At 62.2% G+C, this 56081-nt stretch carries 51 protein-coding genes, 4 tRNA genes and 3 pseudogenes (2 of these 58 cut by a window edge); 21 read left to right on the forward strand and 37 right to left on the reverse strand.

What is annotated here, in order from left to right:
- Nucleotides 1–996, forward strand: the 3' portion of a protein-coding gene (locus ACK59Z_RS09530) for a 3-deoxy-7-phosphoheptulonate synthase (RefSeq protein WP_003250292.1). Its footprint begins 81 nt before the window's first position; the window shows 996 of its 1077 coding nt (coding positions 82–1077); its start codon lies beyond the left edge, outside the window; the stop codon is at nt 994–996.
- Between the two features lie 70 nt (nt 997–1066).
- On the opposite strand, the gene ACK59Z_RS09535 is transcribed toward ACK59Z_RS09530, so the two are convergent.
- Nucleotides 1067–1348 carry a GNAT family N-acetyltransferase gene (locus tag ACK59Z_RS09535; RefSeq protein WP_003250290.1) on the reverse strand — a complete coding sequence of 94 codons (282 nt, stop codon included), beginning with the start codon at nt 1346–1348 and terminating at the stop codon, nt 1067–1069.
- Nucleotides 1349–1855: 507 nt separating this feature from the next.
- Here ACK59Z_RS09535 and ACK59Z_RS09540 point away from each other — a divergent pair.
- Entirely contained in the window at nt 1856–2107 is a 252-nt protein-coding gene (locus ACK59Z_RS09540; RefSeq protein ID WP_003250288.1) for an Lpp/OprI family alanine-zipper lipoprotein, read from the forward strand.
- A 132-nt stretch (nt 2108–2239) separates the two neighbouring features.
- On the opposite strand, the gene ACK59Z_RS09545 is transcribed toward ACK59Z_RS09540, so the two are convergent.
- The 3 genes from ACK59Z_RS09545 to ACK59Z_RS09555 form a co-directional block, all read right to left on the reverse strand.
- The gene (locus ACK59Z_RS09545; protein WP_108191166.1) at nt 2240–3217 is read right to left on the reverse strand and encodes a L,D-transpeptidase family protein; all 978 of its coding nucleotides are present in this window, start codon (nt 3215–3217) and stop codon (nt 2240–2242) included.
- Nucleotides 3218–3330: 113 nt separating this feature from the next.
- Nucleotides 3331–3621 (reverse strand): hypothetical protein, encoded by a 291-nt coding sequence (locus ACK59Z_RS09550; RefSeq protein WP_003250283.1) that lies wholly within the window; start codon nt 3619–3621, stop codon nt 3331–3333.
- A 58-nt stretch (nt 3622–3679) separates the two neighbouring features.
- Nucleotides 3680–4285, reverse strand: coding sequence for an arylesterase (locus tag ACK59Z_RS09555; protein WP_003250280.1), 606 nt, complete (start codon nt 4283–4285; stop codon nt 3680–3682).
- Nucleotides 4286–4295: 10 nt separating this feature from the next.
- Between ACK59Z_RS09555 and ACK59Z_RS09560 the strand changes: the two genes are divergently transcribed.
- On the forward strand, nt 4296–4982 hold the full coding sequence (locus ACK59Z_RS09560; protein ID WP_003250278.1) for an ABC transporter ATP-binding protein: 687 nt from the start codon (nt 4296–4298) through the stop codon (nt 4980–4982).
- A complete protein-coding gene (locus tag ACK59Z_RS09565; RefSeq protein ID WP_108191167.1) occupies nt 4979–7486 on the forward strand; it encodes an ABC transporter permease in 2508 nt (835 codons plus the stop codon). The genes ACK59Z_RS09560 and ACK59Z_RS09565 overlap by 4 nt, the downstream gene beginning before the upstream one ends.
- A 68-nt stretch (nt 7487–7554) precedes the next feature.
- Here the strand turns inward: ACK59Z_RS09565 and greB are convergent, their stop codons facing one another.
- The 4 genes from greB to ACK59Z_RS09585 form a co-directional block, all read right to left on the reverse strand.
- On the reverse strand, nt 7555–8043 hold the full coding sequence (gene greB, locus ACK59Z_RS09570; protein ID WP_010953283.1) for a transcription elongation factor GreB: 489 nt from the start codon (nt 8041–8043) through the stop codon (nt 7555–7557).
- Nucleotides 8044–8054: 11 nt separating this feature from the next.
- Entirely contained in the window at nt 8055–8363 is a 309-nt protein-coding gene (locus tag ACK59Z_RS09575; RefSeq protein ID WP_014591670.1) for a hypothetical protein, read from the reverse strand.
- Between the two features lie 248 nt (nt 8364–8611).
- Nucleotides 8612–9049 (reverse strand): DoxX family protein, encoded by a 438-nt coding sequence (locus tag ACK59Z_RS09580; protein ID WP_010953281.1) that lies wholly within the window; start codon nt 9047–9049, stop codon nt 8612–8614.
- A 111-nt stretch (nt 9050–9160) separates the two neighbouring features.
- A complete protein-coding gene (locus ACK59Z_RS09585) occupies nt 9161–10567 on the reverse strand; it encodes a transglycosylase SLT domain-containing protein (RefSeq protein WP_108191168.1) in 1407 nt (468 codons plus the stop codon).
- A 157-nt stretch (nt 10568–10724) separates the two neighbouring features.
- Here ACK59Z_RS09585 and ACK59Z_RS09590 point away from each other — a divergent pair, with 157 nt between their 5' ends.
- The 3 genes from ACK59Z_RS09590 to ACK59Z_RS09600 all read left to right on the forward strand — a co-directional run bounded on the left by ACK59Z_RS09590 (nt 10725) and on the right by ACK59Z_RS09600 (nt 13571).
- The gene (locus ACK59Z_RS09590) at nt 10725–11522 is read left to right on the forward strand and encodes a TatD family hydrolase (protein ID WP_003250265.1); all 798 of its coding nucleotides are present in this window, start codon (nt 10725–10727) and stop codon (nt 11520–11522) included.
- A 126-nt stretch (nt 11523–11648) separates the two neighbouring features.
- Nucleotides 11649–13127 (forward strand): methyl-accepting chemotaxis protein, encoded by a 1479-nt coding sequence (locus ACK59Z_RS09595; RefSeq protein ID WP_409292885.1) that lies wholly within the window; start codon nt 11649–11651, stop codon nt 13125–13127.
- Nucleotides 13128–13202: 75 nt separating this feature from the next.
- A complete protein-coding gene (locus ACK59Z_RS09600) occupies nt 13203–13571 on the forward strand; it encodes an Mpo1-like protein (RefSeq protein ID WP_004576795.1) in 369 nt (122 codons plus the stop codon).
- A 41-nt stretch (nt 13572–13612) separates the two neighbouring features.
- Here the strand turns inward: ACK59Z_RS09600 and ACK59Z_RS09605 are convergent, their stop codons facing one another.
- The 3 genes from ACK59Z_RS09605 to ACK59Z_RS09615 all read right to left on the reverse strand — a co-directional run bounded on the left by ACK59Z_RS09605 (nt 13613) and on the right by ACK59Z_RS09615 (nt 15560).
- The gene (locus ACK59Z_RS09605; RefSeq protein ID WP_019752049.1) at nt 13613–14410 is read right to left on the reverse strand and encodes an acyl-CoA thioesterase II; all 798 of its coding nucleotides are present in this window, start codon (nt 14408–14410) and stop codon (nt 13613–13615) included.
- 77 nt (nt 14411–14487) lie between these two features.
- Entirely contained in the window at nt 14488–15267 is a 780-nt protein-coding gene (locus tag ACK59Z_RS09610) for a CHAD domain-containing protein (RefSeq protein ID WP_019752050.1), read from the reverse strand.
- 14 nt (nt 15268–15281) lie between these two features.
- Nucleotides 15282–15560 (reverse strand): lipoprotein, encoded by a 279-nt coding sequence (locus ACK59Z_RS09615; protein ID WP_003250254.1) that lies wholly within the window; start codon nt 15558–15560, stop codon nt 15282–15284.
- 177 nt (nt 15561–15737) lie between these two features.
- Between ACK59Z_RS09615 and ACK59Z_RS09620 the strand changes: the two genes are divergently transcribed.
- The gene (locus tag ACK59Z_RS09620) at nt 15738–16778 is read left to right on the forward strand and encodes a patatin-like phospholipase family protein (RefSeq protein ID WP_108191186.1); all 1041 of its coding nucleotides are present in this window, start codon (nt 15738–15740) and stop codon (nt 16776–16778) included.
- Nucleotides 16779–16894: 116 nt separating this feature from the next.
- Here ACK59Z_RS09620 and ACK59Z_RS09625 read toward each other — a convergent pair whose 3' ends face one another.
- The 11 genes from ACK59Z_RS09625 to ACK59Z_RS09675 all read right to left on the reverse strand — a co-directional run bounded on the left by ACK59Z_RS09625 (nt 16895) and on the right by ACK59Z_RS09675 (nt 26674).
- Entirely contained in the window at nt 16895–18766 is a 1872-nt protein-coding gene (locus ACK59Z_RS09625) for a SurA N-terminal domain-containing protein (RefSeq protein WP_012053068.1), read from the reverse strand.
- 181 nt (nt 18767–18947) lie between these two features.
- Nucleotides 18948–19220: a nucleoid-associated protein HU-beta gene (gene hupB, locus ACK59Z_RS09630; protein ID WP_003250246.1), complete on the reverse strand. Its 273-nt coding sequence runs from the start codon at nt 19218–19220 to the stop codon at nt 18948–18950.
- Between the two features lie 152 nt (nt 19221–19372).
- On the reverse strand, nt 19373–21769 hold the full coding sequence (gene lon / locus ACK59Z_RS09635) for an endopeptidase La (protein ID WP_409292889.1): 2397 nt from the start codon (nt 21767–21769) through the stop codon (nt 19373–19375).
- Between the two features lie 163 nt (nt 21770–21932).
- Nucleotides 21933–23216 carry an ATP-dependent Clp protease ATP-binding subunit ClpX gene (clpX, locus tag ACK59Z_RS09640; RefSeq protein WP_003250242.1) on the reverse strand — a complete coding sequence of 428 codons (1284 nt, stop codon included), beginning with the start codon at nt 23214–23216 and terminating at the stop codon, nt 21933–21935.
- Between the two features lie 108 nt (nt 23217–23324).
- The gene (gene clpP, locus ACK59Z_RS09645; RefSeq protein ID WP_003250240.1) at nt 23325–23966 is read right to left on the reverse strand and encodes an ATP-dependent Clp endopeptidase proteolytic subunit ClpP; all 642 of its coding nucleotides are present in this window, start codon (nt 23964–23966) and stop codon (nt 23325–23327) included.
- Between the two features lie 91 nt (nt 23967–24057).
- Nucleotides 24058–25371 (reverse strand): trigger factor, encoded by a 1314-nt coding sequence (gene tig, locus ACK59Z_RS09650; RefSeq protein WP_003250238.1) that lies wholly within the window; start codon nt 25369–25371, stop codon nt 24058–24060.
- 249 nt (nt 25372–25620) lie between these two features.
- Nucleotides 25621–25920 carry a DUF6388 family protein gene (locus tag ACK59Z_RS09655; protein WP_108191172.1) on the reverse strand — a complete coding sequence of 100 codons (300 nt, stop codon included), beginning with the start codon at nt 25918–25920 and terminating at the stop codon, nt 25621–25623.
- Nucleotides 25921–26231: 311 nt separating this feature from the next.
- Nucleotides 26232–26307: transfer RNA gene (locus tag ACK59Z_RS09660), tRNA-His, on the reverse strand.
- A gap of 36 nt (nt 26308–26343) precedes the next feature.
- A tRNA-Leu gene (locus tag ACK59Z_RS09665) sits at nt 26344–26428 on the reverse strand.
- Nucleotides 26429–26480: 52 nt separating this feature from the next.
- Nucleotides 26481–26556: transfer RNA gene (locus ACK59Z_RS09670), tRNA-His, on the reverse strand.
- Nucleotides 26557–26597: 41 nt separating this feature from the next.
- A tRNA-Arg gene (locus tag ACK59Z_RS09675) sits at nt 26598–26674 on the reverse strand.
- 269 nt (nt 26675–26943) lie between these two features.
- On the opposite strand from ACK59Z_RS09675, the gene folD reads away from it, so the two are divergent.
- Nucleotides 26944–27798: a bifunctional methylenetetrahydrofolate dehydrogenase/methenyltetrahydrofolate cyclohydrolase FolD gene (gene folD / locus ACK59Z_RS09680; protein WP_003250234.1), complete on the forward strand. Its 855-nt coding sequence runs from the start codon at nt 26944–26946 to the stop codon at nt 27796–27798.
- 141 nt (nt 27799–27939) lie between these two features.
- On the opposite strand, the gene ACK59Z_RS09685 is transcribed toward folD, so the two are convergent.
- Genes ACK59Z_RS09685 through ACK59Z_RS09710 form a run of 6 tightly spaced genes read right to left on the reverse strand, consistent with a single transcriptional unit; the run spans nt 27940 to nt 33862 of the window.
- The gene (locus ACK59Z_RS09685; RefSeq protein WP_108191173.1) at nt 27940–29679 is read right to left on the reverse strand and encodes an ABC transporter substrate-binding protein; all 1740 of its coding nucleotides are present in this window, start codon (nt 29677–29679) and stop codon (nt 27940–27942) included.
- A 39-nt stretch (nt 29680–29718) separates the two neighbouring features.
- On the reverse strand, nt 29719–29991 hold the full coding sequence (locus ACK59Z_RS09690; protein ID WP_003250230.1) for a DUF2160 domain-containing protein: 273 nt from the start codon (nt 29989–29991) through the stop codon (nt 29719–29721).
- 12 nt (nt 29992–30003) lie between these two features.
- Entirely contained in the window at nt 30004–30804 is an 801-nt protein-coding gene (locus ACK59Z_RS09695; RefSeq protein WP_003250228.1) for a carbohydrate ABC transporter permease, read from the reverse strand.
- 3 nt (nt 30805–30807) lie between these two features.
- A complete protein-coding gene (locus tag ACK59Z_RS09700; protein ID WP_003250226.1) occupies nt 30808–31674 on the reverse strand; it encodes a carbohydrate ABC transporter permease in 867 nt (288 codons plus the stop codon).
- Nucleotides 31671–32768, reverse strand: coding sequence for an ABC transporter ATP-binding protein (locus ACK59Z_RS09705; RefSeq protein ID WP_108191175.1), 1098 nt, complete (start codon nt 32766–32768; stop codon nt 31671–31673). The genes ACK59Z_RS09700 and ACK59Z_RS09705 overlap by 4 nt, the downstream gene beginning before the upstream one ends.
- Nucleotides 32768–33862 carry an ABC transporter ATP-binding protein gene (locus ACK59Z_RS09710; RefSeq protein ID WP_003250223.1) on the reverse strand — a complete coding sequence of 365 codons (1095 nt, stop codon included), beginning with the start codon at nt 33860–33862 and terminating at the stop codon, nt 32768–32770. The genes ACK59Z_RS09705 and ACK59Z_RS09710 overlap by 1 nt, the downstream gene beginning before the upstream one ends.
- A gap of 223 nt (nt 33863–34085) precedes the next feature.
- On the opposite strand from ACK59Z_RS09710, the gene ACK59Z_RS09715 reads away from it, so the two are divergent.
- Entirely contained in the window at nt 34086–35834 is a 1749-nt protein-coding gene (locus tag ACK59Z_RS09715) for a sigma-54-dependent Fis family transcriptional regulator (RefSeq protein WP_108191176.1), read from the forward strand.
- Between the two features lie 106 nt (nt 35835–35940).
- Here the strand turns inward: ACK59Z_RS09715 and ACK59Z_RS09720 are convergent, their stop codons facing one another.
- From ACK59Z_RS09720 to ACK59Z_RS09730, 3 genes and pseudogenes are all read right to left on the reverse strand, one after another.
- The gene (locus ACK59Z_RS09720) at nt 35941–37629 is read right to left on the reverse strand and encodes a bifunctional diguanylate cyclase/phosphodiesterase (RefSeq protein WP_108191177.1); all 1689 of its coding nucleotides are present in this window, start codon (nt 37627–37629) and stop codon (nt 35941–35943) included.
- A gap of 13 nt (nt 37630–37642) precedes the next feature.
- Entirely contained in the window at nt 37643–38518 is an 876-nt protein-coding gene (locus ACK59Z_RS09725; protein ID WP_370588368.1) for a methyl-accepting chemotaxis protein, read from the reverse strand.
- Nucleotides 38519–38878: 360 nt separating this feature from the next.
- A pseudogene (locus ACK59Z_RS09730) lies at nt 38879–39208 on the reverse strand (PAS domain-containing protein); the annotation flags it as partial.
- Nucleotides 39209–39474: 266 nt separating this feature from the next.
- Here ACK59Z_RS09730 and ACK59Z_RS09735 point away from each other — a divergent pair.
- From ACK59Z_RS09735 to ACK59Z_RS09755, 5 genes are all read left to right on the forward strand, one after another.
- Entirely contained in the window at nt 39475–39789 is a 315-nt protein-coding gene (locus tag ACK59Z_RS09735) for a helix-turn-helix domain-containing protein (protein ID WP_003250216.1), read from the forward strand.
- Between the two features lie 227 nt (nt 39790–40016).
- Nucleotides 40017–41327, forward strand: a complete 1311-nt coding sequence (locus tag ACK59Z_RS09740) for a C4-dicarboxylate transporter DctA (protein ID WP_012053078.1) — start codon at nt 40017–40019, stop codon at nt 41325–41327.
- Between the two features lie 44 nt (nt 41328–41371).
- Nucleotides 41372–42070 carry a FadR/GntR family transcriptional regulator gene (locus tag ACK59Z_RS09745; protein ID WP_003250211.1) on the forward strand — a complete coding sequence of 233 codons (699 nt, stop codon included), beginning with the start codon at nt 41372–41374 and terminating at the stop codon, nt 42068–42070.
- 16 nt (nt 42071–42086) lie between these two features.
- On the forward strand, nt 42087–42755 hold the full coding sequence (locus tag ACK59Z_RS09750) for a GntR family transcriptional regulator (protein WP_003250210.1): 669 nt from the start codon (nt 42087–42089) through the stop codon (nt 42753–42755).
- A 152-nt stretch (nt 42756–42907) separates the two neighbouring features.
- On the forward strand, nt 42908–43960 hold the full coding sequence (locus tag ACK59Z_RS09755) for a hypothetical protein (protein ID WP_033726807.1): 1053 nt from the start codon (nt 42908–42910) through the stop codon (nt 43958–43960).
- Between the two features lie 39 nt (nt 43961–43999).
- Here ACK59Z_RS09755 and ACK59Z_RS09760 read toward each other — a convergent pair whose 3' ends face one another.
- Nucleotides 44000–44428: a PACE efflux transporter gene (locus ACK59Z_RS09760; RefSeq protein ID WP_003250207.1), complete on the reverse strand. Its 429-nt coding sequence runs from the start codon at nt 44426–44428 to the stop codon at nt 44000–44002.
- A 102-nt stretch (nt 44429–44530) separates the two neighbouring features.
- Here ACK59Z_RS09760 and ACK59Z_RS09765 point away from each other — a divergent pair, with 102 nt between their 5' ends.
- The 3 genes and pseudogenes from ACK59Z_RS09765 to mcpA (ACK59Z_RS09775) form a co-directional block, all read left to right on the forward strand.
- Nucleotides 44531–45409: a LysR family transcriptional regulator gene (locus ACK59Z_RS09765; protein ID WP_108191179.1), complete on the forward strand. Its 879-nt coding sequence runs from the start codon at nt 44531–44533 to the stop codon at nt 45407–45409.
- A gap of 142 nt (nt 45410–45551) precedes the next feature.
- Nucleotides 45552–46583 (forward strand): annotated as a pseudogene (mcpA, locus tag ACK59Z_RS09770) (methyl-accepting chemotaxis protein McpA); the annotation flags it as partial.
- 258 nt (nt 46584–46841) lie between these two features.
- Nucleotides 46842–47438, forward strand: a pseudogene (mcpA, locus tag ACK59Z_RS09775) (methyl-accepting chemotaxis protein McpA); the annotation flags it as partial.
- A 53-nt stretch (nt 47439–47491) separates the two neighbouring features.
- On the opposite strand, the gene ACK59Z_RS09780 reads toward mcpA (ACK59Z_RS09775), so the two are convergent.
- From ACK59Z_RS09780 to ACK59Z_RS09790, 3 genes are all read right to left on the reverse strand, one after another.
- Nucleotides 47492–48556, reverse strand: a complete 1065-nt coding sequence (locus ACK59Z_RS09780) for a membrane protein (RefSeq protein WP_012053083.1) — start codon at nt 48554–48556, stop codon at nt 47492–47494.
- Nucleotides 48557–48668: 112 nt separating this feature from the next.
- Nucleotides 48669–49046 carry a RidA family protein gene (locus ACK59Z_RS09785; RefSeq protein WP_108191180.1) on the reverse strand — a complete coding sequence of 126 codons (378 nt, stop codon included), beginning with the start codon at nt 49044–49046 and terminating at the stop codon, nt 48669–48671.
- A gap of 12 nt (nt 49047–49058) precedes the next feature.
- On the reverse strand, nt 49059–50195 hold the full coding sequence (locus ACK59Z_RS09790) for an FAD-binding oxidoreductase (protein ID WP_003250196.1): 1137 nt from the start codon (nt 50193–50195) through the stop codon (nt 49059–49061).
- A 115-nt stretch (nt 50196–50310) separates the two neighbouring features.
- Here ACK59Z_RS09790 and ACK59Z_RS09795 point away from each other — a divergent pair, with 115 nt between their 5' ends.
- Complete coding sequence (locus ACK59Z_RS09795) at nt 50311–50904, forward strand: helix-turn-helix domain-containing protein (protein WP_012053085.1); 594 nt, start codon at nt 50311–50313, stop codon at nt 50902–50904.
- Nucleotides 50905–51029: 125 nt separating this feature from the next.
- Nucleotides 51030–51815, forward strand: a complete 786-nt coding sequence (locus ACK59Z_RS09800) for a sulfite exporter TauE/SafE family protein (protein ID WP_108191181.1) — start codon at nt 51030–51032, stop codon at nt 51813–51815.
- A gap of 3 nt (nt 51816–51818) precedes the next feature.
- Here ACK59Z_RS09800 and ACK59Z_RS09805 read toward each other — a convergent pair whose 3' ends face one another.
- Both ACK59Z_RS09805 and ACK59Z_RS09810 read right to left on the reverse strand, forming a co-directional pair.
- Nucleotides 51819–52358: a histidine phosphatase family protein gene (locus tag ACK59Z_RS09805; RefSeq protein ID WP_409292895.1), complete on the reverse strand. Its 540-nt coding sequence runs from the start codon at nt 52356–52358 to the stop codon at nt 51819–51821.
- A 126-nt stretch (nt 52359–52484) separates the two neighbouring features.
- A complete protein-coding gene (locus ACK59Z_RS09810) occupies nt 52485–54719 on the reverse strand; it encodes a TonB-dependent siderophore receptor (protein ID WP_108191183.1) in 2235 nt (744 codons plus the stop codon).
- Between the two features lie 440 nt (nt 54720–55159).
- On the opposite strand from ACK59Z_RS09810, the gene ACK59Z_RS09815 reads away from it, so the two are divergent.
- Nucleotides 55160–56081, forward strand: the 5' portion of a protein-coding gene (locus ACK59Z_RS09815) for an MFS transporter (RefSeq protein ID WP_409292898.1). It continues 278 nt past the right edge of the window; 922 of the gene's 1200 nt are visible here — the first part of the coding sequence; it begins with the start codon at nt 55160–55162; the stop codon falls past the right edge of the window.

Genomic DNA, 56081 nt, shown 5'->3' on the forward strand with positions numbered 1-56081 from the left:
CCCCTCAGCGCCAAGGCCCTGCAGACCGTGACTGCCGGCCGTGAAGTGGTGCGCAATATTCTCGACGGCAAGGACCATCGCCTGTTCGTCGTGGTCGGCCCTTGCTCCATCCACGACATCAAGGCAGCCCACGAATACGCCGAGCGCCTGAAAGTGCTGGCCGAAGAAGTGTCCGATACGCTGTACCTGGTCATGCGCGTGTACTTCGAAAAGCCGCGCACCACCGTCGGCTGGAAAGGCCTGATCAACGATCCGTACCTGGATGACTCGTTCAAGATCCAGGACGGCCTGCACATCGGCCGCAAGCTGCTGCTGGACCTGGCCGAAATGGGCTTGCCGACTGCCACCGAAGCGCTCGACCCGATTTCCCCGCAGTACCTGCAAGACCTGATCAGCTGGTCGGCCATCGGTGCCCGCACCACCGAATCGCAAACACACCGCGAGATGGCCTCGGGCCTGTCCTCGGCGGTGGGTTTCAAGAACGGCACCGACGGCGGCCTGACCGTTGCCATCAATGCCCTGCAGTCGGTGTCCAAGCCGCACCGCTTCCTGGGCATCAACCAGGAAGGCGGCGTGTCGATCGTCACCACCAAGGGCAACCCATACGGCCACGTGGTACTGCGCGGTGGCAATGGCAAGCCGAACTACGACTCGGTCAGCGTCGCCCTGTGCGAACAGGACCTGGCCAAGGCCAAGATCAAGGCCAACATCATGGTCGACTGCAGCCATGCCAACTCCAACAAGGACCCAGCCCTGCAACCGCTGGTGATGGAGAACGTCGCCAACCAGATTCTCGAAGGCAACCAGTCGATCATCGGCCTGATGGTCGAAAGCCACCTGAACTGGGGCTGTCAGTCCATTCCGAAAAACCTGGACGAGTTGCAGTATGGCGTGTCGATCACGGACGCCTGCATCGACTGGTCGGCGACCGAGAAAACCCTGCGCAGCATGCATGCCAAGCTCAAGGATGTGCTGCCGCAGCGTAAGCGCGGCTGAACATTGCGGGAATAAAAAACGCCGGGCACTGCCCGGCGTTTTTTTGTTGTGTCGGGTGCCTGTCGTCAGCTCAGGCCTTGCTCGAATGCCGCTGCTGGCGCTCCATGTAACGCTCCACATACGAGCAAGACGGGATCACCGTGTAGCCCATCTGCTCGGCGTACTCCAGCGCCCGCTCGGTCAGGGCGGCAGCGATCCCACGGCCGCGCAGGGCGTTGGGCACGAAAGTGCGATAGATGTCCAGCGTCTGCTTGCCCAGATCCATGTACGTCAGGTAGGCACGATGACCGTCCACGTTGGTCTCGAACTGATGACCGGCCTGGTCATGGTGGATGGTCAGCGCTTCGCTCATCACTACTCCTCGCAGGTCTTCTCGGCAGACCCTTACCTTAACCGATGGTGGTTTATCCGGCACAGAATCCTCTACGCCACCTGTTGCCGCTTCGACCATTGGACGATTGTAATCGTTCGGATCGTCTGGCACTCACAAGATAGTAGGCACCGCGAGCGGGATTGCTCAAGGTGGTGGCGCTTAAAAAAGGTCAAAACGCCGCCCGGGTGACTTTCCCAAGCCCGCGCAACAGCCACCGGATGTTCTAGGGCTTAAGACGCTGATCGACAGTTAAAGTCACCCTTAGTTCAACAAAAAAGTTCCTGTACCACAACCGCTTGCGAACCCTGCACATTTTTTTCACAGACACGTCGCAAATCTTGTCGGCGCGGAGTCAAGCAACATTTTTTTTGCAGTTCTTGCGCTCTGTCAGTTTACTTACTACAAGTAATGGGTACTATGTACGCCGGCCAGTTTCTCTTTCCTGAGAGATGGCTATTTAATAGAAAGTCCTTGAAGGGGAACACGATGAACAACGTTCTGAAATTCTCTGCTCTGGCTCTGGCCGCAGTTCTGGCTACCGGTTGCAGCAGCGTATCCAAAGAAACCGAAGCTCGTCTGACTGCGACTGAAGACGCAGCAGCTCGCGCTCAAGCTCGTGCTGACGAAGCCTACCGTAAGGCTGACGACGCAATGGCAGCCGCTCAGAAGGCTCAGCAGACCGCTGACGAAGCCAACGAGCGCGCTCTGCGTATGCTGGACAAAGCCAGCCGCAAGTAATAATCCTCACGGATTGTTAAGAAGCCGACCCACTTGTGGGTCGGCTTTTTTATTGCCTTTGAATCCGACAAACGCGGCCAGCAGGTACAAAAAGGCCTGCACTAAGGCAGGCCTGGGTGTGTCGAAATCACCTTACTGCAGTTCGGGCGGAATGCTCGACACCATCGGTGCGGCCCCTTGGTTTTCCACCGGCACGGCAATTTCTACCGGCATGCCATCTTCTGCAGCCACCACGTCACGTACCATGTCCCAGTTCATGCGTAGGTTATTGGCCAGGTCTTCACGCTTGAGCAAGGCATTGATAACTGCGGTGTGTTTGTCGACCACTGACGGGTTACCCTGGTCATCCAGCGGCGTGTGTGCCTCAAGATAGACCTTGCCGGCGCTGATACCGAACTTGTAAGGCTCGTTGATGATGCGCACTGGCGTCCCCACCGGCACCATCTTCGACAGTTCAAGCACGTTGTTGTTAAGCATGCGGAAGCAACCGTGACTGGTGCGCATGCCAATGCCGAACTTCTTGTTCGAACCATGGATCAGATAGCCCGGTACGCCCAAGGTGAACTTGAACGGCCCCAGCGGGTTGTCCGGGCCAGCCGGCACCACCGTCGGCAGGATGTCACCGTCCTCAGCGTGCTCTTTGCGAATCGAAGCGGGCGGCGTCCAGGTCGGGTTGGGCGTCTTGGCGGTGATCTTGGTGTTGGCGATCGGCGACCCCCACCCCTCGCGACCAATGCCCAGCGGGAAGGTGTACACCACGCCCTCCCCCTTGGGGAAGTAGTACATGCGGTACTCGGCCAGGTTGATGACGATGCCTTCGCGCGGCCCCGGCGGCAGAACGAAACGGGTCGGCAGGATGATCTCGGTGCCGGCGCCCGGCAGCCAAGGGTCCACGCCGGGGTTGGCGGCAATCATTTCCAGGTAGCCGAGGTCGTTTGCGGTGCCGATATCGGCGAACGTGTCCTCGTACTTTGCCTTGATCACATGCACCTGGCCGACGATGTCTTCACCGGGCGGTGGCAGTGGCAGCTCCAGCGCAGCAGCGGGACCCGCTACCAACAGGGCGGCCAGGGACAGGCTACGGGTGACGGCAGGAAAGCGCGGCAACATCCGGTAAATCCTTCGAAAGATGGGTCAAGAGAATCGATTGTACACCCGCGCCGATGCAAGCGGGAGGCATTGGCACGCTGCAAGCGTTTCAGATGATGAAAGGCGCTTGTCGTTCAGCTGCCATGCAGCTCAGGCCACACCGGGCGCATGCCGCGTCGCTGGGCATCGAGGATGGCACGGCACAGCTCACACAGGCGGCCATCGCGGTAAATCGATCGCGGCACCCCCGACCAACGCGGCTGGGCTGGCAGCAGGCCGCCACACAAGGTACGGTCGACCGGCACGCCCAGCTCAAGCTGGCGGGCCACGAGGTGGACGCGGATTTCCTGGCAGGCGAACAGGTCGAGCTGCTCGTCGGGCTCGATCAGTTGATAGGCATACAGGGACCAGGCAGGGCGCGGCATTTGGAGCACTCGAAACGGGGGGCGCAACATTAGCCGAAAGGCGCCCCCGTTTAAAGCTTCACAGCAAGGGTTTTATCGCTGGCCAGGCATTTTCCAGCAGGCGCTGCTGAGCCCCCTGGGCCGGATGGATGCCATCAGCCTGCATCAGTTCAGGTACGCCCCCTACCCCTTCGAGGAAAAACGGCACCAAAGGAACCTGTTTGTCCGCTGCCAGCTGTTCATACACCTTGGCAAAGGCAGTGGTGTAACGCACACCATAATTGGGCGGCAGGCGCATGCCCAATAGCAGCACCTTGGCCCCTGCCTGACGCGAACGCTCGATCATCGAGGCAAGATTTTGTTGCAATTGTGCAGGCGGCTGCCCGCGCAGGCCATCGTTGCCGCCCAGTTCCAGCACCACCAGGCTTGGTTTATGTGCTGCAAGCAGCGCCGGCAGCCGCGCCTGGCCACCTGCGCTGGTATCGCCACTGATCGAAGCATTGACCACTTTGTCGTCAAAACCTTCGTCCCTGAGACGGGCCTGCAAGAGAGACACCCAGCCCTGACGGCTATCCAGGCCAAAACCGGCGCTGATACTATCGCCAACAACCAGCAGTGTTCCTGCCGCTGCGCTCTGGGCCAGGCAATACAGGGCCAGACCGGCACTCAACCACCACACTCGCATCGGATTCTCCATGAGCCCCAGCATTCTCGTTGCGCAGAACCTTAGCAAAGTGGTCCCCAGCGCGGAAGGTGACCTTACCATCCTCCACGCACTGTCTCTCGACCTGGCCCAAGGCGATAGCCTGGCCATCGTCGGCGCCTCGGGCTCTGGCAAGTCGACCCTGCTCGGCTTGCTCGCCGGCCTCGACCGCCCCAGCGCTGGCAATGTCGTGCTCGCCGGCCACGACCTGGGGCCACTGGATGAAGACCAACGCGCCCGTGTGCGCGCCGAACATGTGGGTTTCGTGTTCCAGTCGTTCCAGCTGCTCGACAGCCTCAATGCACTGGAAAACGTCATGCTGCCACTGGAGCTGGACGGCCGCCGCGATGCCCGCGAACAGGCTCGCACTTTGCTGGAGCGGGTCGGCCTGGGCAAGCGCCTGAGCCACACACCTCGGCAGCTGTCGGGCGGCGAGCAGCAGCGCGTGGCAATCGCCCGCGCCTTCGCCGCGCAGCCTGCGGTGCTGTTCGCCGATGAGCCCACCGGCAACCTCGACAGCCACACCGGCGAACGCATCAGCGACTTGTTGTTCGAGCTGAACAAGGAGCGCGGCACTACCTTGGTGCTGGTCACCCATGACGAACGCCTGGCCCGCCGCTGCCGGCGCCAGATCCGCCTGGACGCGGGCCGCCTTGTGGCGCCGATGGAGGCCCGGTGAGCCGTATGCCGCTGTCCCGCCTGTGTGGCCTGGCACTGCGCCAGTTGCTGCGCGATGTTCGCGCCAGTGAAGTGCGCGTGCTGTTCTTTGCCCTGTTGGTGGCGGTAGCTGCCAGCACCGCCATCGGCTATTTCGGCGCCCGCCTCAACGGCGCCATGCAGCTGCGCGCCAGCGAGTTTCTGGGCGCCGATCTGGTACTGCAGGGCAGCGCACCGGCCCGCGAGCAACAGCTCGATGCCGGCAAGGCACTGGGCTTGCGCCATGCACGCGTGGTCGAGTTCACCAGCGTGGTCGGCGGCGACAATGGCATCCAGCTGTCCAGCGTAAAGGCCGCCGACGGCGCCTACCCATTGCGCGGGCAAGTACGCAGCGCTCCGGCACCTTATGCCGAAGAAACACCCGGCGGCGGCCCTGCCCCTGGCGAAGTGTGGGTGGAACCGCGCCTGTTGGCAGCACTGGGGCTGGCAATCGGCGACAGCATCGACGTGGGCATGAAAACCCTGCGCATGAGCCGTGTGCTTACCTACGAACCGGACCGCGCCAACAACTTCTACAGCCTTACCCCGCGCGTGATGATGAACCTGGCCGATCTGGAGGCCACCGGCGTGATCCAGCCGGGCAGCCGGGTCACCTACCGTGACCTGTGGCGCGGCGATGCCGAGGCACTGGCGCAATACCGTCACACCGTGGAAAAAGGCCTGGCCGCCAACCAGCGCCTGCGTGACACCCGCGATGGCAACCAACAGATCGGCGGCGCGCTGGGCAAAGCCGAACGCTACCTGAACATGGCCAGCCTGGTGGCTGTATTGCTGGCAGGCGTAGCCGTGGCATTGTCGGCCAGTCGCTATGCTGCACGCCGACTGGACGCCAGTGCCCTGCTGCGCTGCCTGGGCCTGTCGCGCCACCAGGCATTGGGCCTGTATTGCCTGCAACTGGCCATGCTCGGCCTGGTCGCTGCCCTGGCCGGTGCCTTGCTCGGCTGGCTGGCTCAGCTGGGCCTGTTCCGCCTGCTGCACGGCTTGCTGCCGAGCGTGGTGCCCGCTGGCGGCATCGTTCCTGCGCTGGCAGGTATCGGTACCGGGTTGGTGGCACTGGCTGGCTTTGCCCTGCCGCCGATTGCGGCGCTGGGCCAGGTGCCGCCACTGCGCGTGCTGCGCCGTGACCTGCTGCCGATACCTGCGAGCAGTTGGCTGGTGTACGGCGCCGCCCTGCTCGCCCTGGGCCTGATCATGTGGCGCCTGAGCCTCGATCTGCTGCTCACCTTCGCCCTGCTCGGTGGCGGGCTGGTCGCTGCGCTTCTGCTCGGCGGCCTGCTGTTGCTCGGTTTGCGCAGCCTGCGCCAGCTGCTGGCCGGCGCGCCACTCACCTGGCGCCTGGGGCTGGGCCAGCTATTGCGCCACCCCATGGCGGCAGCAGGCCAAGCCCTGGCATTCGGCCTGATACTGCTGGCCATGGCCTTGGTCGCCCTGCTGCGCGCAGAGCTGCTCGATACCTGGCAAGCACAGCTACCCAAGGATGCGCCCAACCACTTCGCCCTGAACATCCTGCCAGATGACCGTGAGCCGTTCATTCAACACCTGCGCCAGGTCAATGCCGCTTCAGCGCCGCTGTACCCGGTGACGCCCGGGCGCCTGGTGCAAATCAACGAAACACCGGTACAGCAGGTGGTCAGCAAGGACTCGGCAGGCGAGCGCGCCGTGCAGCGCGACCTCAGCCTGACCTGGGCCGCCGAGTTGCCCGAAGGCAACGTGCTGACCGCAGGCAGTTGGTGGCAAGCCTTGCCAGCCGACAACGATATCCCCGGGGTTTCGGTGGAGGCGGAACTGGCCAGCAGCCTGAAACTGCAGATGGGCGACCTGCTGACGTTCGATATTGGCGGTCAGCAGCGCCAGGCCCGCGTGAGCAGCCTGCGCAACGTGCATTGGGACAGCTTCCAGCCGAACTTCTACATGATCTTCCAGCCTGGCACGCTGCAGGGGCTGCCGACCACTTACCTGACCAGCTTCTACCTGGCACCGGGGCATGACCTGGATGTCGTCGCGCTGTCACGGGCGTTTCCGGCGGTGACCATCCTGCAGGTGGATGCCTTGCTCGACCAGCTGCGCAGCATTCTCGCCCAGGTAACCCTCGCGGTGGAGTATGTGCTGCTGTTCGTGCTGGCCGCGGGGCTGGCAGTGTTGTTCGCTGGCTTGCAGGCCACGCTGGACGAGCGCATTCGCCAAGGGGCACTGTTGCGCGCACTGGGCGCGGCGCGGCCCTTGCTGGTAAAAGCCCGACGTATCGAGTTCGGCCTGCTGGGCGCGGCCAGCGGGCTATTGGCGGCCGTGGGCTGCGAACTGATTACCTGGGTGCTGTACCGCTATGCGTTTGACTTGCAGTGGAGCCCGCACCCGTGGCTGCTGGTGTTACCGCTGACGGGGGCACTGCTGGTGGGGGGTGCGGGGGTGCTGGGAACGCGGCGGGCGTTGAATGCCAGCCCGCTGGCGGTGTTGCGCGAGGCTTGAGGCCTGGCTGGCAGCGTTTCTGCAGGCGCAACCCTGAGGGCTGGGCGATCGGCGCAAGACGGGCCCGGTCAGTCCGTCGAGACGCCCTGGCCGTAACGGATGCTGCTCACATACCAGGTCGCTTCACCGGTAGGTGTATGCACCACCACCTCATCACCCTCCTCCTTCTTCAGCAAGGCACGGGCCATGGGCGAATCGATCGAGATGTAATCGTTGCGCCCGTAGATCTCGTCGTAGCCGACAATGCGAAACTTCATGGTCTCGCCCTCGTCGTTCTCGATCTCAACCCAGGCACCGAAAAACACTTTGCCTTCCTGCTCGGGCGAGTACGCCACCACTTTCACATCTTCAAGCCGCTTGCGCAGGTATCGCACCCTGCGGTCGATTTCGCGCAGCAGCTTCTTGTTGTACTGGTAGTCCGCGTTCTCGCTGCGGTCACCCAACGAAGCCGCCCAGGCAACCTTTTGGGTGATTTCCGGACGATACACCCGCCACAGGTGGTCCAGCTCTTTCTTCAGCGCCTCATGGCCTTCTGTGGTGATGATATTGGTGCTCAATAGCGCATTCCTCAGCGGCGGGTAATCAGGCCTTGACGCGCGATGCGGGTGAGATGGCCGATGACTTCGGCGGCTTCGTCCGGTGCCGGCGCCTGGATCACAGCCAGGTCGAAACGGTCATTGCCATACTGCGCGAGATGACAGCCGCTATCGGCGAACTGGATCAGAAAGGCACGCGCCTGTCCCTTGCGCCGTGACAGGCCTTCAAGATGACGCAAAAGGGTGGGCTGATGCCGGCCGCCGAGCAGGATGCGCGGTGTGCGGGACGCCTGGTTGGCAGGCAAAGGGCTCAAACAGACACTGGTACGTGGGCAACTCATGGAGCTTCTCTCCGCCTCGCGAATCCCGCTGGGCAGCGGTGGGAGGCGTCACCGAACCAGCGCTTTAGCGGTATTTCGGACGGCCCGGAGGTGGGGCTTTCCTGCGCCCCGCAAGTAGCTGTTTAAATCGGCGCAGGCGGTATGCTAGAGCGATGAGCCCCAAGTTGCAAGCGACAAGCCGCAAGCAAGAACAAGCCGAGTATTGGCCCGCGCTTGCCTGCGGCTCGTAGCTCACAGCGTGCAGCTGATTACCGGGCGATCAGGCGGTCGAGCGAGAAGCGGCCAGCGCCTTCGATCATGACTGCAACGGTGCCGGCCAACAGCGCCAGGGCGAACTCATAGCCGTTGTTGGACATGAACAGGCCGTTGCCGATGTGCACCGAAACGATCGCCACTATCAAGGTCACCGTCAGCGCCAGGGCCGCCGGGCGAGCCAGCAGGCCGACCACCAAGGCCAGGCCACCGAAGAATTCGGCACTGCCGGACAGCAGGGCCATCAGATAACCCGGCGCCAGGCCGATGCTTTCCATCCATTGGCCGGTGCCTTCCAGGCCGTAGCCACCGAACAGGCCGAAGAGTTTTTGCGCACCATGAGCCATGAAGATGATGCCGACCAGGATGCGGATAACGCTCAAGCCAGCGCCAGCACGTGTAGAGAACAGCGCGTTGAGGGTAGTGTTATTCATGTCGAAGCGTCCTTGAAGTGAAGCAGTTGTGTGGGTATGGGCGCCATCATAATCAATTCCACTGATATGAAAATCGCAAAAAACCCAACATAACAATCGATAAAATCGATTTTAACGCTTCGCCACGCGCTCCAGTGCCGCGCGTTCGCGGTTGAAGGCCAAATAGTACTTGTTGATGCTATTGACGAAATTGACCGGCCCCATCCCCACTTGCTCCATGGCGATGCGTTCGGTCTGGAAGAACCACTGGTTACCGTTGAGACCTCGCCGTCGAGCCTCTGCGCGCATGGCCTGAACCCGCTCGGGGCCGAGGTTGTAGGCTGCCAGCACAAAGGCCATGCGCTCACGCTCGTTGATCTTGGCACTGGCAAAAAACTTGCGCCGGATAAGCGCCAGGTAACGGGCACTGGCCAGGACATTGCCATCTACCGTTGCAGTGTTGCTCACCCCCACCCGCTGGGCTGCCGAAGGGGTAATCTGCATCAGGCCATGGGCACCGCCAGTACCGCGTGCAGCCGGGTTGAGCGTCGACTCCTTGAAGGCCAATGCAGCCAGGTTGAGCCAGTCGATCTGTTGCGCCTGGCCATGCTTCTGCAACACCGCCCGCACCGATGCCAGACGCTGGCGGTCCTTGCTGGCCAACGGGTTGTGTACCCGGTACTGCCGGCGGTAGATGCGCTCGAACGCCGCATCCTGGTTATCTGGCGCGCGGTAACCTTGCAGAAAGTGATCGACTGCGACCAACAATTGCGGGGCATCACGCCCTACATACCAGCGCATGGCTTGCGGCGCACCCAGGCGCACCCGGCTGTCCAGGCGCAGGCGCGGCATAACCCGGGCCCAACGCCGGGCAATGGGCTGCTCGACCACGGTCAGGTGGTAGATGCCTGCCTGTACCATCTCCAGCACATCCTCCACCGCCAGCGTCGAATCGACCCACTCCACTTTGATCGGCGGCCGCTTGCGCAGTGCCAGTTGCTGGTTGACCTGCTGGATCAGCGGTCCGGCAGCACTGGCGCTGGTCAACGCCACGGTACGCCCTGACAGCTGTTCGACCTTGCTGAAACTTCGCTCGCCTTTGCGCCCGACCAGCATCAGCGGCACTTGGTCGAGTATCGGCGCACTGCTGCGGACACCGCTCACCGTAGTGGGGTCAAGCAGCTCGCCTGGCGCGGCCAGGTCACCCTCGCCGCGGGCCAGGGCGCCCAGCAACTGTTCCTTGGCCCGCGGGATGAGCTTTAGCTGGATCTGCTGGTCGTCGGCAGTACGAGCATTGAGGAAATGCTCCAGGGCACGCAGCCGATAATACTCGATGCCGACTGGCTCGCCCTTGACCTCACCGGAACTGTTGCGGCTCTGGTTGACCAGCACTCGCAGTACTTTGCTGGTGCGAATCTGCGGCAGGTCACGCACCTTGGCAGGCGGTATGTGCTGCTGTGGGCCCGGCGAGCGCGCCTGGACGGGGCCGGTAAAAATCAACCCCAGCGTCAGCAGAAAAATGAGCCAGCATCGCTGCATGCGAAAACGTGTCCGTGGTCGGTGAGCGGCATCCATGGGTTGCACCGCCAAGTGATAAACGACGGTAAATGACCACGGCAACAGCATGAAGTTCTTGGTTTTTTCAGAAAAACGCGCTTTTTGCTATGCTGGCCGCCCCGCGGCACGAGATAGCACCATGCAACTGATCGATATCGGCGTCAACCTGACCAACAGCAGTTTCCACGACCAACAGGCCGCAATCGTCGAGCGCGCGCTGGAGGCCGGCGTTACGCAAATGCTGCTGACAGGCACCAGCCTGGCGGTCAGCGAACAAGCCCTGGAACTGTGCCATCAACTGGATGCAAGCGGCGCCCACCTGTTCGCCACGGCCGGCGTGCACCCTCACGATGCCAAGGCCTGGGATGCCGACAGCGAGCGCCAGCTGCGACGGTTGCTGAGTGAACCGCGCGTACGCGCGGTGGGCGAATGCGGCCTGGATTTCAACCGCGACTTTTCCCCTCGCCCGCTGCAGGAAAAAGCCTTGGAAGCCCAGCTGACACTGGCTGCGGAGCTGCGTCTGCCGGTGTTCCTGCACGAGCGCGATGCCAGCGAGCGCTTGCTGGCGATTCTCAAGGACTACCGCGACCACCTGACCGGCGCAGTGGTGCACTGCTTCACCGGTGAGCGTGAGGCGCTGTTCGCCTACCTGGACCTGGACCTGCACATCGGCATTACCGGCTGGATCTGCGACGAACGCCGCGGCACTCACCTGCACCCGCTGGTGGGCAACATTCCTCAAGGCCGGCTGATGCTGGAAAGCGACGCGCCCTACCTGCTGCCGCGCAGCTTGCGGCCCAAGCCCAAGAGCGGGCGCAACGAGCCGGCGTTCTTGCCGGAGGTACTGCGCGAGGTGGCCTCGCATCGCGGTGAATCAGCCGAGCACACGGCGGCGCATACCACGGCAACGGCGCGGGCTTTCTTCCAGCTCCCCTGAGTCTCGCGTGTTTCTGCGGGGCGGGTGAACACAGTTGATATGCATCAACACATGTCTAGGAGGATGAGGGCACAATGATGGCACCTTGCCAATATTGTTTCCGCTCAACTCAGAGAAGACCTGCCCATGGGTGCCTGGCTTAGCAATGTTTCCCTGAAGTACAAGTTCTGGGCCGTCAACGCAGTGGCCTTTGTTACTACCTTGCTGCTGGTGCTGTACGCCGTGCACCTGGAGCAACGCGCACGTGCCGAGGCGGCTCAGAGCCAGGCGGTCGCACAAGCCCAGTTGCTGGCCGCCTGGCCAGCCGGGCAAGCACTGCCACGCCCGGCCAACGTCATCAGTTGGTCAACCGGGCAAACGCCAACCTACGCCGGGGAGGCGCTCGATGCCCTGCGCAACGCCCAAGGCTGGGTAGCACTGCCGAGCGCCTGGGTCCTCGGCGAAAACCCACTGCGTGGCGCACAGGTGCTGCGCATTGGCGACCAGCAGTTAGCTGTGCTGGCCCAGTCACCCAGTTTGCGCCAGGTCTTCTTCGATCGTTTCAGCAATTACGCGGTGTGTGTGCTGATCCTGATGCTGGCCATGCTCGGCGCCTCCCAACTGCTGATCCGCTTCCTGCTCAGCCAACTCAACACCCTCAAGGACGTGATGCTGCACGTGGAAAAAACCGGCGACCTGTCGGCCCGCGTACCGCTAGCCAGTGGCGACGAGGTCGGCCAGATGGCTGGGGCCTTCAACGCCATGCAGTCCACCTATCACCGCGTGGTCAGCACCGTCGCCCACAGCGCAGCACAGTTGGACTCGGGCGCTGCACGCCTGGCCGCCAGCATGAGCGACGTACGCCATGGCATGCTCGGCCAGCAGAGTGAAACCGACCAGGCCGCCACTGCCATCAACGAAATGTCGGCGACCGTGCACCACATTGCCCAGCACGCCGGTGCCACCCGCGATTTGTCACAAACCGCCGACACCTTGGCCGGCAGCGGTCAAGCGGTGGTCAGCCGAGTGCAGGATTCGATTTCCGGGCTTTCCAGCGGCGTGCAACAAACTGCCGAGATGATTCGACAGCTAGCCGAGGACAGCCAGAAGATCAACGGTGTAGTCAGTGTGATCCACAGTATTGCCGAACAGACCAACTTGCTGGCGCTTAACGCTGCCATCGAAGCCGCGCGCGCCGGTGACCTGGGCCGTGGCTTTGCCGTGGTGGCCGATGAAGTGCGCAACCTGGCCAAACGCGTACAAACCTCCACGGATGAGATCACCACCATGGTTTCGGCCCTGCAGTCGGGCACCCGCGATGCGGTGGAGTTCATGCAGGAGAGTTCGTACAAGGCCGACGACTGTGTGCGTCAGGCACAGGAAGCCGGTGAGGCGCTGGCTGAAATCACCGGTGCCGTGGCGCAGATGCGCGAAAGCAATACCCAGATCGCTGTAGCGGCCGAGCAGCAAAGCCAGGTAGCCGAGGAAATGAACCGCGCGGTGGTCAGCATCCGCGATGTCACCGAGCGGACCGTGCAGCAGACGGTCGGTTCAGCGACCACCAGCAGCGAACTGGCGACCCTGGCCGGCGAACTGAACAAGGCCATTGGCCAGCTCAAGCTATAGTCACCATAGCCAGCTTCGATTGGCCCCCGCGTGGGGGCCGCACTAAGCTTTGGGCATGACCGAGAGGAAATCCCCATGAGCAAACGCCTGCCCAATCTTCCCGCCTGGCAATGGCGCGGCTACCACCATAATCACCGCCACCCGGCCAACCTGGTGCTGCACCTCATTGCTGTGCCGTTGTTCATTCTAGGGACACTACTGGTGCTATCCGGCCTGTTCGGTTTCGACCTCGGCCAGATCGCGGTGGGTGTGATTGCCCTGGTCGCCGCGCTGGGCCTGCAGCGCCAAGGCCACCGCCTTGAAGCCCAGCAGCCCGAGCCGTTCGCCAACCGCCAGGATGCCGTGCAGCGCTTACTGACCGAGCAGTTCATCACCTTTCCGCGCTTTGTGGTGAGCGGGGCCTGGTGGAGGGCCTGGCGCGAACGGCACAAGCATCGACACTGAGCCAGCTGCCGGAGCACTGCTTGTGAGCAGCCTGGTAAGGATCAGGCGAAAACGGTGACGGTCTGCCGGCTCAAGGCCAACAACTCGCCCTGCGCCGTCCACAACGCTGCGGCAGCATGACCATAGCCATCCCGCGCATGCTCGGTCTCCACGCAGTACCGGCACCATTCCTGGGTCGAAAGCTTCGCCGTTGGCTGGATGAACTCGATGGTCCAGGTCAGCGTACTGCCCGCAGCGGGCTGCTTGAGAAACGGCATAAGGCTGGGCGGCCACGCATCCACCAACGCCAGCAAGTGCGCCTCGTTCACCGGCTCGTCAGCCACATCCCGCAAACGCACCCAGCCGCCCATCTTGCGCGACTGATTGCCACTGAACGGCAGCCCGCCTACTGCCCAGCGCAGGGCCACATGGCGCATGAACTCCGGGGTAACGCCTTTGATATAGGGCAACTCCGGGGCCGCCTCTTCGAGCGCAGGCATTTCAATGGCCGGTAACGCCGGCACTTCGACCACCGAAGGGCGGCCCGCACCGAAATTGCCCTGCACCAAAGTCACCACCTGGCCATCCTGAACCGCGCGGCCCAACAATGTGCTAACCGCCTTGCCTTCGCGCAAAACCTCCACTTCGAAGCGGATGGGCACATCCGCAGCCGCTGGCGCCACGAAGCTGATGGCCAATGAGCGTACCGGACGGCTGTCGCAGAGCCTAAGGCGCATGGTTTCATACACCATGGCCGCCATCAGGCCGCCAAAGGCAGCGCGCCCCTGGGCCCAGCTGGGCGGAATGCTGACGGATTCCGGGTTGGCCCGTACGGCGTCGAGGAGTTGGTTGAAATTCATTGGCCGGCTCCTGCCTGCAAAGAAAAAGGTCCGCTCATCCTAGCCAGCAAACGCCGGGCAATCAGCCCGCATATCGGTCATTTTCCGTGATAACGCCGCGCCAGCGCCTCTTGCAGGGCGTCCAGCGTCACATCTGACTGGCGCTCCGCCTCATGCAGCTCCTGCTCCCAACCACCCTTGCAGGGGAGCAGGTCGGCATGATCGCGGGCTTGCAGCAGCCATTGCAGGCGGTCGTGCCAATCCCCCAGGTTGCCCTGTGCCTTTTTCAACAGACGTTGCAGTTTCTTCCCTGCGTGATCGAGTTGTGGGTAGGCCTCATCGCCATAGCGCGCACGCTTGATCAGCAAACGCAGGCGGTGGCGATCGTGAGCCGGGTCCTGCAACGCTTTGTGCAACTTGCGCCACTGCTTGACCAGGCGCTTGTCGATGCGTTTGCACAGCGACTTGACCAGCCCCTCCCGATCCGCCGCCCGCAGGAACAATGGAAAGGCGTCGAGAATCGCCAATACCCTGGCCAGCTGTGGGCTGGCAGCGACACTGGCGAAGGTCCTGTCACGCCCCTCCAGACGCCGCTGCCCGGCTGCCGCATGACCGCGCCCGATCAGCTCAGCCGCCAGCACCTCGCGATCACGCAGCGGCGTGGTAAGGGTACCCAGCGAACGTGCAGCATCCTCCAGTTGCTCCACACCCGGCAGCCCGCGCAGCGGCCTCAGCAGACTGCGCAGGCGCCGCAAGGTGATACGCAAGTCGTGCAAGGCCTCGCTGTCGGTATTGGCAGCCAGGCGTTCACGACAGGCCAGCAAGCGCACCTGCAAGGTCAGTATCTGGGCAACGACATGGTCGAGCATGGCAGACATACGATGCTCCCTGTTCAGCGCCCGGCGCGAGATTCACGAATGTAGAACCGCGCCTTTTCGGCTTTGCGGGTACAGCTTTCGTAGCCTTCGAACTGCTGCTGGGTCTTGGCCCCGGTCAGCAGTGACAAGGCCTTGGAATAACTTACAGCACCGGCAAAGCCTTCGGCCTTGGCCAGGTCCAGCTCCTTCCAGGCGGCATCCAGCTGGGTCGCGCAGCTGTCACGGTAGGCCGTCTTGCCCGCGCAGCCAGCTAGGGCCAAGGCAATCAGTGGAAGGCAGATCCAGGCTTTCATCAGTAATACCTCTATGGAAAAACGGTGGCTGTTCGACGCTCCGACAGCTGGAAAGTGCCATGCCCAGCCGGCTTTGCCTGGCCAGTTTTATTACAGTAGCTCAGCACGATCTACATTGAAGCACAGGCAGCGATGGGTGCATTGTAGGACCATGATGGCACTGGCCGGGGAATGTTCATGAGCAAACGTGTGGCACTGGTACTGGGATCGGGCGGCGCCCGAGGGTATGCACACATCGGCGTGATCGAAGAAATCGAGCGCCGCGGCTACGACATAGCCTGCGTCGCAGGGTGTTCCATGGGCGCGGTGATTGGCGGTATCTATGCCGCCGGCAAGCTGGACGAGTATCGCAACTGGATCGAAAGCCTCGACTACCTGGATGTGCTGCGCCTGGTCGACGTCAGCTTTCGCCTCGGTGCGATTCGCGGCGACAAGGTGTTCGGGCAGATCCGCAAGATCGTCGGCGAGATAAACATCGAGCAACTGCGCATACCCTACACCGCAGTGGCCGCCGACCTTACCAACCAGCAGGAAATCTGGTTCCAGGAGGGTTGCCTGCATCAGGCCATGCGCGCCTCTGCGGCCATTCCCAGCCTGTTCACGCCAGTGATGCAAGGCAACCGCATGCTTGTCGACGGTGGCATCCTCAACCCGCTGCCAATCGTGCCGGTGGTGTCCAGCCATTGCGACCTGATCATCGCGGTCAACCTCAACGCCACCAACCAGAAGCAGTACCAGTTGCCGGTGATCGAGCGCCCGGCGGCATTCAAGATGCGCTTTGACGCCTTGTTGAGCTCGCTGGGTTCACGCTTGCCATTCCGGCGCAAACCGGCGGAAGAGCTGATCCGCATCGAAAAGGAAATCGTCGCCGAGGGGTTGGCACCGCCAAGCCCGTGGCTTGCCGACAGCGCCGACCCGGAAAACCAGCAACCGGCAGCGGCCCCGGAGCGCGAGGGCGCGCCGAGGTCGGCCACCGGCTCTTTCATCATCGACAACGTGGGGCCAGCCTCGCTGCTGGATTTGATCAACCAGAGCTTCGAGGTCATGCAGACTTCGTTGGCACAGTACAAGATTGCCGGCTATCCACCGGATGTGCTGATCAACGTGCCCAAGCGGGTGTGCCGGTTTTTCGAGTTCTACAAAGCGCCGGAGCTCATCGCCCTGGGGCGAGAGATTGCACGCGATACGCTGGACAGTTATGAAGGGGTGAAGCGGTAGCACCTGGTTGGCGTCGCCCCTGAAGGCGGTGTGGTCTTCGACAATGACCGTGCTCGCGGCTGGCGAAAACGAAACAGGCCGCACGAGGCGGCCTGTTTCTTCATGCAACGAACACCTTAGTAACGGGTGATGTCTGCATTGGCTTCCAGCTGCTTGCGGTAAGCCGCAAAGTCCTGCTGGCCAGCACGGGACGCGAGGTAGCGGCGAATCTGCTGCTTCTCTTCGTCGGTGGCGGTAGCGCCGTCGTTCACACCCTTGAGCTGCAACACCACCAGGCTTCCGTCACGCAGCACCACACTGCCATACACAGGCTTGTCCTTGGCTTGCGGCTTGCCCAGACGGAACAGTGCCTGCAGTTCGGCCGGATCTATACCGTCCTCGCCACGGGTGACTGCTTCATAGGCTTTCCAGCCTTGGCCTTCGTGAACGCTGCCTGCTGCGATGGAACCGTCACGCAGGCCGGCAATCAGCTTGTCCGCCTTGGCCTTGAGTTCGGCAGTCGCCTTCTCTTTGGCCAGGTGCTCCCTGATGTTCTTGGCCACAGCGTCCAGCGGCAGTTGCTCTGGTTTGCGGTGTTCCTTGACACGCAGCACCACGGTGGTCTCAGGGTCGAGCTCGATGGCGGTGCTATTGGCACCCTCATCCAGCACTTCTTCAGAGAACGCCGCCTGCACCACCGCACGGTTGGCGGTAATGCCTTCACCGCCCTCACGGCCGAAGGCCGCGGAGGTGTGCACCTTGAGGTTCAGGTCCTGGGCCGGCTGGGCCAGGTCGGAAGCCTCGTAGGCAGCATCCTGCAGTTGCTTGCTGGCGTCGACATAACGCTGCTCGACCAGCGGCATCTTCAGATCGCGGGTCAGTTTGTCCTTCAGGCTGGCGAAGCTCGGTACTTCTGGCGCCTGGACGCCCAGCAGCTTGATCAGATGGTAGCCAAACTCGGTGCGCACCGGAGCAGATACCTGGCCATTCTGCAGCTGGTACAGCGCCTCTTCGAAGGCCGGGTCGTATACGCCCGGGCCGGCAAAGCCGAGGTCACCACCGCTGGTGGCGGAGCCTGGGTCCTGAGAGAACTCTTTGGCCAAAGCGGCAAAGTCCTCACCCTTGGCCAGACGCTGCTCGATCTCTTCGGCGCGGGCCTTGGCCTGGGCGTCGCTGACCTTGTCGTTGACCTCGATGAGGATGTGCGCGGCATGGCGCTGCTCGGCCAGGTTGGCGATTTCCTTCTCGTACTGGGCCTTGAGCTCTTCGTCGGTCACTTTGACCTGATCGAAGAACGCCGACTTCTTCAGCTCGATGTAGTCGATCACGACCTGGTCAGGCGACATGAACTCCTTGGCGTGCTGGTCGTAGTGCGCCTTGACCTCTTCGTCGCTGACCTTGACTGCGGCCGGGTCGGCCTTGAACGTCAGGGAGGCGAAGTCGCGGGTCTGCTTCTCCAGGCGAGCAAAAGCATCGACCTGTTGATCGGTGACGAAGCTGCTGCCGGCCAGGCCGGTGCGCAGTTGGCCGATGAGCATTTCCTCGCCGAGCATCTCGCGGAACTGCATGCGACCGTAGCCCATCTGGCGGATCACCTGGTCGAAACGGTCAGCGCTGAACTTGCCGTCCACCTGGAACTCAGGGGTCTGCAAGATCACCTGATCCAGCGCGGCCTCGGAGAATGCGAACTTGGCATCCTCAGCACCTTGCAGCAGCAGCTTGCGGCTGATCAGCCCCTTGAGTGCCTCCTCTCGCAGCAACTTGTCATCCAACAGCGCCGGGTCGAAATCCTTGCCCAACTGTTGCATCAGTTGACGGCGCTGCATGTCGGCCGCCTGGCTCAGCTCGTTCTGGCTGATGGTCTGGCCGTTCACCTTGGCGGCGTCCTGGCTATGAGTGGCGGCCTGGAAAATGGCTTCGAAACCGGTCAATGCCATCAACACGACGATAAGGCCGATGATGGTCTTGGCAATCCAACCTTGTGAATTGTCCCTGATATTTTGCAGCATGCGTCCCCCAGAAACGGCTGTACCACTGCGTCGACAACCGCGGAGCGTGGGTAGAATCCTGATAAAAGAAAGGCGCATCCGAGGATGCGCCTTTTCTTAGCAAACGTGTCAGGCGGGAACGTTTGCGCCCCGCCATCACCGTGCTCGGACCAGGCCAGGCCGGGTCCGGCTGAAAGACGACTTAGTTGACGGCGTCTTTCAGGCCTTTGCCTGCCTTGAAACCTGGAACCTTGGCGGCTTCGATCTTGATTGCCTTGCCGGTTTGCGGGTTGCGGCCGGTACGCTCGGCGCGCTCCTTGACCGAGAAGGTACCAAAGCCAACCAGTACCACATCGTCACCTTGCTTCAGGGCGCCGGTGACGGATTCGATGACTGCGTCCAGCGCACGGCCGGCTACAGCTTTCGGGATGTCTGCAGATGCGGCGATAGCGTCAATCAGTTCCGACTTGTTCACTCTAAGTCCCCTTATTTCTCTATTGAGTTTGTTTCTAAGTATGTAATGAAAAGCTTATGAAACGTGTGCTGGGAGGCATGGCGACAATAACGTGCCGCTTTATAGCAAGGCGCCGAAAATACTGTCAAGGAAAGCCCCCCAGCCAAAAACTACTAATGCGTGCTGATTCTTTCCTTAGCATCGCCGTCGCGCTTCTCGTCTTTCGCGACAATCTCCGGAGCCACATCTGGCAAGGGCTCCGGGGCGTATTGCAGCGCAATTTGCAGGACTTCGTCAATCCATTTGACCGGTTTGATCTGAAGATCCTGTTTGATATTTTCAGGAATCTCCTTGAGATCGCGAACATTCTCCTCGGGAATGATCACCGTCTTGATCCCGCCACGGTGTGCCGCCAGCAGTTTTTCCTTCAGCCCGCCAATGGCCAATACCTGGCCACGCAAGGTGATTTCGCCGGTCATGGCCACGTCGGCACGTACCGGAATCTGCGTCAGCGCCGACACCAGTGCGGTGCACATTCCGATACCGGCACTTGGGCCGTCTTTCGGCGTGGCGCCCTCAGGCATGTGAATGTGCACGTCATGCCTCTCGTGGAAGTCGGCGGCAATCCCCAGGCTGCGGGCGCGGCTGCGTACCACGGTCTGCGCGGCGGTAATCGACTCGACCATGACATCGCCCAGCGAGCCGGTCTTGATCAACTGGCCCTTGCCGGGGATGACCACGGCCTCGATGGTCAGCAACTCGCCGCCCACCTGGGTCCAGGCCAGGCCGGTTACCTGGCCGATCTGATCCTGCTGCTCGGCCAGGCCATAGCGGAACTTGCGCACGCCCAGCAGGTGCTCCAGCTGCTCGCTGGCCACCTTGACCTTGACCTGCTTCTGCCCGGTATGTTCCTTGACCACCTTGCGGCAGACCTTGGCAATTTGCCGCTCCAGGCCCCGCACACCGGCTTCACGGGTGTAGTAGCGGATGATGTCGCGAATCGCCGAGATGTCGACGTCCAGCTCTTCCTTCTTCAAGCCGTTGGCCTTGACCTGCTTGGGCACCAGGTACTTGACCGCGATGTTGATCTTTTCGTCCTCGGTGTAGCCAGGCAGACGGATGACTTCCATCCGGTCCAGCAGCGCCGGCGGGATGTTCATCGAGTTCGAGGTGCACAGGAACATCACGTCCGAGAGGTCGTAGTCGACCTCCAGGTAGTGGTCGTTGAAGTTGTGGTTCTGTTCAGGGTCGAGCACTTCCAGCAGTGCCGAAGCGGGGTCACCACGCATGTCGCTGCCCATCTTGTCGATCTCGTCGAGCAGGAACAACGGGTTGCGCACGCCCACCTTGGTCATCTTCTGGATCAGGCGACCCGGCATGGAGCCGATGTAGGTACGGCGGTGGCCACGGATCTCGGCCTCATCACGCACGCCACCCAGGGCCATGCGCACGAACTTGCGGTTGGTGGCGGCAGCGATCGACTCGGCCAGCGAGGTCTTGCCGACGCCGGGCGGCCCGACCAGGCACAGCACCGGACCGCGGATCTTCTTGACGCGCTTCTGCACGGCAAGGTACTCGAGGATGCGTTCCTTGACCTCTTCCAGGCCATAGTGGTCGGCATCGAGGATTTCCTCGGCCTTGGCCAGGTCCAGACGCACCTTGCTCTGAGCCTTCCACGGCACCTGCACCAACCAGTCGAGGTACGAGCGCACCACGGTAGCTTCGGCCGACATCGGAGACATTTGCTTGAGCTTGTTCAGCTCCGCCTGAGCCTTGGTCAAGGCATCCTTAGGCAGACCTGCGGCTTCGATGCGCTTTTTCAGCTCTTCGACTTCATTGTGGCCTTCATCACCATCGCCAAGTTCTTTCTGAATGGCCTTCATCTGCTCATTCAGGTAGTACTCGCGCTGGCTGCGCTCCATCTGCTTCTTGACCCGGCCGCGAATGCGCTTTTCGACCTGCAGGAGGTCGATTTCGGCATCCAGCAGTGCCAGCACGTGCTCGACACGGGTAGTCAAGTCGACGATTTCAAGAATTTCCTGCTTCTGCTCGATCTTCAGGGCCATGTGCGCGGCCATGGTGTCGACCAGGCGCCCTGGCTCGTCGATGCTGTTCAGCGAAGACAGCACTTCGGCAGGCACCTTCTTGCCCAGCTGAACGTACTGTTCGAACTGCGACAGCAGCGTGCGCACGAACACTTCCGACTCGCGCTCGGCAGTGTCGGTTTCGTCGATCAGGGAGACTTCGGCACGGATGTGCCCATCAACTTCGGAGAAGCGCTCGACCGCACCACGCTGCTCGCCTTCGACCAGCACCTTGACGGTGCCATCAGGCAGCTTCAGCAGTTGCAGCACGGTGGCAACGGTACCGACGCGGTACAGGGCGTCCTCGCCCGGATCGTCGTCGGCTGGATTCTTCTGGGCCAGCAGAAGGATCTGCTTTTCGCCCGTCATCGCCGCCTCGAGGGCTTCGATGGACTTTTCGCGCCCCACGAACAGCGGGATAACCATGTGCGGGTAAACAACGACATCGCGCAATGGCAAAAGAGGCAAGTCGAGGGTGGTCTTCATGATTTCGCCTCTACAGCGGCCTTATGGCCGGAAACCGGTGGAAATGATGCTTGGACCTAATGTGGGGGCACGCTTGGGAAATTACAAGCGCTTGTACAGGAAAAGCAGAAAGGGGCCCGTAGGCCCCCTCTTGCTTGCAACCGAGAACCGGCCATTGCCTGAATCAGGCGTCTGGCGCGGCCTTGGCTTGCGGTTCGCTGTTTTCGTAGATCATCAGCGGCTGCGAGGTGCCCTCGATGACGCTCTCGTCGATAACCACCTTGCTGACATCCTTTTTCGAAGGAATCTCATACATGGTATCGAGCAGCACGCCTTCGAGGATCGAGCGCAGGCCACGAGCGCCAGTCTTGCGCTCCAGGGCCTTGCGTGCAACGGCCTTGAGCGCATCGCTGCGGAACTCGAGGTCGACGCTTTCCATCTCGAACAGCTTGGCATACTGCTTGGTCAGGGCATTCTTCGGCTCGGTGAGGATCTGCATCAACGCAGCCTCATCCAGCTCGTCAAGGGTAGCCAGTACCGGCAGACGGCCGACGAATTCCGGAATCAGGCCAAACTTGACCAGATCGTCCGGCTCGACCTCACGCAGGGACTCGCCAACCTTCTTGCCCTCTTCCTTGCTGCGCACTTCGGCACCAAAACCGATGCCACCTTTGGTGGAACGGTTCTGGATGACCTTTTCCAGGCCCGAGAACGCACCACCGCAGATGAACAGGATGTTGCGGGTATCAACCTGCAGGAATTCCTGTTGCGGGTGCTTGCGGCCGCCCTGCGGCGGAACCGAGGCCACGGTGCCCTCGATCAGTTTCAGCAGCGCCTGCTGCACGCCCTCACCGGAAACATCACGGGTAATGGACGGGTTGTCGGACTTGCGCGAAATCTTGTCGATTTCGTCGATGTAGACAATGCCCATCTGGGCCTTTTCCACGTCGTAGTCGCACTTCTGCAACAGCTTCTGGATGATGTTCTCGACGTCCTCACCCACATAACCGGCTTCGGTCAGGGTGGTGGCGTCAGCAATGGTGAACGGTACGTTCAACAGGCGTGCCAGGGTTTCGGCGAGCAGGGTCTTGCCCGAGCCGGTCGGCCCGATAAGCAGGATGTTGCTCTTGCCCAGTTCGACTTCGTCACCCTTCTTGTCACGCTGGTTCAGGCGCTTGTAGTGGTTGTACACCGCTACGGCCAGCACCTTCTTTGCGCGCTCCTGACCAATGACGTACTGGTCAAGGATGCCGCTGATTTCTTTCGGCGAAGGCAATTTGTGCGCGCTGCTCTCGGCCTGGGCTTCCTGCACCTCCTCTCGGATGATGTCGTTGCACAGGTCGACGCACTCGTCGCAGATAAATACCGAGGGCCCGGCAATCAGTTTGCGCACTTCGTGCTGGCTTTTGCCGCAGAAGGAGCAATAAAGCAATTTGCCGCTGTCCTCGCCGTTACGGGTGTCAGTCATTCGATCGATCCAATCCGGTAGGCTTGCAACACAAGATGAAGGCAATTGCGGGCTTTTTCAAGTCCGCAGGTAGGCGCTTTCGACGCCCACCTGCTCTGACCCCCCGGTTCAGGAGGCCAGTTGCCGCTTGTCATAGACCGAGTCGATCAGGCCGTACTCGGCTGCGCGCGAGGCGCTCATGAAGTTGTCACGCTCGGTGTCACGCTTGATGGTCTCGAGTTCCTGGCCGGTGTGATAGGCCAGCAGCTCGTTCAGACGGGCCTTGATATTGAGGATTTCCTGGGCGTGGATCTCGATATCGGTGGCCTGACCCTGGAAGCCGCCCAGCGGCTGGTGGATCATCACGCGCGAGTTAGGCAGGCAATGACGCTTGCCCTTGGCACCTGCCGCCAGCAGGAAGGCGCCCATGCTGCAGGCCTGGCCGATGCAGATGGTCGAAACGTCCGGCTTGATGAACTGCATGGTGTCGTAGATCGACATGCCGGCGGTGACGGAGCCGCCCGGCGAGTTGATGTACAGATGGATATCCTTGTCCGGGTTTTCCGCCTCAAGGAACAGCAGTTGCGCAACGACGAGGTTGGCCATGTAGTCCTCTACCGGGCCAACCAGGAAGATCACTCGCTCCTTCAACAGACGCGAGTAGATGTCGTAAGCGCGTTCGCCACGGGCGGACTGCTCGATAACCATCGGGACCAGGCCGCCTGCGGCCTGGATGTCAGAGCTCTGCTGAATATAAGAATTGCGGGACATGTCCTGCGCTCACTCCCAAATAGTCATGGCTTGAATACGCACAAGCCAGCTCGAAGGCTGGCTTGTGGAGGTTTCCTACGAGAGAAGACCGTTACTCAGCAGCGGCAGGCGCCTCGGCTGGTTTAACGGCTTCTTCGTACGAGACCGATTTGTCGGTCACAGTCGCTTTCTGCAGAACAGTATCTACAACTTGTTCTTCCAGCACAACCGAACGCACTTCGTTCAGTTGCTGGTCGTTCTTGTAGTACCAGGCGATGACCTGCTCAGGCTCTTGGTAAGCCGAAGCCATTTCTTCGATCATCTCGCGAACCTTGGCGTCGTCCGGCTTCAGCTCGAACTGCTTGACCACTTCGGCCACGATCAGGCCCAGCACGACGCGGCGCTTGGCTTGCTCTTCGAACAGTTCGACTGGCAGCTGCTCAGGCTTGATGTTGCCACCAAACTGCTGAACTGCCTGCACGCGCAGACGGTTGACTTCGTTTTCCAGCAGGGCCTTTGGCACTTCGATCGGGTTGGCGGCCAGCAGACCGTCCATGACCTGGTTCTTGACCTTGGTCTTGATCGCCTGACGCAGCTCACGCTCCATGTTCTTGCGAACTTCGGCGCGGAAGCCTTCCAGCGTCGATTCCTTGATGCCGAACTGGGCGAAGAACGCTTCGTTCAGTTCTGGCAGTACAGGTGCCGAAACGCTGTTGACGGTGATGGTGAACTCGGCGGCTTTGCCAGCCAGGTCCAGGTTCTGGTAGTCCTCTGGGAAGGTCACGTTGACAACGCGCTCTTCGCCAGCCTTGGCGCCTACCAGACCTTCTTCGAAGCCTGGGATCATGCGGCCGGAGCCCAGCACCAGCAGGGTGCCCTTGGCCGAACCACCGGCAAACGCTTCACCGTCGACCTTGCCGACGAAGTCGATGTTGACCTGGTCGTCGTTCTGCGCAGCGCGCTCGACGGCCTCGAAGCGGGTGTTCTGCTTGCGCAGCACTTCCAGCATGTTGTCCAGGTCGCTGTCAGCCACTTCGGCGCTCAGGCGCTCGACCTTGATCGACTCGAGGCCCGCAACAGTGAACTCAGGGAAGACTTCGAAGATGGCGACGAACTCCAGATCCTTGCCCTTTTCGAAGGACTTGGGCTCTACAGCCGGGGCGCCAGCCGGGTTCAGCTTCTGCTCGACGATGGCTTCGTAGAAGGAAGCCTGGACCAGGTCACCGAAAGCCTCTTGACGGGCGTCCGCCTCGAAACGCTGACGGATCACGGTCATCGGTACTTTACCAGGACGGAAGCCCGCAATCTTGGCGCGCTTGGCAGTCTGCTGCAGACGCTTGTTGACTTCGTTCTCGACGCGCTCGGCCGGAACGGCGATGGTCATGCGGCGCTCGAGAGCGGAAGTGTTTTCAACAGAAACTTGCATGGATATTCCTCGTTGCACAGACGTTAGCCGGCGTTAGCCCGACTCCAGAATCAAGGGCAAACATTCTAGTGAGTCACGCAGCAGAAGTCACCCCACACGGGACGACTGAAAACAACGCCGGTCGATTAACTTTCAAGGCCCGCACGGCACAGCGCCAGGCCTGCTTCCAACAGGGGCTGCACGGCGCCGGAGGGCGGCCTGCAGCCGAAATACTTTGTCAAACAACTACCCGCAACGCATTCGCCTCCTTTATTGAGGATCAATGTCGTTGAACTGGCAGTATTCCTCCCATTCCAGCCCCAGCGCCTCGGCCACTTCACGGTGCGTTTCCAGGCGCATGGCCTGCAACTGCTCCGGGGACTCAGCAATCAATTGCAGCGCCAGCTCCCAGGGCTCAATGCCCTGCTCCTCGGCGGCATCCTCGAACGCCCACTCGATCTGCTGGGCCTGTTCGCGCGCATCCAGCTCGCGGATCTCCTCGAGCATCTGCGGATTGGCGTCGGCAAAGCGCTGCAGCGCCAGGGCCTGACGGGCTTCTTTTGCAATCATCGTGATGTCCTTTGCCGGCCAAACGGGCCGGTGTTTCAACCGGCTGAAATCTAACAGCTTTTATTGGGGTGCCACCAGAGGATTACAAGGGGCGGGGTTTGATTTGGCCGAGAGGTGGCTCACCACGGCATTTTCAGCGCCGGCGAGCACGACCACCTTGTTTGCCCGGCACGATATCGAGGAGGAACACCAGGAGCCGCGCGGGCGACGCTCGACCTCAAACAAAGACACCAGAACACTGAAGGCGTGCACACCACAGCCCCAAAACAAAAAGGCGCCCGATCTCACGATCAAGGCGCCTTTCAGGAATATGGGGTGGACGATGGGAATCGAACCCACGACAACTGGAATCACAATCCAGCGCTCTACCAACTGAGCTACGCCCACCATATTGCGGTCTTGCGGTACAACCTTACAGAAGCATGGTGCGGACGAAGAGACTCGAACTCTTACAGCTTGCGCCGCTGGAACCTAAATCCAGTGTGTCTACCAATTTCACCACGTCCGCGTAACGCTTAAAACAAAGGCGCCAGATGCTATCGAGGCGCCCTTGAAAAATATGGGGTGGACGATGGGAATCGAACCCACGACAACTGGAATCACAATCCAGCGCTCTACCAACTGAGCTACGCCCACCATATTGCATTACAACCTACTTGCTTGCCAAAGCTGCCTAATGGCGCACCCGGCAGGACTCGAACCTGCGACCATCCGCTTAGAAGGCGGATGCTCTATCCAGCTGAGCTACGGGCGCTTAAGCTTGAAGCCTAACCGAACGAGACGCTAACAAGGAACTGTTAAACCACTCATTCTGCCCGACTTAGCCAACCAGTGCTAGGCTGTGCCCGACAAGTGCGGCGAATCTTATAGTCGACCCCGAAAGTCGTCAACACCTTTTTCGAAAAAATTTAAATTATTTAAGGGGTTAGGGGATTTGCCCGACCACCCGCCTTTGCCCTTGGCCCATGTCGTGCGAGAATGCACGTTCTTTATTGTTCCTTCTCGATGGTTAATCACGCGTCTATGACTGCACACCTAATCGATGGCAAGGCTATCGCCGCCAGCCTGCGCCAGCAGATCGCTCAACGTGTCGTGGAGCGTCGCCAGCAAGGCCTGCGTACGCCGGGCCTGGCAGTGATCCTGGTCGGCACCGACCCCGCCTCCCAAGTCTATGTCTCGCACAAGCGCAAGGACTGCGAAGAGGTCGGCTTCATTTCGCAGGCTTTCGACCTGCCCAGCGAGACCACGCAACAAGCCCTGACCGAGCTGATCGACCGTCTCAATGACGACCCGGCCGTCGACGGCATCCTGTTGCAACTGCCGCTGCCGGCACACCTGGACGCCTCGTTGCTGCTCGAGCGCATTCGCCCGGACAAGGATGTGGACGGCTTCCATCCGTACAACATCGGCCGCCTGGCCCAGCGTATTCCACTGCTGCGCCCGTGCACACCGAAAGGCATCATGACCCTGCTGGAAAGCACCGGCCAGGACCTGTACGGCATGAACGCGGTGATCGTCGGCGCGTCCAACATCGTTGGCCGCCCGATGGCCATGGAACTGCTGCTGGCCGGCTGCACCGTGACCGTCTGCCATCGCTTCACCAAGGACCTGGCCGGCCATGTCGGGCGTGCCGACCTGGTGGTCGTGGCTGCCGGCAAGCCGGGCCTGGTCAAGGGTGAGTGGGTCAAGGAAGGCGCCATCGTCATCGACGTGGGCATCAACCGCCAGGAAGACGGCAAGCTGGTCGGCGACGTGGTCTACGAGACTGCCCTGCCCCGCGCCGGCTGGATCACACCGGTGCCGGGCGGCGTCGGGCCGATGACCCGGGCGTGCCTGCTGGAGAACACGCTGTACGCGGCAGAAGAGCTGCACAAGTAATACCGCGTAATGCGAAAACGGCACCTTTTTCAGGTGCCGTTTTTTTTGCCCGTGACAAATGACCTCTTCGCGGACGAGCCTGCTCTTGCAAGCGGTTGTCCGCCCCCAGGGGGCGGGGAAGCCACCACGGTGTTCAGCCGATCACTTCCTGGCCGCCGCCCAAGACTTCAGCAGTTCGTTGTAGCTGACGGTCTCGCCCATGGGCTTTTCGTTGGCCAGCTTGGCTTTCGGCGCACCCGGCTGGTCGAACCAGTACTGGGCGTCCTTCTCCGGATTCAGCTTGGGTGCACACGTCGCCTGGGCATTGGAGCGTTGCAGGCGCTCCATCATGCGGTCCTGGTCGCGGGCCAGCCCATCCAGGGCTTCCTGCGGGGTCTTTTCGCCACTGGCGACTTCGGCGATATGGCTCCACCACAATTGCGCCAACCGCGGGTAGTCCGGCACGTTGGTGCCGGTCGGCGTCCACTGCACCCGCGCAGGGCTGCGATAGAACTCCACCAGCCCACCGAGCTTGGGCGCCAACTCGGTCATGGCCTGGGAGTTGATGTCCGACTCACGAATCGGCGTCAGGCCGACGATGGTCTTTTTCAGCGATACGGTCTTTGAGGTGACGAACTGGGCGTACAGCCACGCCGCCAAGCGTTGCTTCTCGGGGGTGGACTTGAAGAAGGTCCACGAGCCGGTGTCCTGGTAGCCGAGTTTCATACCCTCTTCCCAGTATGGCCCCTTCGGTGAAGGCGCCATGCGCCACTTCGGCGTGCCGTCGGCATTCACAACCGGCAAGCCGGGCTTCGTCATGTCGGCGGTGAACGCGGTGTACCAGAATATCTGCTGGGCAATGTTGCCTTGCGCCGGCACAGGGCCGGCTTCGGAGAATGTCATGCCCTGCGCTTCCTTGGGCGCGTAGGCACGCATCCAGTCCACGTACTTCTGCGTGGCATAGACGGCGGCCGGCCCATTGGTATCGCCGCCGCGGGTCACACTGGAACCCACCGGATGGCAGTCCTCCACGCGAATGCCCCATTCATCGACCGGCAAACCATTGGGCAGGCCTTTGTCGCCGCCGCCGGCCATCGAGAACCAGGCATCGGTGAAGCGCCAGCCCAGTGACGGGTCTTTCTTTCCGTAGTCCATGTGCCCGTAGACACGCTTGCCGTCGATCTCCTTGACGTCTTCGGTGAAGAACTTGGCAATGTCCTCGTACGCCGACCAGTTCACTGGCACTCCCAGTTCATAGCCGTACTTCTCTTTGAACCTGGCCTTCAACTCAGGCCGTTCGAACCAGTCGGCGCGGAACCAGTACAGGTTGGCGAACTGCTGGTCGGGCAGTTGGTAGACCTTGCCATCGGGCGCGGTGGTGAAGGAAATACCGATGAAGTCCTTCAGGTCGAGGGTCGGCGAGGTGTAGGCTTTGCCCTCGTTGGCCATCAGGTCGGTGATCGATTCCACTTTGCCGTAGCGAAAGTGCGTACCGATCAGGTCGGAGTCGTTGACCCAGCCGTCATAAATGTTCTTGTCCGACTGCATCTGCGTCTGCAGTTTTTCCACCACATCGCCTTCCTGCAGCAGGTCGTGGGTCAACTGGATGCCGGTGATCTCACTGAAAGCCTTGGCCAGCACCTTGGACTCGTATTCATGGGTGGTGATGGTTTCCGACACAACGTTGATCTTCATCCCGCGAAACGGCTCGGCTGCCTTGATGAACCACTGCAATTCGGCCAACTGCTGTTCGGGGGTAAGGGTCGAAGGCTTGAACTCGCTGCCGATCCATTTCTTTGCCGCCTCTTCGTACTGGTCGGCCCAGGCTGTGCCTTGCACGCTGGCCAGTACCAGCAACGCGGCCAGGGTCAAATGTCGCCTGTTGTGTTTGTTGTCGAACATTGTGATCTCCCGTTTCAGTTATCCCACAGGGCCGCTCGCTCAGCCCCAGCGCAACACCACCGCCAGCCACGCCAGCGACAGCAGCGAGGCCACCCACAATGGCCAGTCGCTGACACCGACCACCAGCAGGTGCAGGTAGGCGCTGGCCAGCAGGCCGATGAACAAACGGTCACCACGGCTGGTGACCAGCGGCAAAAAGCCCCGTCGTTCTACGCAGGGGCGACGCAGTTCAAGCAGGGTCATGCCCAGCAGCAACAGGCCCACAGCGGCGAAGAACAGCGCTGTCGGCAGGGTCCAGGCCATCCACTCCATGCGTTGCCCTCCTCATACCCGGCCCAGGGCGAAGCCCTTGGCCACATGATTGCGCACGAACCAGATCACCAGCATGCCCGGCAAGATGGTCAGCACCCCCGCCGCCGCCAGCACACCCCAGTCGATGCCCGATGCCGACACCGTGCGGGTCATCACCGCGGCAATCGGCTTGGCATTCACCGAGGTCAGGGTGCGCGCCAGCAGCAGTTCGACCCAGGAGAACATGAAACAGAAAAACGCCGTGACGCCGATGCCGGAGCCAATCAGCGGTATGAAGATCTTCACGAAGAAGCGCGGAAAACTGTAGCCGTCGATGTAGGCGGTTTCGTCGATTTCCCTTGGCACGCCCGACATGAAACCCTCCAGGATCCACACCGCCAGCGGTACGTTGAACAGGCAATGGGCCAGCGCCACGGCAATGTGGGTATCGAACAGCCCGATCGACGAGTACAACTGGAAGAACGGCAGCAGGAACACCGCCGGTGGCGCCATGCGGTTGGTCAGCAGCCAGAAGAACAGGTGGCGGTCGCCGAGAAAGCGGTAGCGCGAGAACGCATAGGCCGCGGGCAACGCCACGAGCAGTGAAATCAGCGTGTTCAGGCACACGTAGTACAGCGAGTTGATGTAGCCGCTGTACCAGCTGGCGTCGGTGAAGATCACTCGGTAGTTGTCGAGCGTGAACGCCTGCGGCCACAGGGTCAGGCCGCCAAGGATCTCGGCGTTGCTCTTGAACGACATGTTCAGCAACCAGTAGATCGGCACCAGCAGGAAGAAGAAGTACAGCAGCAGGGCCATTGATTTGCGTGTGCTCATGGCCTAGTCCTTGTCGGCATGGGTCATGGCTGTGTAGAACAGCCACGACACCAGCAGGATGATCAGGAAGTACACCAGTGAAAACGCTGCCGCCGGCCCCAGGTCGAACTGCCCTACGGCCATACGCGTGAGGGTCTGGCTGAGGAACGTGGTCGCATTGCCTGGCCCGCCGCCGGTCAGCACGAACGGCTCGGTGTAGATCATGAAACTGTCCATGAAGCGCAGCATCAACGCGATCACCAGCACGTTCTTGAGCTTGGGCAGCTGGATATGGCGAAACACCGCCCAGCCCGAGGCCCGATCGATGCGCGCGGCCTGGTAGTACACGTCGGGGATCGCACGCAGCCCCGAATAGCACAGCAAAGCCACCAACGAAGTCCAGTGCCACACATCCATCACCAGCACGGTGAGCCAGGCGTCGAACGGGTCACCGGCGTAGTTGTAGCTGACCCCGAGCTTGGCCAGGGAAGCGCCGAGCAGGCCGATGTCGGCACGGCCGAAAATCTGCCAGATAGTGCCGACCACGTTCCACGGGATCAGCAACGGGATAGCCATGACGATCAGGCACACCGAGGCCATACGGCCTTTGGTTGGCATGGCCAGGGCGATGCCTATACCCAACGGAATTTCGATCAGCAGGACGCAGGCCGAGTAAATGAACTGGCGCAGCAATGCATCGTGCAGCGCCGGGTCGCGCAGTACCTGGCGGTACCAGTCGGCACCGACGAAGTAGCGGCTGGACTGGTCGAAGATGTCCTGCACCGAGTAGTTGACCACCGTCATCATCGGCACCACCGCGCTGAACGCGACCAGCAGGAACACCGGCAGCACCAGCCACCAGGCCTTGTTGTTCGGCACCTTGTTGTTCATGGCCCGGCCTCCAGCAGCACATCGTCGACATACAGCATCAGCCACTGCGCCGGCAGGCTGACCCAGGCCTTGTCCACAGGCAACGGGCGGTCCTCGCCCAGCCTCGCCTTGAGCGCGACACCGCCCAGTTCGAGGGTGACGATGCGATAGGTACCCAGGTCTTCGACGTCCAGCACCCGTGCCGGGTAGGCACCCTCGAACGGGCTGTCCCACAGCTGCACGAACTCCGGGCGAATGCCCAGCTGCAGCCGCCCGCCCGCCAATGCAGCCAGGCGCTCGCACACGCCATCGGGCAGTACCAACTGGACATCGCCGAACACCACCGCGCCCGCCTCGGCACGCACGTCAATCAAGTTCATGCCCGGGCTACCGATGAAATAACCGACGAACGTATGCCGCGGTCGCTCGAACAGCTCGCGCGGCGTGCCGAACTGGACGATGCGTCCGCCGTGCATCACCGCGATCTTGTCGGCGAAGGTGGAGGCCTCCAACTGGTCGTGGGTGACGTAGATCATGGTGATGTTGAACTGCTCATGGATCTGCTTCAGCTTGCGCCGCAGCTTCCACTTCAGATGCGGGTCGATCACCGTCAGCGGCTCGTCGAACAGGATCGCCGACACGTCATCGCGCACCAGGCCACGCCCCATGGAGACTTTCTGCTTTTCATCGGCGGTGAGGTTGCGTGCTTTCTTGCGCAACACGGCAGTCAGCTCGAGCACTTCGGCAATTTCTTCCACCCGGGCACGCACCCGGGCTTCATCGAGCCCCTGGTTGCGCAAGGGGAAGGCCAGGTTGTCGAACACCGTCATGGTGTCGTACACCACCGGGAACTGGAACACCTGGGCGATATTTCGCGCCTGCGGGGACAGCTGGTTGACCGGCTTGCCGTCGAACAGCACCTCGCCATGAGACGGCGTCAGCAGCCCGGAAATGAGATTGAGCAAGGTCGACTTGCCGCAGCCCGACGGCCCGAGCAACGCATAGGCACCGCCCTGTTCCCACACATGTTCGAGTGCGTGCAGGGCATAGTCTGCCTCGCTGGCGGGCTGGCGGCTGTAACTGTGCGCCAGCTGGCGCAGGCGGATTTCGGCCATCACCCTCTCCTCGCCTGGCGCAGCCCCGGGGCCTGCACCAACACCCCGGCGCTGTCGAAAACGAACAGCTTGTGCGTGGGGATGAACACGCGTATCGGCGTGTCCACCTGGTATTCGTGCACCCCGGGAAGGTGCAGCACCATGCGCCAGTATTCGTTGCGCACATGCAGAAATGTTTCTGACCCACTGATCTCGGCCAACTCCACCAGCACCGCCAGCTCCAGGTCATCGTCATGGGCCGGCACCAGCGCGATATGGCTGGGGCGCACGCCGAAGCGGTAGTCACCTTCGGCCAGCGGCTCCAGGTCGGCATTGCGGGCAAAGTGCACGGTCTGGGCCAGGCTCACCTCGTTACCCGTGATACGGCCAGACACCAGGTTGATCGGCGGCTCGGAAAACAGCTCGGCAGCCAGCACGCTGCTGGGGCGCTGATAGACCTCGGCGGTGGGCCCGCTCTGCACGATACGGCCTTCGTGCACAAGCGTGGTGGTGCCGCCCAGTGCCAGCGCCTCGTTGGGCTCGGTGGTGGCGTACACAGCAATGCAATGGCGCGCCGCGAACAGCTCGCGCAGCTCCTGGCGCAGGCCTTCGCGCAACTTGTAGTCGAGGTTGACCAATGGCTCGTCGAAGAGGATCAACGAGGCATCCTTGACCAGTGCCCTGGCCATCGCCGTGCGTTGCTGCTGGCCACCGGAGAGCTCCAGTGGCAGGCGTTGCAGGTAGGTTTCGATGCGCAGCATCTCGGCAGTTTCCTGCACCCGCCGTCGGATCTGGTCCTCGGCCATGCGCGCCTGGCGCAGCGGCGAGGCGATGTTTTCGTACACGCTCAAGGTCGGGTAATTGATGAATTGCTGATACACCATCGACACATTGCGCTGACGCACCGGCACACCGGTGACGTCCTGGCCATCCATCAGCACCCGCCCCCGGTCCGGACGGTCCAGCCCGGCCATCAGGCGCATCAGGCTGGTCTTGCCGGCCAGGGTGCGACCCAGCAGCACATTGAACGAACCGGGCTCGAAACGCAGTGACGCCTCGACGATCCACGGCTGGTTGTCGACGCTACGGCTGACCTGCTCCAGCACCAGGGACATGGCGTGGCCTTTTTGTGATTGTTGTCTGCCGGCTACAGCCAGTTCCGTGCCAGTCCTTCCCCGGTGCTCTGGCCCGGGGCCTGGGTGGCAGCGCTGGCAAATAGCGGGCGCGCACGTGAACACAATCACTGCACAACTGGACACTGGCCAGTTTGACAATGAACAGCCGTGGACAACACTGAACGGCGGTCGACCCATGACAACAATCACACAGGACAGGCCCATGGCCGCATCCGCTTCGACCCACACCCGCCTGATCCAGGCTTCCTGGGACCGCTGCCGCGACCACGGCCTGCAGCCGCAGCATGCGCCGGACTTTGACTGCCTGTCCCGCGCCGAGCTCAGCGCCCTGCTGGAGCGGCGCCAAAACCTGCTACGCCTGACCCGCGAGGAAGTGCTACCGCACTATGCGCACCTCTTGGCTAACGCCAGCTACCTGGTGATGCTGGCCGATGCCAGCGGCTGCCTGCTCGACAGCTGGGGCTCGCGGCGTTTCATCGAACCGCACCAGCACCATGGTTTCAGCGCCGGCGCCCATTGGCACGAACGTGGCGTCGGCACCAATGCCCTGGGCACCACATTGATTTGCGCCGAAGCGATTCACGTCGGCCAGGACGAACACTTCCTGCGCCAGAACCGCTACATGTCCAGCGCCGCCGCCCCCCTGTTCGACGCCGCACGGCAGCTGGTCGGGGTGCTCGACGTAGCCAGCGACGGCTACCTGCCGGCCAGCCAGACGCTTGGGCTGGTGCGCATGATGGGCCAGAGCCTGGAAAACCGCCTGATCCTCGCCGAACATGCTGACCAGCATGCGCAACTGATCTTCAACAGCGCCTCCGACAACCTCGACAGCCCTTGGGCCGGCCTGCTGGTGTTCGATGAACGCGGGCAGGTGTTGGCTGCCAATCACCGGGCCGATAGCCTGCTCGGCGTAAACCCGCTGCAGCAAAACATCGAGCAACTGTTCCAGTTACCCCTGCAACAGCTGCTCAGCCATCCCCGACAGAAGCCCTTCGCTCTGCAGGCCACCGGGCGCAACCGCTTTCACTGCCAGTGGCACCCCCCACGCGAAACCATTCGACGCCCCGAAGCCGGCAACGCCGAGCCGCGCCTGGAAAAAGCCTTGAAACAAGCCGGCCTGCTATTGGAGAAGGACATACCTGTGTTGGTGGAGGGCGAAACAGGCGTAGGCAAAGAAGTGTTCGTCGACACCCTGCACCGGGCCAGCAGCCGCGCCAGGCAGCCGCTGGTCGCCGTAAACTGTGCGGCGATCCCGGCCGAACTGGTGGAGTCGGAACTGTTCGGCTATGACAAAGGCGCGTTCACCGGCGCCCACCACAAGGGCAACCCGGGGCTGGTCCGCAAGGCCGACCACGGCATCCTGTTTCTGGATGAGATTGGCGACATGCCACTGCCCACCCAGGCCCGCCTGCTGCGCGTACTGCAGTCGCGCAGCATCCAGCCGCTGGGCAGTGGCGAACCGGTGCCGGTGGATATCCGCGTGGTGTCGGCGAGCAATCGCAACCTGGCCGAAGAAGTGCGCGCCGGGCGCTTTCGCCAGGACCTGTACTACCGCATCGCCGGCCTGACACTGGTGCTGCCTCCCCTGCGCGAACGCGCTGACCGGCGCCAGCTGATTGAGCAGGTGCATGCCCGCTACCGCGAGCCCGGGCAACCTGCGCGGCTGCCCCCGGCCATAATCGACCTGTTCGATCAACACCCCTGGCCGGGCAACCTGCGCGAACTGGTGAGTGTGCTACAGGTCGCGTTGGCCCTGGCGGCCAACGGACCGGTCGGCGTCGAGCACCTTCCAGCGGGTTTTCTGGCCGAGTCGAAAACACCGGTGCCGATAGCGACTGAAGAGACGGACCTGCAGAGCCTGGTCGAGCAAGCCAATGGCAACCTGTCGGCGGTAGCCCGCCGACTGGGTATCAGCCGCACCACACTGTACAAGCGGTTGCGTGAGCGATGAATCGATTGGCCCTGAAGCGCGCCGCACAGCAGGTTTTCGAAGCCACCCCTGATCGACAGCAGGTGGCGCCCCCGTGCAGCTCAAGACCACGGCCCGCTAATGGCCTTCAAGGGTCACGCCACTGCACTGGCTGCCGGTAGGCCTGTGCCCAGGCTTGCACGTCACTGGCGGGCATCGGCCGGGCGATGCAGTAACCCTGCGCCAGCTCGCAGCCCAGGCCCATCAGTACCCGACCGTGCTCGACACTCTCCAGCCCCTCGGCAATCACCTCGCGGCCAAACGCCCGCGCCAGGCCGATCACCGCCTCCGTCAGCGCCAGGTCGTCCTGGTCATGAAGGATGTCACGCACGAACGACTGGTCGATCTTGATCGTCTGGGTCGGCAAGCGTTTCAGGTAGCTCAAGGACGAATAACCGGTGCCGAAATCGTCCAGCGAGAAACGCACACCCAGCGCACGGCAGGCATCCAGGCAGCGGCTGACATGCTGCAGGTTGTCGATGGCCACCGACTCGACGATTTCCAGGTCCAGCAGCGCCGGGTCCACCGCCGGGTACGCTGCCAGCAACTGCTGCAGGCGCTCGGCAAAGTCATTGCGCTGCAAATGCCGCGCGGCAATATTCACGCTCAGCGACCAGGGCTGCCCTTGGCGCTGCCAGTCCTGCAACTGGCTCAACGCCTGCCCGATCACCCACTCGCCGATTTCGACGATCAGGTCGGTCTGCTCTACCCATGGCAGGAAATCGCCAGGCGGCACCACACCACGGCCTGGCCGCTGCCAGCGCAATAAGGCCTCGAAGCCCAGTACCTTGCCACTGCGCAGGTTGACCTTGGGCTGGTAGTAAAGACACAGCTCACCGTTGCGCAGCGCCCGGCGCACGCGCGCCACGGTCTGGTGGGTGGCCTTGAGCTCCTGTTCCTGCGACACGTCGAACAGATGGTAACGGTTGCGCCCGCGCTGCTTGGCCACATACATGGCCTGGTCGGCGTGGCGCACCAGCGTGTCGGCATCTTCGTCATCCTGCGGGTACAGGGTCACGCCGATACTGGCGCTGAGCGACAGCGTATGTTCACGCACCACACAGGGCGCCGCCAAGGCACGCAACACCCGCTGCAGGGCTGCATGCAGCTGGTGTTCATCATCAACATCGCGCAGGATCAGCACGAATTCGTCGCCCGACAGCCGCGCCACGGCATCCCCACCACGCAGGATACTCTTCAGGCGCTGCGCCACTTCCACCAGCAGCAGGTCACCCACGGCATGCCCGTAGCCGTCGTTGACCGCCTTGAAACCATCCAGGTCGAGCATGCACACCGCCAGCGAGATGCCTTCGCGGCGCGAGTAGGCCAGGGCCTGGTTCAGCAGGTCGGACAGGTAGGCGCGGTTGGGCAGGCCGGTGAGCACATCGTGACCCACCCGCCACTGCAAGGTATGCAGCAGCTGGCGCTTCTCCGTGACGTCAAAGCGGATCGACACATACTTGCGCACCTGGCCTGTCAGCGGATCGACCAGTGGCACCATGGTGCTGTCGACCCAGTACAACGAACCGTCCTTGGACCGGTTGCAGATTTCGCCCTTCCACACCCGCCCGGCGACCAAAGCCCGCCACATGCCGACAAAGAACGACGGTTCATGCAGCCCGGAATTGAGGATGCGGTGGTTGGCCCCCAACAGTTCTTCACGGCTGTAGCCCGAGATGCTGCAGAACTGCTGATTGACGTAGGTGATGTTCCCACGCAGGTCGGTTTCCGAAAAGATTGCGGCCGCGTCCACGGCCGCGCGATAGTTATCATCCATAAAGCATCCTGCCTTAGCGGTTGAAGCGCTCCACCAGGGCGCGCAATCCGGCGCACACATGTTCCAGTTCGGTACCGCGCGAGGCGGCGGCGTTGGCGCTGTGGGCGCTGTGCTGGGCAATACCGGCTACGCCGTTGATCTGCCGCGAAACATCTTCTGCCACCGCCGACTGCTGCTGCGAGGCGGTGGCCATCTGCTGGCTCATGTCGCTGATGCGCTGTACCGCGTCACGAATGCCATGCAGCGCCTGTCGGGCTTCCTGCACCTGGGCAACGCCTTGCTCGGCACCGTCGATGCCTCGGCTGGCGATCGCCACGGCTTCCTCGGCGCCACTGCGCAGGGCATCGATGATGGCCTGGATGTGCAGGGTGGACTGGCGGGTCTTGTCGGCCAATGCCCGGACCTCGTCGGCGACCACGGCAAAGCCCCGGCCCTGCTCGCCCGCACGGGCAGCCTCGATGGCGGCGTTGAGGGCCAGCAGGTTGGTTTGCTCGGCAATGCCGCGGATCATCCCGGCTGCCTCGGCGATGGCGCCGGTCTGACCCGCCAGGTGGCTGACCGCCTGGTTGATCTGCGTCACAGTGCTGGCCAGGTTACGAATGGCCGTGCCGCTGGCATCGGCCACCTGGCTACCTTGCTCGGCCAGCAGGTGCGCCGTGTGTGCCTCGGCGGCGGTCAACTGCACGTGGTTGGCGACTTCGCCAATGGAGGCGGCCATCTGGTTCATTGCAGTGGCGCTCAGGTCGGTTTCGGCACGCTGCTCCAGCAATGCCGCCTCGGTGCTGCGCGACAACTGCCCGGCATCGCGAGCGGCCACGGCCATTTGCCCCGCCAGATCGCTTAGCCGCGTCAATGCGGTTTTCAGGCGTGCCTCTTCGCTGATCAGCATCAGTTGCAACTGCCCGGCAGCACCCGACAGGTCGCTGTAGGTCAAGGCTGCAACCGGGTCGGCGAAGGCACCTTCGGCACCCTGCACAATCTGCTGCAGCTGCCGCCCGAGGGCATTGCGCGCCCATAGACCGCAGGCCACGAACAGCCCCACGGTCAGCCCCTGCCCCACCAGGCCAGGCCACAACTGACTGGCACCCACCGCCAGCAGCCCACCGGCCAGTGGCAAGGCCAGGGCCTGCGTCAGCAAGCTCAGACGGCGCGGCGCCGACAATGCCGCCTGACCGTTGCGCAGCCGCGCATAGAGGGCTTCGGCACGGGCTACTTGCTCGCGCGTGGGGCATACGCGCACCGACTCGTAACCCACTACCCGCCCACCTTCGAGGATGGGCGTGACGTAGGCATTGACCCAGTAGTAGTCGCCGTTACGGCAGCGGTTCTTGACGATACCCATCCAGCTCTTGCCGGCTTTCAGGTAGCGCCACATCAACTCGTACACCGCCGGCGGCATGTCCGGGTGGCGCACCAGGTTGTGCGGGCTGCCGATCAGTTCGGCCTCGCTGTAGCCACTGATGGCGGCAAACTCAGGGTTGCAGTAGGTGATCAGGCTGGCGGTATCGGTAGCAGAAATCAGCCGCTGATCGGGGGGGAAACGTTGCTCGACCGGGGTTACCGGCAGGTTGAGGCGCACGATGAGACTCCATTCGATGACAAGCCGGTACCCAGTACATCGACGGCCATCGGAACCGATTCATGAGGATCCGTTCCAATGGGCAAAAGCGCTTCCTGCCGTTACGGCACGAGGCCGAACGGTACAAGGAAGGTGACGATGACTGACCGGTCAAGCCAAGAATTCTACGAAATTCATCACATAAATAAAACAAAGGTGATCGATCATGGCGTTGCGCCACATTGATAGATATCGTTAAGTTCTTGATTCTAAATGGGAATTAAGCGATGACGAGATCAGCTTTGGGTATCGCCCTGCGCCGCTACCGCAAGCTGGCGGGCCTGACCCAGGCACAACTGGCTGAACGAACCGGCTTCGACCCCAAGACCATCAGCCGTTTCGAAACCAGCACCTACACCCCCAGCATCGATGCAATCATGGCGTTTGCCCAGGTGCTGGGCGTCAAGCCCAAGGACTTCTTCGCTGAACCGGACGACGAAGAGGAGCAGCGCGCCTACCTGTTCGGTGTCATCCACAACGCCCCACCCAAAGATCTTGGCAAGCTGATTGCAGCGGTGGATCAGGCACTGGCCAAGCCCTGAGCTATTTCAAGCGCCCCCTTTTACGGCACGCACCGAACTAGAGCATGGCAGGCTGGATTGCCCCACAACTGGTCAGACCGGTAAGGCCAAAAAACCTTGCAATCAGGTATTTTTCGCGCTTTTATGGCCTCGCGCTGAACAAACCGGTAAGACCACAATAATTAAGTCCTGCGCTCTTTCGCCCCGTGCGGCTACCGAAGCAAGGACACCGATCAGAGACTCCTCCCATGCTCAAATGGTGCTCGCGTTCGATTTTCCTGCAAGTCGTACTCGGCCTTGCCCTCGGCATCGCCTGCGGTCTGAGCTTCCCCGACCTCTCCCTGCAACTCAAACCCCTCGGCGACGGCTTCATCAAGCTGATCAAGATGCTCATCGGCCTGATCGTGTTCTGCGTGGTGGTCAGCGGCATTTCGGGTGCGGGCGACCTGAAAAAGGTCGGCCGCATCGGCCTGAAGTCGGTGATCTACTTCGAAGTGCTGACGACCCTGGCGCTGGTGATCGGCCTGGTGTTCGCCTTCACCAGTGGCATTGGCAGCGGTGCCAATATTCACCTGGATCAACTGTCCGCCGCCGATGCCAACGGCTTGGCCGAGCGCGGCCAGCACATCCATGGCGCCACGGCGTTCTTCATGGACCTGATCCCCACCTCGGTGATCGGTGCCTTCGCCGACAACAACATTCTTCAGGTGCTGCTGTTCTCGGTGCTGTTCGGCAGCGCGCTGAACCTGGTGGGTGACTCGGCCGCCGGCATTTCGCGACTGATCAACGAACTGAGCCATGTGATCTTCCGCATCATGGGCATGATCGTGCGCCTGGCGCCGATCGGCGTGTTCGGCGCCATTGCCTTCACCACCAGCAAGTACGGCCTGGCGTCGCTGCAGCACCTGGGCGGGCTGGTGGCGCTGTTCTACCTGACCTGTGCCGGCTTCGTGCTGATCGTGCTGGGCACCGTCATGCGCCTGTCGGGCCTGAAACTGCTGCCGTTGATCAAGTACCTGCGTGAAGAGCTGACCATCGTCCTGGGCACCGCCTCTTCCGACGCCGTGCTGCCACAGATCATGCGCAAGCTTGAGCACCTGGGCATCGGCAGTTCGACGGTCGGCCTGGTGATCCCTACCGGCTACTCGTTCAACCTCGATGGTTTTTCCATCTACCTCACCCTGGCGATCGTGTTCATCGCCAACGCCACCGGCACGCCACTGGAAATGACCGACCTGCTGACCATCCTGCTGGTGTCGTTGGTGACTTCCAAGGGGGCTCACGGCATCCCAGGCTCGGCACTGGTGATTCTTGCCGCCACCCTGACTGCGGTACCGGCGATCCCTGTGGTAGGCCTGGTACTGGTGCTGGCGGTGGACTGGTTCATGGGTATCGGCCGGGCGTTGACCAACCTGATCGGCAACTGCGTGGCCACCGTGGCCATTGCCCGTTGGGAGAAGGACATTGACCTGGAGCGTGCGCAGAACGTGCTCGACGGCAAGCCTGGCTTTGCCCCCACGCCACGCAAGCAACCCAACGCCCATCAACAGGAATTCTGAGCGAACGTGGCCGGCATTGATGCCGGCCCTTCCAGGAGCGAAACGTGATCAGCTCATCAACCGTCGTCAACTCAGTGGTGGAAAAACTCCGCCAGGCCCTGGCCCGCGGCCAATGGCGCACCGGCGACATGCTGCCAGGTCAGCGCGAACTGGCCGAACAACTGGGCATCAGCCGCCCCAGCCTACGCGAAGCGGTAACCGTGCTGGAAACACTGGGCCTGGTGCGCTCGTTACCCGGCAAGGGCGTATTGGTGCTGGATGCCGATGCCCAGGCGTCGGGCGTGGAAACCAGCGCAGCGGCCAGCCTGGCCGACGTGCTGGAACTGCGCTACACACTCGAACCGTTCATCGTCGGCCTGGTGGCGCAGTCGGCCAACAGCCAGGACATCGGCCAGTTGCGCCTGACCCTGATGGACATGCGCGAAGCGCTGGAGGCCGATGACAGCGAGGCCGGGGTCAAAGCCTACATTGCCTTCCATGAGGCGCTGTTCGCCCTGACCACCAACCCGATTTTCCAGAGCGTGGTGCAGCAGACCGGCAATGCCCTGAAGCAAAGCGCCGACATGCTGCGCAACTCGCCAGAGCACCTGGCCGCGCGGCTGAAGGAAAACGAAGCGGTGGTGCGCGCCATTCGCGAACGCAGCAGCGCCCAGGCCAGTGCCCAGATGCGTCAGCACATCGTGGCCGAAGGGCTGCGCATGGGCATCGCGCTGAATATCCCGGACGAACATCCACATCCATGACCTCAGGAGAGTGCCCATGAACGCCGCCCCCCACTTGCCTGCCCTGCTCGCGGCCGGCGAAACCCGCCTGTCGGCCGAGCAGATTTATCCGCGGCTGTTCGACGCCATTCTCGAACAGCGCCTGCCGCCGGGCAGTCTGTTGCCCGAACAGGCGCTGGGCCATGCCTTTGGTGTCAGCCGCACGGTGATCCGCCGCGTGCTGGGGCGCCTGTCCGACCAGCAGGTGGTGGTACAGCGCCCCAGCCACACCGCACATCTGGCTGCACCCGACCCAGACCAGGCACGTCAGGTGCTCAGTGCCCGTCGCCTGGCGGAAACCACGCTGATCACCCTGGCCGCGCAACGCGCCCGGCCGGCGCAGGTACGCCAGCTACGGCAACTGGTGGAGCGCGAGCGCCAGCACCATGAGCGTGGCGAACGCTGCGCAGCGATCCGCCTGGGCGGCGAGTTCCACCTGAAACTGGCGCAGGTGGCGGCCAATGCACCACTGGCGCGATTTCTCAATGGGCTGGTGCCGATGACCTCGCTGATCATCGCTCGCTACGAAACGCCGTGCTGCGATCACTGCGCGTGGGAAGAGCATGCGGCAATCATCGATGCCGTGGAGCAAGGTGATGCCGAAGCGGCGCTGGGGTTGATGCACAGGCACCTTGACCGTCTGGAAGAAAAGCTCGACCTGGAATAACCCGACCAAACGGACGCGATCGCTCCCACGCAGGCCGCGCTCACGCAACCACCTGCATCAGAGCGGATGCGGGCGATGGGCTGCACAGCAGCCCCAATAACCCCACCCTATACTTCGAGAACCACCCCAGCCTCTACCAGGGAGGCGGTCGCGTGAGTTCTCGAGTCCTCCTGTTGCTCTGCCTTCTGCTGGCCCTCGGCGGTTGTACCAGCAAGCGCCCCCCTGCCCCGCCGCCACCCACAATACTCACTCCCGCGGCCTGGCAACGCATCGACCAGGAACTGATAGAAGCCTCGGCCGGTGCCGCCGGCTCGGCCAACGACTATGCCCGGCGCTCCATGCGGGTGTGGAAGGAGCAGGTGCAGCAACGCACCGAAAGCGACTTCATCCCCTGGTTCACGGGTTACTGGACCCAGCAGTGGCTGACCCTCAAGGTGGCCTGGTACAAGCTCGACAGTGGCGAGGGTCGGGAACCGGCAGAAAAACGCCTGGCCCTGTACCTGCAGGAGCAGTATCACGCGCGGGTGATCGAGCCGGTAGCCGAGCAGATCAACCCCGAGGGCATCCGCGACCGCGCCTGCGAACTGTACCTGCAACTGCTCGGCCAGCAACTGCCGGCCATCATCAGCCGTTACAACGCGCCGCCCGAGCAGTTCAGCCAGCGTCTCAACCGTATCCCCGCCATCGCCCTGGGGCCACCGGATGCGCGCAATGCCAGCCTGTATCAGCTGCTGCGGGCCAAGTCACTGGACCAGCAACCGGCCTGGCAAGCCATGCGCCAGCACTTGCATCAGCAGGCCAGCAAAGGCCCTGGCAGGACCGATGTCGGGCTCAACTCGGTGGCCACCCAGGCCAGCGAAAAGCTTGGCGCCACCCTGGCACCGCGCGGTATCGCCAGTGCCGTGGCATCGGCAGTGGGCAAGGTGGCAGGGGCGATGATTTCGATTGCTGCAGCCGGTTACGGGATGATGACCCATGACCGTGATCACCCGCAGATGGTCGAACAGCTGCGGGTGATCCTGAACGTGGCGTTGAACCAGGAATGGCAGGAGTTGATGGAGAACCGCCAGAGCGGGGCCATGGCGGGGGTCTATTACCTGTCGGGGCAGGTTGAGGACAGCTTGCTGGCCAGTGCGCCGCGGCCGGTGGAGCAGCAGGTCGAGCAGCAGCAGCAGGCGCCTTTGATCATTCGCCTGCCACCTTAGAGGCGGCCTGTGCCGGCTCCTTCGCAGCGCAAGGCTGTATCAAGCTGTGGCCAGGGCAGCGCTTGGCAAGCCAAACACACGATCAAACGCCCAGTTGTAGGCAAAGGTGTAGCACGGCACCAGGATGATGAACGCCATATCCACCAGCAGCGCCTCCAGCAATGTCATGTCCAGCCACCAGGCAATCAGCGGAATCAAGTAAACCACCAGGGTCAACTGGAAGCCGATGGCATGCACCACCCGCCGCGCCACGCTGCGCCCACGCTTGGCCTGGCGGCTCTCCCAGTACTCGAACAGGGTGTTGTAGATCAGGTTCCAGAGCATGGCGATGGTGGTGATCATCACCGCCAGCGGCCCGGTATGCGACGCCTGCGTATCTGACAGGTAGGCCAGCCCGAGGGTCGACATGCACAGCCCGATCAGTTCATAGAAAGTCACGTAGACCAGCTTGCGTTTCAATCCCTGCACCCAGGTTACCTCCAAAGACAAAAAGCGACGGGGGCGATCATGCTTCAACGCACTTGACAGCAAAAGTCAGCAGCTGTCAGATCAATTGACAGGAGGCCTGTCATGAACTTTTCCAGCGACAACATCCAGCTGTTTCTGGCCGTGCTCGACCACGGTTCGTTTTCTTCCGCTGCACGTGCCCTCAAGCGCGTGCCTTCAGCCGTGAGCATGGCCATTGGCAACCTTGAAGCAGAACTTGGCTACAGCCTGTTCGAACGTGGCCCGCGTGAAGTTCGGCCAACCGCACAGGCCTTGGCCCTGGAGCCACACGCCAGGCTGATTGCCGAACAACTGGGACTGCTGCAGGTTCATGCCCTGGAGTTGTCCCAAGGGCTGGAGAGCAGCCTGACCCTGGCGGTGGTACCCGACATCGATCACCGCCCGCTGCTGGCGGCCATCGCCAACCTCGGTGAGCGCCACCCCTTGCTGGACATTGCCCTGCTCAGCGCCCCGCAGGAAGAAGCCCTGCACTTGCTGGACAGCGGTCGTGCCGACCTCTGCATAGCCTTTGCCGGCCTGCAGGTCGATGCCCGTCGCGGCTTCCAGCACATCGGCATGGAGTCGCTGGTAGCCACCCTGTCGCCGGCCCACCCGGCCTTGCGTGAGGGGCGTATCCACTACCTCGAGGACCTGACCCAGGTGCGTCAGATTCTGGTACGCAGCCGCGATCTGCCTCTGGCTGACCCTCGCCCGCTGATCGGCGCCACACACTGGTCCACCGACAGCTTCGACCTGGCGCTGCAGATGGTTGAAGCTGGCTTGGGCTGGGGTGATCTGCCGTTGTCGCGGGTCGCGCCGCTGCTGGCCAGCGGGCGTCTGGTGCGCCTGGAGTTCCGCAATACACACAACGCGTTGCAACTGCCCGTGCATATCCTGTGGCGCAAACAACAGCCGCTGCAGCAAGCCGCACGCCTGCTGATCGAGCAGTTGGCTGACCCGTGACTGCCGTCCGTCGAAACGCCTGTAAGAAATTTCTCTAAGCACTTCAATCTTTTACCCCTCGAGCCGATATCTCGGTCGACAGGCCCCGCATCGCGTCATGAGCGCGCTGCGCCCTCCCCTCATTGGCTCAAGGTCTCGAAACATGAACCTGAAATTTCGCCACAAGATCCTGCTCAGCGCCTGCGGCGTCGTGGTCCTGGCATTTGCCCTGTTCACGCTCTACAACGACTACCTGCAACGCAATACCATCCGCCAGAATATCGAAGCCTCGGTGCAGCAGTCCGGTGCACTGACCGCCAGCAGTGTGCAGAACTGGATGAGCGGGCGCATTCTGGTGCTGGAGAACCTGGCCCAGGACATCGGCCAGCAAGGCGCCGGCGACACCTTGGCAGGGCTGATCGAGCAGCCGTCCTACACGCGTAATTTCCTGTTCACCTACCTGGGCCAGGCCAACGGCGAATTCACCCAGCGCCCGGACGCCCAGATGCCCGCCGGTTACGACCCGCGCCAGCGCCCTTGGTATGGCGCCGCCGCCAACGCCGGGCAGACCGTGCTGACCGCCCCGTACCAGGGGGCAGTCGGTGGCCTGATGGTGACCATCGCCACGCCGGTGAAGAGCAAGCGCAATGGCGAACTGATCGGTGTGGTCGGCGGTGACGTTACCCTCGACACCCTCGTCGAGATCATCAACTCGGTCGACTTCGGCGGCATCGGTCACGCCTTCCTGGCCGACGCCAATGGCCAGGTGATCGTCAGCCCGAACAAAGACCAGGTGATGAAAAACCTCAAGGACATCTACCCAGGCAGCAACCTGCGGGTTGCCGCCGGCATGCAGGATGTCACCCTCAACGGCCAGGACCGCATCATCTCGTTCGCCCCGGTGGCCGGCCTGCCTTCGGCGCAGTGGTACATCGGGCTGTCGATCGACAGGGACAAGGCCTATGCCGCGCTCAGCCAGTTCCGCACCTCGGCGATCATTGCCATGCTGATTGCCGTGGCCGCCATCGCCGGCCTGCTCGGCCTGCTGATTCCGGTGCTGATGAGCCCGCTGACCACCATGGGCCGCGCCATGCGCGACATCGCCGAGGGTGAAGGTGACCTTACCCGCCGCCTGGCCGTGCAGAACAAGGACGAGTTCGGCGAACTGGCTACCTCGTTCAACCGCTTTGTCGAGCGTATCCATGCCTCGATCAGCGAAGTGTCCTCGGCCACCCGCCTGGTGCATGATCTTTCGGAAAAAGTGGTCAGTGCGTCCAATGCGTCGATCAGCGGTTCTGAAGAACAGAGCATGCGCACCAACAGCGTCGCTGCGGCCATCAACGAACTGGGCGCCGCCACCCAGGAAATCGCCCGCAACGCCGCAGATGCTTCGCAACATGCCAGCGGTGCCAGCGAACAGGCGCACGGTGGCCGTGAAGTGGTTGAAGAAGCCATCAGCGCCATGACTGCCCTGTCGCAACGGATCAGCGAGTCGTGCGCGCAGATCGAAACGCTCAACGCCAGCACCGACGAAATCGGCAAGATCCTCGACGTGATCAAGGGCATTTCTCAGCAGACCAACCTGCTGGCACTGAACGCCGCCATCGAAGCGGCCCGTGCCGGTGAAGCCGGCCGTGGCTTTGCCGTGGTGGCCGACGAGGTGCGCAACCTGGCGCACCGTACCCAGGAGTCGGCGGAAGAAATCCACCGCATGATCACCAGCCTGCAGGTGGGCTCGCGCGAAGCGGTGCACACCATGAACACCAGCCAGGTTTCCAGCGAGCAGACCGTGCAGGTGGCCAACCAGGCCGGCGAACGCCTGGCCAGCGTGACCCAGCGCATTGGCGAAATCGATGGCATGAACCAGTCGGTGGCGACAGCGACCGAAGAACAGACTGCCGTGGTCGAGAGCCTCAACCTGGACATCACCCAGATCAACGCCCTGAACCAGCAAGGGGTGGAGAACCTCAACGAGACCCTGCGCCATTGCGACCAGCTGGCCCAGCAGGCTGGGCGTTTGAAGCAGTTGGTGGGCAGCTTCAGGATTTAAACGCCGGGTTCAGGCGGCAACGACCTATGCCTGTTGTCGCCTGTACCAGCCCCTTATGCAGCCACCGCCTTCGCAGCCCTGCCCCGCCGTACCCAGGCCAGCAATACCGCCGTCATCAGCACAAAGCCCAGGTAACCGAAGAACGGGTACACCTCACCCACCAGGCTGATGAACCCCACCAGGCTGCAGCCGAACGCCACCACCCCGGTCACCACCGAGCCCCAGCGGAACTTCGTCGTGCCCGCCGGTAACAGCCGCGAGAGGAAGGAAAACAGCGTGCCCACCGCGGTGTTGACGATCATGCCGAAGATGATCAGGCACATCACCAGCCCCAGCAGTGGTGACACTTCGTTGGCAATCGACAGCATGGGCATCGGCTGGTCGGCCACACTGTCCAGGCGCGACAGCAGCCCGGCACTCATCACCAGCATCAGGCCGCCTAGCGCTGCACCACCGAGCAGGCCTCCCCACACCGCGGCTTTCTCGCCCTTGGCCGAACCGCCCAGAATGGCCAGGATCGGCGCACCCGCGACGATGTTATACGACACATACAAGAACGCCCCCAGCAGCCAATGGCGGGTGCCGGCCTGTTGCTGGCTGGCCACCTGATCGAGCGCAGCAAAGCTCTGCTCGCGGGTGATCACGGCATACAGCGCTATTGCCGAAGCCACCAGGATCAGCAAGGGGGTGATGGCGCCAATTGCAAGTATCATCTTGCGCACGTCCAGGCACACGATACCGACTACCACCAGCGTCACCAGCACGCTGCCGGTCAGGGCCGGGATGCCGAACTGCTGCTCCAGCAAGGCACCACCACCGGCCAGCATGACCACGGTGACGGCGAACATGAAAAAGGTGATCAACCAGTCGACGAACATGCCCAGGTGACGGCCGCAGATGGCCAGGATCACATCCTTGTGCGAGGTGGCCTGCTGGCGATTGCCCAGCCCCGCCAACGCCATGCCGAGGAAGGTGAACAAGGCGGCGCTGACCAACGCGCCAGCCAACCCCCACACGCCGAAATCGACAAAGAACAACAACAGTTCGCGCCCTGAAGCGAACCCCGCCCCCACGATCACGCCGACAAATGCGCCGGCAATCTTCAGCTGCTCTTGCATGTGAACCTCTGGATTTATTGTTGTTTTGTCGTCGCCGTCGCATACCGTTTGTAGGGGCGGCCTTGCAGCCCATCGCGACACAAGGCCGCCTCTACACGGGCTCTTTGCCCTGTCAGGCGTCGCCGACGAACGCCTGCACTTCGATCTCCACATCCACGCCCAGGGCCAACGCCGAAGCCACGGTGGAACGCACCGGTAGCGCCGCGCCGAAGAACCCCTTGTACACCTCGTTGAAGCCGGCGAAATGGCGCATGTCCGACAGCCAGACCGTGGCCTTCACCACCTGGTCGAGACGCGCGCCACAGGCCTCCAGGCTTTCGGCAATGCGCTCGCAGGCAGCACGGGTCTGGGTCTGGATATCACCGCGCACCACTTCGCCGCCAGCGCTCATCGGCACCTGCCCGGAGAGGAACAGAAAGCCACCGGCCTTTACGGCGCGGGAAAACGGGAACGGCAAGCTGCTGGGGAAACGCTGAATGTCATTGCTCATGGGATGCTCCTTTCAGGGTTGCTGGAAACGGGCCGGGGACAGGCGCTCGGGCGCCACGCCCTGGCTGACAAGGTCGGGACACAAGGGCTGGCCCATCAGCAAGTCGGCGGCCAGGCGCGAGGCGCCCGCTGCCGACTGGATGCCATAGCCGCCTTGGGCCGCCAGCCAGAAAAACGCGGGTGCATGCGCATCGAAACCGATCACCAGGTCGCCGTCGGCAACGAATGAACGCAGCCCGGCCCAGGTGTGGCTAGGGCGGCGGATCGCCAAGGTGGTCATGGCTTCAATGTTGTAAATACCCAAGGCCACGTCGAACTCCTCGGGCGCGGCATCCTGTGGCTCAACCGGGTCGGCATTGGCCGGAGACCCCAACAGTTGGCCGGCATCAGGCTTGAAGTAGAAGCTTTCATCGACGCCAATCACTGCAGGCCAGCGGGCAAAGTTTTGTTCTGCCGGGCCGGGGAAGGTGAACGCGCTACGGCGGCACGGTTGCAAGCCGATGCGCGCCACCCCGCACTGCTCGGCCACACGGTCCGCCCAGGCACCTGCAGCATTGACCAGACATCGGGCCTGCAAACGGCTGCCATCAGCCAACTCCACCTGCCACACGCCGTCCAGGTAGCAGGCCTGGATCAGCTCGGCGTTGCAGCGCAGTTCACCGCCGGCAGTGCGATAACCCCGCAAGAAGCCTTGGTGCAAGGCATGTACATCAAGGTCCATCGCACCTGGCTCAAGCACCGCGCCGGCCAGGGTTTCGCCACGCAGGCTGGGTATCAGTGCCAAGGCCGCGTCCCGGTCCAGCAGGCTGACCTCTGTGCCATTGGCCAGGTTCTGCGCGTAAGTTTGCTCAAGCAGTTCTCGTTGCTCCAGGCTGGCCACATACAGACAGCCTCGCGGCTCCAGCAGCGGGTGCTCGCAGAAGCCCTGCGGTGGCGCTTCGTAGAAGGCTCGGCTGGCGCGGGTCAGTGCCTGGATCTGTGGGGTGCCGTAAGCCTCCATGAACATGGCCGCCGAACGCCCGGTGGAATGGTAGCCAGGCTGCGATTCACGCTCGACCAGCAGCACGCGCTGCTGACCGGCCAGGCGGTAGCCCAGCGAGGCGCCGGCGATGCCAGCACCGATGATCAGGGTGTCGTAGGTCGGGGTCATGCACGCTCCTGCCAGGCTAATTATCATTTATGAGAATTCTAATATATGAGAATTTAGAAATGCGCAAGGGTCCAAGGTAAGATGCCCGACCAACGCCGCATGCCGAGATCCCTGAATGCCTTCAGCTCTACCCCAGCTTGACCGTGCAGTAGTGGGCCAGCGCCTGCGCCAGGTGCGCAAGGCGCGCCAGATGACCCTCAAGCAATTGTCCGAAGCCAGTGGTGTGCCGCTGTCCACGTTGTCGAAGATGGAACTGGCGCAGGTGTCGGTCAGCTATGAAAAACTGGCCGCTGCTGCGCGGGCGCTGAATGTCGATATTGCCCAGCTGTTCCGCGCCAGCGGCACAGTCAGCGCCCCGGTGCCGGTGACCGTGGTGGTCGACTCACTGCCCGCAGCGGCGGGTTATTCGACCGGCACCTACGACTATTATCCGATTGCCGGGGATTTCCCCGCGCGACGCATGACACCGGCTTATGCCCGCATCATTGCCCGGGAACGCGGCCAGTTCGACGATTTTATCCGCCACCCCGGGCAAGAGTTCGCCCTGGTGCTGAGCGGGCGTGTGCGCATCGAGTTCGAGACCGGCGAAGCGGTCAGCATCGGGCCGCAGGAGACGGCGTATTTCGACAGCCAGGTGGGGCACATCTACCTGTCGGAAAGTGATGACGGTGGTGATGCCCATGTCATGGTGGTGATGACTGATCGTTGATCGGTCACGCCCGCCCAAGGCAAACCCGGTTATAACCTAATAACGAACAAGTCTATTTGGCTATAAAAAAATCTATATGCTGACTGGCATCCGATAACGGGCAAAGTTGGGCAGTCGAGTAGCGTATGGATGTAGGTTCTTTCGGTTTCACCATTGCTGGCCTGGTCGTGGGCTTCATCGTCGGTATGACCGGCGTCGGTGGCGGCTCGCTGATGACCCCGATCCTGTTGTGGTTTGGTATCCACCCGGCGACCGCTGTCGGTACCGACCTGCTGTATGCAGCGATCACCAAGGCCAGTGGCGTCTGGGTGCATGCGCGCAACAAGAACATCGACTGGAAGATCACCGGCCTGCTCAGCCTGGGCAGCGTGCCCGCAGCGGCGCTGACCCTGTGGTTCCTCAGCACCCTGCACACCGACACCTCGGCGCTCAACGCCATCATCAAGCAAGGCCTGGCGGTGGTGCTGATCCTGACCGCGCTGGCCATCCTGTTCAAGTCGCGCCTGCAGGCCTTCGCCAGCCGCCATGCCGGTGATCACTACCACCTCAGCGACCGCAGCCTGAACGCCCTCACTGTGCTGACCGGCGTGGTGCTTGGGGTAATGGTCACCCTCACCTCCATCGGTGCTGGCGCCCTGGGTACAGTGGCGCTGTTCCTGCTGTACCCGTTCCTGGTCACCCGTCGCCTGGTCGGTACCGAAATTGCCCACGCCGTGCCACTGACCTTGGTAGCAGGCCTGGGCCACGCGGGCATGGGCAACATGGATTGGTCGCTGCTGGGCTACCTGCTGCTGGGCTCGCTGCCAGGCATCTATCTGGGTAGCCACCTCACCGGGCGAATCTCCGACCGCGTGCTGCGCCCTTGCCTGGCAACGATGCTGCTGCTGATCGGTTACAAGCTGGCGTTCTGAGCCTTAGCCCAGGCGCAACCGCCACTGCCCGGTAAAGCTCAGTTCCAGACGTGACAGCGGCAGCACGTCAATTCGCTGCCCGGCACTCATCGGACACCCAAGCACCTGTACCAGCATGGCGCGTATGACCATCGGGTGGGTCACGGCCAGCCAGTCACCCGGCCTGTCAAAGGCCGCCAGCCAAGCGGCCAGGCGCTGGCATAGCGCAGCGAACGACTCGCCACCATGCACGGCACTGGCCGGATCCCGCAGCCATTCTGCCAACGCCTGCGGTTGCTCGGCTTGTAGCTGCTTCAACGACAAACCCTGCCAACGCCCAAGGTCGCAATCGGCCAAGCCCGGCTCGACCTGTACTGCCCCCGTTAACCACACCGCCGTCTCGCAGGCCCGCCGCTCTGGCGCACTCAGCAGTTGCACGCCTGATCGGTCGGCGTCTGCCTGTCGGGCTAGCGGCAGGATGCCATCATCCGTATGGTGCAGGCGCCCGTTCTTCTGGGCCTGGGTCAGGGCATGGCAAATCAGGGTCAGGCGGATGGCTTTCACCAGGCATTTCTCGCAGCGGGCTGGGGTGCATGGTTTAGCACGCTGCGAGACGTTTGGCTGCAACAATGTCGCCGGCCATTCGCGACCCGGTTGACTTGCGATTGGGCCGCAGGGCGGCCCTTTGGATCAGAAGTTGATATTCAGCGCAGCAAACACTGCCCTGCCCGGCTGGTTATACGTGTTTGCCCCCGAGCTGCTGGCGTTGCCGCCGCGCAGGATCTGCTTGTCGAAGACGTTGTTCACGCCCACCCGCACGTCGTAGTTGGCATTGAACTTGTACCCGGCACTCACGTCCACCAGGCCATAGGCCTCGACGTCCTGCTGGGCGGTCTTGTCGTAGTCCTGCTGGGTGCGGTAGTTGTAGGTCGGCGATTTTTGCTTGCCGAAGTAAGTACCCGCTACCTGGAATGACAGCTGCTCGGTGGCGCGCCAGTCGAGGCTGGTGTTGACGGTGTATTCCGGGATCACCGACAGCGGCTCGCCCGTTTCGCGATCATCGTTGTCGAGCATCCAGGTCAGGTTGGTGTTCCAGTCCAGGGTCGGGGCCAACTCGATGAAGAAGTTGCCTTCGACACCTTCCACCCGCGCCTTGCCGGCGTTGTCCCACTGAGTCACGCGGCTGCCGGTACCCATGGTGTAAAGCACATCGGTATCACCGATGATCTTGTTCTTGTAGTCGTTGCGGAAGTAGGTGGCACTGGTGCGCCAGGTACCACGGTCGTACAGCAGGCCGATTTCCTTGTTGACGCTGATCTCGGGCTTGAGGTCGGCGTTGCCCTGCAGGTAGCAGCCACCATTGTTGGCCTGTTGCACACTGCAGCCATTACCGCGGCTGTACAGCAGGTAGTTGGGGTTGGACTGGTACAGGTTCGGAACCTTGTAGGCACGGGCGATGCCGCCTTTTACCGACAGCGCTTCGGTCAGCTTGTGCGACAGGTTCAGGCTGGGGCTGAAGTTGTCACCGAAGCTTTCGTGGTGGTCGAAACGCAGGCCCGGCGTAAGGGTGGTGTCGCCAACGATGATGTTGTCTTCGACAAACAGCGCATAGCTGCGTGCGGTCATCTTCGAGCTGCTGCGATCGAAGCCGACAAGGCCGTCATTGTGGGTGGGGTCGGAGCTTTGCGGGCGCAACGAACCTTGGTCGTTGAGGGTTTCGTACAGGTACTCGCCACCCAAGGTAAGCACATGTTCTGTGCTGCCCATGGCGAACGGCAGGTTCACCTCACTGCTCAGGCGTGTGTTACGCAAACGTGACATGGCCCCACCTTCGTCGCTTGGGGCACCTTCGGTGCGGCCAGCCAAGCCCTCGTTAAGGCGCCAGTTGCGTACGTATTCGTAGGCCAGCGTGGTCTTGCTGGTACCCCAGGTGAAATCACCGAGGTGGGTCAGGTCATAAGTACTGCGCTGCATGACGTTGGTTTCGTGGCCGTAGAGGCTGGAGACGAAGTCGACGTCTCCGCCGCCGTTACTGTTCATGGTGTCGCCGGCAAAAATGTTGCCCTGACGGCTGTAGCCGGCACTGGCTTCGAGGCGGTGCTCGTCGTTCAGTTTCCAGCTGAGCAGGCCGTTGATGTCCTTGTTGCGAACGCCTTCTCGCCCCGCAACCAGGGCGCTGGTGGCATGCCCGGCGTTGATGTCCAGATCGTCGGCGTCAGTCTTGGCCAGGCCACCGTACAGGCGCAAACCCAGGTTATCGGTCAGGCCGCCACCGAGGTTGAAGTTGGCTCGCCGGCTGGCGCCTTCTGCGCTGTCTTCGGGCAGCTGCGTGTACAGGCTGACGCTGCCTTTCAGCTCGTCGGAAGGACGCTTGGTGATGATATTGACCACCCCGCCCATGGCGCCGGAGCCGTAGCGTGCGGCGGCCGGGCCACGCAGGATCTCGATGCGCTCGACCGCTTCGGCCGGCACCCAATTGGTTTCACCCCGAGTATCACGGTCACCGTTCCAGCCATAGCGCACAGCGTTGCGCGCGCTGGATGGCTTGCCGTCGATGAGGATCAACGTGTTCTCCGGGCCCATGCCGCGCAGGTCGATCTGCCGGTTGTTTCCGCGTGCGCCACTGGCACTGTTGCCGGTCAGGTTAACCCCGGGCTCGCGGCGGATGATGTCGGACAGATCATTGGCCGGTGGGTGGCGCTTGATGTCCTCGGCCGTGATGATCGACGTGCCCAGGGCCTGTCGCGCCTCGCGCTCGGCGGTAATCAGGGTATCCTGGATTACCAGCGCGTTGTCGGCGACGGGCGCTTCCACTACCTCACCCGCACGCAGCTCCTCGGACTCTGCCGCAGTCGCCAGCATGGACGGCGACGCCAGCGCGACGAACGCCAGGGCCAGGCTGTTGGATGAAGTTCTGCACTGCATGGGTACATCTCCTGCGATTCATGAGCGAAAAGGCACATCCCTGTCGGAAACCGGGAGCCCTCGCCCACCGGCCCCGCACTCAGTTCGGCGGCCAACAGGGGTGGTAAATATAGAGAGCCACAAATGCGAGTAAATCTTATTTACGAAGTTTACATGTTTGTAACTGAACTTTGCTGAACCGTGATCTTTGGCACAGCGAGGCTCGCGAGCCTCGCTGTGGGAGCAACGGTCTTGCTCAACATTTGATAAGCCTTCGCGCTCGCCTGTAGGAGCGGGTTTACCCGCGAACACCGGCGAAGGCACCCTATGACGGAATGACCACCCTGCATTCATGGACAGTTCAGTCATGTCCGCAGGCTGTTGCTGCCATCCACCTATCCGATTTGCATCCTGTGTGCAGACATCTACAGTTTCGACGTACAACGCTGCGGAGCGGCCAGATGCGTGGCGATGACAACAACTGCGCAAGCACTGCCAAAAGCCAGCCGAAAATGCCCCGCAGCATCTGGGCGCTGGGCTTCGTGTCGATGTTGATGGACATTTCCTCGGAGATGATCCACGCCCTGCTGCCCCTGTACATGGTCAGTGTGCTCGGCGCTTCGGTGATCGCGGTGGGGTTCATCGAAGGAATCGCCGAGTCGACCGCATCGTTCACCAAGGTGTTCTCTGGCGCCCTCAGCGACCGACTGGGTAAACGCAAGCTGCTGACAGTGATCGGCTATGGCCTGAGTGCGCTGATGAAGCCGGTATTTCCCATGGCCTCCGGACTTGAGTGGCTGACTGCGGCACGCTTCGTCGACCGTGTCGGCAAAGGCATTCGGGGGGCACCCCGCGATGCGCTGGTGGCCGATGTTACGCCGGTCGAGCTGCGCGGCGCGGCGTTCGGCCTGCGTCAGGCGCTCGATACCGTGGGCGCTATCCTCGGGCCATTGCTGGCGATCGTGTTGATGTGGCTGACAGCGAGCCATTTCCAGACCGTGTTCTGGGTAGCTATTATCCCGGCGTTCGTGGCGGTGTATATCCTAGTTGCCTTCGTTCACGAACCTGAAGCCTCAGCTATGGGGCATCCGGTACGCTCACCGTTGGCACTGCACGCGCTTCGGCGCCTGGGGCCGGTCTATTGGCGCCTGATCGGTCTGGCCATGTTGTTCACCCTCGCCCGTTTCAGTGAGGCGTTCTTGCTGCTGCGGGCTCAGAACATAGGCCTGACTCCGCTGTGGGCGCCGGCGGTACTGGTATTGATGGCGATGGCCTACTCACTGTCGGCCTACCCTGCCGGCGTGTTGTCGGACCGAGTGGGGCGCCGTGGCGTGCTGATGGCCGGGCTAGGCCTGCTGATCACTGCCGACCTGCTGCTGGCCC

Origin of the sequence: Pseudomonas sp. KCJK9058 (assembly GCF_046230975.1) — a bacterium.
GTDB lineage: Bacteria > Pseudomonadota > Gammaproteobacteria > Pseudomonadales > Pseudomonadaceae > Aquipseudomonas > Aquipseudomonas alloputida.

What these genes read in the sequence shown, in the direction of transcription:
- ACK59Z_RS09790 (WP_003250196.1), bottom strand. Translation starts at nt 50,195, where the DNA reads ATGACCCCGACCTACGACACCCTGATCATCGGTGCTGGCATCGCCGGC.
- clpP (WP_003250240.1), bottom strand. Translation starts at nt 23,966, where the DNA reads ATGTCCCGCAATTCTTATATTCAGCAGAGCTCTGACATCCAGGCCGCA.
- ACK59Z_RS09685 (WP_108191173.1), bottom strand. Translation starts at nt 29,679, where the DNA reads ATGTTCGACAACAAACACAACAGGCGACATTTGACCCTGGCCGCGTTG.
- ACK59Z_RS09535 (WP_003250290.1), bottom strand. Translation starts at nt 1,348, where the DNA reads ATGAGCGAAGCGCTGACCATCCACCATGACCAGGCCGGTCATCAGTTC.
- ACK59Z_RS09655 (WP_108191172.1), bottom strand. Translation starts at nt 25,920, where the DNA reads ATGATTGCAAAAGAAGCCCGTCAGGCCCTGGCGCTGCAGCGCTTTGCC.
- ACK59Z_RS09545 (WP_108191166.1), bottom strand. Translation starts at nt 3,217, where the DNA reads ATGTTGCCGCGCTTTCCTGCCGTCACCCGTAGCCTGTCCCTGGCCGCC.
- ACK59Z_RS09625 (WP_012053068.1), bottom strand. Translation starts at nt 18,766, where the DNA reads ATGCTGCAAAATATCAGGGACAATTCACAAGGTTGGATTGCCAAGACC.
- ACK59Z_RS09710 (WP_003250223.1), bottom strand. Translation starts at nt 33,862, where the DNA reads ATGTCCCTGGTGCTGGAGCAGGTCAGCCGTAGCGTCGACAACCAGCCG.
- lon (WP_409292889.1), bottom strand. Translation starts at nt 21,769, where the DNA reads ATGAAGACCACCCTCGACTTGCCTCTTTTGCCATTGCGCGATGTCGTT.
- ACK59Z_RS09695 (WP_003250228.1), bottom strand. Translation starts at nt 30,804, where the DNA reads ATGAGCACACGCAAATCAATGGCCCTGCTGCTGTACTTCTTCTTCCTG.
- ACK59Z_RS09735 (WP_003250216.1), top strand. Translation starts at nt 39,475, where the DNA reads ATGACGAGATCAGCTTTGGGTATCGCCCTGCGCCGCTACCGCAAGCTG.
- ACK59Z_RS09540 (WP_003250288.1), top strand. Translation starts at nt 1,856, where the DNA reads ATGAACAACGTTCTGAAATTCTCTGCTCTGGCTCTGGCCGCAGTTCTG.
- ACK59Z_RS09605 (WP_019752049.1), bottom strand. Translation starts at nt 14,410, where the DNA reads ATGAATTTCAACCAACTCCTCGACGCCGTACGGGCCAACCCGGAATCC.
- ACK59Z_RS09610 (WP_019752050.1), bottom strand. Translation starts at nt 15,267, where the DNA reads ATGTCTGCCATGCTCGACCATGTCGTTGCCCAGATACTGACCTTGCAG.
- ACK59Z_RS09800 (WP_108191181.1), top strand. Translation starts at nt 51,030, where the DNA reads ATGGATGTAGGTTCTTTCGGTTTCACCATTGCTGGCCTGGTCGTGGGC.
- ACK59Z_RS09600 (WP_004576795.1), top strand. Translation starts at nt 13,203, where the DNA reads ATGAGCAAACGCCTGCCCAATCTTCCCGCCTGGCAATGGCGCGGCTAC.
- ACK59Z_RS09700 (WP_003250226.1), bottom strand. Translation starts at nt 31,674, where the DNA reads ATGAACAACAAGGTGCCGAACAACAAGGCCTGGTGGCTGGTGCTGCCG.
- ACK59Z_RS09720 (WP_108191177.1), bottom strand. Translation starts at nt 37,629, where the DNA reads ATGGATGATAACTATCGCGCGGCCGTGGACGCGGCCGCAATCTTTTCG.
- folD (WP_003250234.1), top strand. Translation starts at nt 26,944, where the DNA reads ATGACTGCACACCTAATCGATGGCAAGGCTATCGCCGCCAGCCTGCGC.
- ACK59Z_RS09750 (WP_003250210.1), top strand. Translation starts at nt 42,087, where the DNA reads ATGAACGCCGCCCCCCACTTGCCTGCCCTGCTCGCGGCCGGCGAAACC.
- ACK59Z_RS09615 (WP_003250254.1), bottom strand. Translation starts at nt 15,560, where the DNA reads ATGAAAGCCTGGATCTGCCTTCCACTGATTGCCTTGGCCCTAGCTGGC.
- ACK59Z_RS09575 (WP_014591670.1), bottom strand. Translation starts at nt 8,363, where the DNA reads ATGAGTTGCCCACGTACCAGTGTCTGTTTGAGCCCTTTGCCTGCCAAC.
- ACK59Z_RS09715 (WP_108191176.1), top strand. Translation starts at nt 34,086, where the DNA reads ATGGCCGCATCCGCTTCGACCCACACCCGCCTGATCCAGGCTTCCTGG.
- ACK59Z_RS09560 (WP_003250278.1), top strand. Translation starts at nt 4,296, where the DNA reads ATGAGCCCCAGCATTCTCGTTGCGCAGAACCTTAGCAAAGTGGTCCCC.
- clpX (WP_003250242.1), bottom strand. Translation starts at nt 23,216, where the DNA reads ATGACTGACACCCGTAACGGCGAGGACAGCGGCAAATTGCTTTATTGC.
- ACK59Z_RS09725 (WP_370588368.1), bottom strand. Translation starts at nt 38,518, where the DNA reads ATGCTGATCAGCGAAGAGGCACGCCTGAAAACCGCATTGACGCGGCTA.
- ACK59Z_RS09620 (WP_108191186.1), top strand. Translation starts at nt 15,738, where the DNA reads ATGAGCAAACGTGTGGCACTGGTACTGGGATCGGGCGGCGCCCGAGGG.
- ACK59Z_RS09780 (WP_012053083.1), bottom strand. Translation starts at nt 48,556, where the DNA reads ATGCAAGAGCAGCTGAAGATTGCCGGCGCATTTGTCGGCGTGATCGTG.
- ACK59Z_RS09785 (WP_108191180.1), bottom strand. Translation starts at nt 49,046, where the DNA reads ATGAGCAATGACATTCAGCGTTTCCCCAGCAGCTTGCCGTTCCCGTTT.
- ACK59Z_RS09765 (WP_108191179.1), top strand. Translation starts at nt 44,531, where the DNA reads ATGAACTTTTCCAGCGACAACATCCAGCTGTTTCTGGCCGTGCTCGAC.
- ACK59Z_RS09810 (WP_108191183.1), bottom strand. Translation starts at nt 54,719, where the DNA reads ATGCAGTGCAGAACTTCATCCAACAGCCTGGCCCTGGCGTTCGTCGCG.
- ACK59Z_RS09590 (WP_003250265.1), top strand. Translation starts at nt 10,725, where the DNA reads ATGCAACTGATCGATATCGGCGTCAACCTGACCAACAGCAGTTTCCAC.
- ACK59Z_RS09550 (WP_003250283.1), bottom strand. Translation starts at nt 3,621, where the DNA reads ATGCCGCGCCCTGCCTGGTCCCTGTATGCCTATCAACTGATCGAGCCC.
- ACK59Z_RS09580 (WP_010953281.1), bottom strand. Translation starts at nt 9,049, where the DNA reads ATGAATAACACTACCCTCAACGCGCTGTTCTCTACACGTGCTGGCGCT.
- ACK59Z_RS09585 (WP_108191168.1), bottom strand. Translation starts at nt 10,567, where the DNA reads ATGCAGCGATGCTGGCTCATTTTTCTGCTGACGCTGGGGTTGATTTTT.
- ACK59Z_RS09795 (WP_012053085.1), top strand. Translation starts at nt 50,311, where the DNA reads ATGCCTTCAGCTCTACCCCAGCTTGACCGTGCAGTAGTGGGCCAGCGC.
- tig (WP_003250238.1), bottom strand. Translation starts at nt 25,371, where the DNA reads ATGCAAGTTTCTGTTGAAAACACTTCCGCTCTCGAGCGCCGCATGACC.
- ACK59Z_RS09690 (WP_003250230.1), bottom strand. Translation starts at nt 29,991, where the DNA reads ATGGAGTGGATGGCCTGGACCCTGCCGACAGCGCTGTTCTTCGCCGCT.
- ACK59Z_RS09705 (WP_108191175.1), bottom strand. Translation starts at nt 32,768, where the DNA reads ATGGCCGAAATCCGCCTGCGCCAGCTGGCGCACAGTTACAGCCGCCAG.
- ACK59Z_RS09740 (WP_012053078.1), top strand. Translation starts at nt 40,017, where the DNA reads ATGCTCAAATGGTGCTCGCGTTCGATTTTCCTGCAAGTCGTACTCGGC.
- ACK59Z_RS09595 (WP_409292885.1), top strand. Translation starts at nt 11,649, where the DNA reads ATGGGTGCCTGGCTTAGCAATGTTTCCCTGAAGTACAAGTTCTGGGCC.
- ACK59Z_RS09555 (WP_003250280.1), bottom strand. Translation starts at nt 4,285, where the DNA reads ATGCGAGTGTGGTGGTTGAGTGCCGGTCTGGCCCTGTATTGCCTGGCC.